Annotated in this window: 53 protein-coding genes and 6 tRNA genes (1 of these 59 running past the window's edge); 42 read left to right on the top strand and 17 right to left on the bottom strand. The window is 55.7% G+C overall.

What is annotated here, in order from left to right; translation table 11 throughout:
* Both HYT79_09255 and HYT79_09250 read right to left on the bottom strand, forming a co-directional pair.
* A protein-coding gene (locus HYT79_09255; GenBank protein MBI2070771.1) for a hypothetical protein crosses the window boundary here: on the bottom strand, positions 1-464 show its 5' end (the start). The gene continues 559 nt to the left of window position 1, outside the view; 464 of the gene's 1,023 nt are visible here — the first part of the coding sequence; its start codon is at positions 462-464; its stop codon lies beyond the left edge, outside the window.
* Positions 465-535: 71 nt separating this feature from the next.
* Positions 536-847: a peptide chain release factor-like protein gene (locus HYT79_09250; protein ID MBI2070770.1), complete on the bottom strand. Its 312-nt coding sequence runs from the start codon at positions 845-847 to the stop codon at positions 536-538.
* Positions 848-910: 63 nt separating this feature from the next.
* Between HYT79_09250 and rsmD the strand changes: the two genes are divergently transcribed.
* The 10 genes from rsmD (at position 911) to HYT79_09200 (ending at position 11,074) form a co-directional block, all read left to right on the top strand.
* Entirely contained in the window at positions 911-1,504 is a 594-nt protein-coding gene (rsmD, locus tag HYT79_09245) for a 16S rRNA (guanine(966)-N(2))-methyltransferase RsmD (protein MBI2070769.1), read from the top strand.
* Complete coding sequence (locus tag HYT79_09240; GenBank protein ID MBI2070768.1) at positions 1,501-2,769, top strand: D-alanyl-D-alanine carboxypeptidase family protein; 1,269 nt, start codon at positions 1,501-1,503, stop codon at positions 2,767-2,769. Before rsmD ends, HYT79_09240 begins: the two co-directional genes overlap by 4 nt.
* A 34-nt stretch (positions 2,770-2,803) precedes the next feature.
* On the top strand, positions 2,804-3,730 hold the full coding sequence (locus HYT79_09235; GenBank protein ID MBI2070767.1) for a C40 family peptidase: 927 nt from the start codon (positions 2,804-2,806) through the stop codon (positions 3,728-3,730).
* A gap of 15 nt (positions 3,731-3,745) precedes the next feature.
* Complete coding sequence (locus HYT79_09230; GenBank protein ID MBI2070766.1) at positions 3,746-4,474, top strand: PD-(D/E)XK nuclease family protein; 729 nt, start codon at positions 3,746-3,748, stop codon at positions 4,472-4,474.
* Positions 4,414-5,427, top strand: a complete 1,014-nt coding sequence (locus tag HYT79_09225) for a tetratricopeptide repeat protein (GenBank protein MBI2070765.1) — start codon at positions 4,414-4,416, stop codon at positions 5,425-5,427. Before HYT79_09230 ends, HYT79_09225 begins: the two co-directional genes overlap by 61 nt.
* Positions 5,428-5,608: 181 nt before the next feature.
* Complete coding sequence (locus tag HYT79_09220) at positions 5,609-7,876, top strand: AsmA family protein (protein ID MBI2070764.1); 2,268 nt, start codon at positions 5,609-5,611, stop codon at positions 7,874-7,876.
* Positions 7,863-9,521 (top strand): DNA polymerase III subunit gamma/tau, encoded by a 1,659-nt coding sequence (dnaX, locus tag HYT79_09215; protein MBI2070763.1) that lies wholly within the window; start codon positions 7,863-7,865, stop codon positions 9,519-9,521. The genes HYT79_09220 and dnaX overlap by 14 nt, the downstream gene beginning before the upstream one ends.
* Entirely contained in the window at positions 9,522-10,187 is a 666-nt protein-coding gene (gene recR, locus HYT79_09210) for a recombination protein RecR (GenBank protein MBI2070762.1), read from the top strand.
* A tRNA-Pro gene (locus HYT79_09205) sits at positions 10,178-10,250 on the top strand. Before recR ends, HYT79_09205 begins: the two co-directional genes overlap by 10 nt.
* A gap of 131 nt (positions 10,251-10,381) precedes the next feature.
* Positions 10,382-11,074 (top strand): hypothetical protein, encoded by a 693-nt coding sequence (locus HYT79_09200; GenBank protein MBI2070761.1) that lies wholly within the window; start codon positions 10,382-10,384, stop codon positions 11,072-11,074.
* Between the two features lie 2 nt (positions 11,075-11,076).
* Here the strand turns inward: HYT79_09200 and HYT79_09195 are convergent, their stop codons facing one another.
* A complete protein-coding gene (locus HYT79_09195; protein MBI2070760.1) occupies positions 11,077-12,255 on the bottom strand; it encodes a class I SAM-dependent rRNA methyltransferase in 1,179 nt (392 codons plus the stop codon).
* 43 nt (positions 12,256-12,298) lie between these two features.
* On the opposite strand from HYT79_09195, the gene HYT79_09190 reads away from it, so the two are divergent.
* The 4 genes from HYT79_09190 (at position 12,299) to HYT79_09175 (ending at position 15,100) form a co-directional block, all read left to right on the top strand.
* Positions 12,299-12,778: a redoxin domain-containing protein gene (locus HYT79_09190; protein ID MBI2070759.1), complete on the top strand. Its 480-nt coding sequence runs from the start codon at positions 12,299-12,301 to the stop codon at positions 12,776-12,778.
* A gap of 46 nt (positions 12,779-12,824) precedes the next feature.
* On the top strand, positions 12,825-13,418 hold the full coding sequence (locus tag HYT79_09185) for a peroxiredoxin (GenBank protein MBI2070758.1): 594 nt from the start codon (positions 12,825-12,827) through the stop codon (positions 13,416-13,418).
* An 83-nt stretch (positions 13,419-13,501) separates the two neighbouring features.
* Positions 13,502-13,981, top strand: a complete 480-nt coding sequence (gene bcp / locus HYT79_09180; GenBank protein ID MBI2070757.1) for a thioredoxin-dependent thiol peroxidase — start codon at positions 13,502-13,504, stop codon at positions 13,979-13,981.
* A gap of 72 nt (positions 13,982-14,053) precedes the next feature.
* Positions 14,054-15,100, top strand: a complete 1,047-nt coding sequence (locus tag HYT79_09175) for a glycosyl hydrolase family 53 (GenBank protein MBI2070756.1) — start codon at positions 14,054-14,056, stop codon at positions 15,098-15,100.
* Between the two features lie 5 nt (positions 15,101-15,105).
* Here HYT79_09175 and HYT79_09170 read toward each other — a convergent pair whose 3' ends face one another.
* From HYT79_09170 to HYT79_09150, 5 genes are all read right to left on the bottom strand, one after another.
* Positions 15,106-16,158 (bottom strand): serine hydrolase, encoded by a 1,053-nt coding sequence (locus tag HYT79_09170; protein MBI2070755.1) that lies wholly within the window; start codon positions 16,156-16,158, stop codon positions 15,106-15,108.
* A gap of 13 nt (positions 16,159-16,171) precedes the next feature.
* Positions 16,172-16,927, bottom strand: a complete 756-nt coding sequence (locus tag HYT79_09165) for an amino acid ABC transporter ATP-binding protein (protein ID MBI2070754.1) — start codon at positions 16,925-16,927, stop codon at positions 16,172-16,174.
* The gene (locus HYT79_09160) at positions 16,918-18,378 is read right to left on the bottom strand and encodes an ABC transporter permease subunit (protein MBI2070753.1); all 1,461 of its coding nucleotides are present in this window, start codon (positions 18,376-18,378) and stop codon (positions 16,918-16,920) included. Before HYT79_09160 ends, HYT79_09165 begins: the two co-directional genes overlap by 10 nt.
* Positions 18,379-18,491: 113 nt before the next feature.
* A complete protein-coding gene (locus HYT79_09155) occupies positions 18,492-21,593 on the bottom strand; it encodes an efflux RND transporter permease subunit (GenBank protein ID MBI2070752.1) in 3,102 nt (1,033 codons plus the stop codon).
* Positions 21,590-23,032: a TolC family protein gene (locus tag HYT79_09150; GenBank protein MBI2070751.1), complete on the bottom strand. Its 1,443-nt coding sequence runs from the start codon at positions 23,030-23,032 to the stop codon at positions 21,590-21,592. Before HYT79_09150 ends, HYT79_09155 begins: the two co-directional genes overlap by 4 nt.
* Before the next feature lie 189 nt (positions 23,033-23,221).
* On the opposite strand from HYT79_09150, the gene HYT79_09145 reads away from it, so the two are divergent.
* From HYT79_09145 to HYT79_09135, 3 genes are all read left to right on the top strand, one after another.
* The gene (locus HYT79_09145; protein ID MBI2070750.1) at positions 23,222-24,106 is read left to right on the top strand and encodes a Bro-N domain-containing protein; all 885 of its coding nucleotides are present in this window, start codon (positions 23,222-23,224) and stop codon (positions 24,104-24,106) included.
* On the top strand, positions 24,107-24,502 hold the full coding sequence (locus HYT79_09140; protein ID MBI2070749.1) for a glyoxalase: 396 nt from the start codon (positions 24,107-24,109) through the stop codon (positions 24,500-24,502).
* 36 nt (positions 24,503-24,538) lie between these two features.
* Positions 24,539-24,610 (top strand) — tRNA-Arg (locus tag HYT79_09135).
* Positions 24,611-24,622: 12 nt separating this feature from the next.
* Here HYT79_09135 and HYT79_09130 read toward each other — a convergent pair.
* Genes HYT79_09130 through lepB form a run of 3 tightly spaced genes read right to left on the bottom strand, consistent with a single transcriptional unit; the run spans position 24,623 to position 27,773 of the window.
* Positions 24,623-25,324, bottom strand: a complete 702-nt coding sequence (locus tag HYT79_09130) for a M48 family metalloprotease (GenBank protein MBI2070748.1) — start codon at positions 25,322-25,324, stop codon at positions 24,623-24,625.
* A 5-nt stretch (positions 25,325-25,329) separates the two neighbouring features.
* Positions 25,330-27,252, bottom strand: coding sequence for a hypothetical protein (locus HYT79_09125; protein ID MBI2070747.1), 1,923 nt, complete (start codon positions 27,250-27,252; stop codon positions 25,330-25,332).
* The gene (lepB, locus tag HYT79_09120) at positions 27,249-27,773 is read right to left on the bottom strand and encodes a signal peptidase I (GenBank protein MBI2070746.1); all 525 of its coding nucleotides are present in this window, start codon (positions 27,771-27,773) and stop codon (positions 27,249-27,251) included. Before lepB ends, HYT79_09125 begins: the two co-directional genes overlap by 4 nt.
* A gap of 85 nt (positions 27,774-27,858) precedes the next feature.
* On the opposite strand from lepB, the gene HYT79_09115 reads away from it, so the two are divergent.
* The gene (locus tag HYT79_09115) at positions 27,859-28,419 is read left to right on the top strand and encodes an isoprenylcysteine carboxylmethyltransferase family protein (GenBank protein ID MBI2070745.1); all 561 of its coding nucleotides are present in this window, start codon (positions 27,859-27,861) and stop codon (positions 28,417-28,419) included.
* Between the two features lie 251 nt (positions 28,420-28,670).
* Here the strand turns inward: HYT79_09115 and HYT79_09110 are convergent, their stop codons facing one another.
* The 3 genes from HYT79_09110 to HYT79_09100 all read right to left on the bottom strand — a co-directional run bounded on the left by HYT79_09110 (position 28,671) and on the right by HYT79_09100 (position 29,359).
* Positions 28,671-29,093 (bottom strand): cbb3-type cytochrome c oxidase subunit I, encoded by a 423-nt coding sequence (locus HYT79_09110; GenBank protein MBI2070744.1) that lies wholly within the window; start codon positions 29,091-29,093, stop codon positions 28,671-28,673.
* A gap of 78 nt (positions 29,094-29,171) precedes the next feature.
* A tRNA-His gene (locus HYT79_09105) sits at positions 29,172-29,247 on the bottom strand.
* 40 nt (positions 29,248-29,287) lie between these two features.
* A tRNA-Arg gene (locus HYT79_09100) sits at positions 29,288-29,359 on the bottom strand.
* A gap of 105 nt (positions 29,360-29,464) precedes the next feature.
* Here HYT79_09100 and HYT79_09095 point away from each other — a divergent pair.
* Complete coding sequence (locus HYT79_09095) at positions 29,465-30,610, top strand: HD domain-containing protein (protein ID MBI2070743.1); 1,146 nt, start codon at positions 29,465-29,467, stop codon at positions 30,608-30,610.
* Positions 30,611-30,866: 256 nt separating this feature from the next.
* Here the strand turns inward: HYT79_09095 and speE are convergent, their stop codons facing one another.
* Positions 30,867-31,772 (bottom strand): polyamine aminopropyltransferase, encoded by a 906-nt coding sequence (speE, locus tag HYT79_09090; protein ID MBI2070742.1) that lies wholly within the window; start codon positions 31,770-31,772, stop codon positions 30,867-30,869.
* Positions 31,769-32,140: an adenosylmethionine decarboxylase gene (speD, locus tag HYT79_09085; protein MBI2070741.1), complete on the bottom strand. Its 372-nt coding sequence runs from the start codon at positions 32,138-32,140 to the stop codon at positions 31,769-31,771. The genes speE and speD overlap by 4 nt, the downstream gene beginning before the upstream one ends.
* A gap of 106 nt (positions 32,141-32,246) precedes the next feature.
* Between speD and ispG the strand changes: the two genes are divergently transcribed.
* The 23 genes from ispG (at position 32,247) to HYT79_08970 (ending at position 56,009) form a co-directional block, all read left to right on the top strand.
* On the top strand, positions 32,247-33,389 hold the full coding sequence (gene ispG / locus HYT79_09080; protein ID MBI2070740.1) for a (E)-4-hydroxy-3-methylbut-2-enyl-diphosphate synthase: 1,143 nt from the start codon (positions 32,247-32,249) through the stop codon (positions 33,387-33,389).
* Positions 33,390-33,421: 32 nt separating this feature from the next.
* Positions 33,422-33,495: transfer RNA gene (locus HYT79_09075), tRNA-Lys, on the top strand.
* A gap of 22 nt (positions 33,496-33,517) precedes the next feature.
* Positions 33,518-33,599, top strand: a tRNA-Leu gene (locus tag HYT79_09070).
* 60 nt (positions 33,600-33,659) lie between these two features.
* Positions 33,660-34,937, top strand: a complete 1,278-nt coding sequence (gene tig / locus HYT79_09065; protein MBI2070739.1) for a trigger factor — start codon at positions 33,660-33,662, stop codon at positions 34,935-34,937.
* Positions 34,938-34,974: 37 nt separating this feature from the next.
* The gene (locus tag HYT79_09060) at positions 34,975-35,592 is read left to right on the top strand and encodes an ATP-dependent Clp protease proteolytic subunit (protein ID MBI2070738.1); all 618 of its coding nucleotides are present in this window, start codon (positions 34,975-34,977) and stop codon (positions 35,590-35,592) included.
* 55 nt (positions 35,593-35,647) lie between these two features.
* Positions 35,648-38,050 carry an endopeptidase La gene (gene lon, locus HYT79_09055; protein MBI2070737.1) on the top strand — a complete coding sequence of 801 codons (2,403 nt, stop codon included), beginning with the start codon at positions 35,648-35,650 and terminating at the stop codon, positions 38,048-38,050.
* Positions 38,051-38,063: 13 nt separating this feature from the next.
* Positions 38,064-39,194 (top strand): alanine--glyoxylate aminotransferase family protein, encoded by a 1,131-nt coding sequence (locus tag HYT79_09050; GenBank protein ID MBI2070736.1) that lies wholly within the window; start codon positions 38,064-38,066, stop codon positions 39,192-39,194.
* Complete coding sequence (locus HYT79_09045; GenBank protein ID MBI2070735.1) at positions 39,164-39,961, top strand: ABC transporter ATP-binding protein; 798 nt, start codon at positions 39,164-39,166, stop codon at positions 39,959-39,961. Before HYT79_09050 ends, HYT79_09045 begins: the two co-directional genes overlap by 31 nt.
* The gene (locus HYT79_09040) at positions 39,954-40,754 is read left to right on the top strand and encodes a hypothetical protein (protein ID MBI2070734.1); all 801 of its coding nucleotides are present in this window, start codon (positions 39,954-39,956) and stop codon (positions 40,752-40,754) included. Before HYT79_09045 ends, HYT79_09040 begins: the two co-directional genes overlap by 8 nt.
* Positions 40,755-40,761: 7 nt before the next feature.
* Positions 40,762-41,457, top strand: coding sequence for a hypothetical protein (locus HYT79_09035; GenBank protein MBI2070733.1), 696 nt, complete (start codon positions 40,762-40,764; stop codon positions 41,455-41,457).
* A complete protein-coding gene (locus tag HYT79_09030; protein ID MBI2070732.1) occupies positions 41,454-42,140 on the top strand; it encodes a phosphatase PAP2 family protein in 687 nt (228 codons plus the stop codon). The genes HYT79_09035 and HYT79_09030 overlap by 4 nt, the downstream gene beginning before the upstream one ends.
* A gap of 22 nt (positions 42,141-42,162) precedes the next feature.
* The gene (locus HYT79_09025) at positions 42,163-42,768 is read left to right on the top strand and encodes a polyisoprenoid-binding protein (GenBank protein ID MBI2070731.1); all 606 of its coding nucleotides are present in this window, start codon (positions 42,163-42,165) and stop codon (positions 42,766-42,768) included.
* Between the two features lie 183 nt (positions 42,769-42,951).
* The gene (locus HYT79_09020; GenBank protein MBI2070730.1) at positions 42,952-43,848 is read left to right on the top strand and encodes a universal stress protein; all 897 of its coding nucleotides are present in this window, start codon (positions 42,952-42,954) and stop codon (positions 43,846-43,848) included.
* 205 nt (positions 43,849-44,053) lie between these two features.
* Positions 44,054-46,990, top strand: a complete 2,937-nt coding sequence (locus HYT79_09015) for a DUF2309 domain-containing protein (protein ID MBI2070729.1) — start codon at positions 44,054-44,056, stop codon at positions 46,988-46,990.
* Positions 46,987-48,315 carry an oxidoreductase gene (locus HYT79_09010; GenBank protein ID MBI2070728.1) on the top strand — a complete coding sequence of 443 codons (1,329 nt, stop codon included), beginning with the start codon at positions 46,987-46,989 and terminating at the stop codon, positions 48,313-48,315. Before HYT79_09015 ends, HYT79_09010 begins: the two co-directional genes overlap by 4 nt.
* Entirely contained in the window at positions 48,305-49,708 is a 1,404-nt protein-coding gene (locus HYT79_09005) for a hypothetical protein (GenBank protein ID MBI2070727.1), read from the top strand. The genes HYT79_09010 and HYT79_09005 overlap by 11 nt, the downstream gene beginning before the upstream one ends.
* A gap of 8 nt (positions 49,709-49,716) precedes the next feature.
* Positions 49,717-50,418, top strand: a complete 702-nt coding sequence (locus HYT79_09000) for an endonuclease/exonuclease/phosphatase family protein (protein ID MBI2070726.1) — start codon at positions 49,717-49,719, stop codon at positions 50,416-50,418.
* Positions 50,419-50,458: 40 nt separating this feature from the next.
* Positions 50,459-51,142, top strand: coding sequence for a response regulator transcription factor (locus HYT79_08995; protein ID MBI2070725.1), 684 nt, complete (start codon positions 50,459-50,461; stop codon positions 51,140-51,142).
* Between the two features lie 128 nt (positions 51,143-51,270).
* Positions 51,271-52,266, top strand: a complete 996-nt coding sequence (locus HYT79_08990; protein ID MBI2070724.1) for a PAS domain-containing protein — start codon at positions 51,271-51,273, stop codon at positions 52,264-52,266.
* Positions 52,267-52,381: 115 nt separating this feature from the next.
* On the top strand, positions 52,382-53,527 hold the full coding sequence (locus HYT79_08985) for a putative porin (GenBank protein ID MBI2070723.1): 1,146 nt from the start codon (positions 52,382-52,384) through the stop codon (positions 53,525-53,527).
* A 34-nt stretch (positions 53,528-53,561) separates the two neighbouring features.
* The gene (locus tag HYT79_08980; protein ID MBI2070722.1) at positions 53,562-54,188 is read left to right on the top strand and encodes a DUF47 domain-containing protein; all 627 of its coding nucleotides are present in this window, start codon (positions 53,562-53,564) and stop codon (positions 54,186-54,188) included.
* A gap of 26 nt (positions 54,189-54,214) precedes the next feature.
* The gene (locus HYT79_08975; GenBank protein MBI2070721.1) at positions 54,215-55,207 is read left to right on the top strand and encodes an inorganic phosphate transporter; all 993 of its coding nucleotides are present in this window, start codon (positions 54,215-54,217) and stop codon (positions 55,205-55,207) included.
* A gap of 28 nt (positions 55,208-55,235) precedes the next feature.
* Complete coding sequence (locus HYT79_08970; GenBank protein MBI2070720.1) at positions 55,236-56,009, top strand: CYTH domain-containing protein; 774 nt, start codon at positions 55,236-55,238, stop codon at positions 56,007-56,009.
* A gap of 1 nt (position 56,010) precedes the next feature.
* Here HYT79_08970 and HYT79_08965 read toward each other — a convergent pair whose 3' ends face one another.
* Positions 56,011-56,766, bottom strand: coding sequence for a hypothetical protein (locus tag HYT79_08965; protein MBI2070719.1), 756 nt, complete (start codon positions 56,764-56,766; stop codon positions 56,011-56,013).
* Between the last annotated feature and the right edge of the window lie 47 nt (positions 56,767-56,813).

The raw sequence follows: 56,813 nt of genomic DNA, 5'->3' as shown, positions 1-56,813 counted from the left end.
TTGGCGTAGCGGATGCGGATGGTGTTGACGGCATTTTGAAAGCTTCGCAAATCTTCGATGCGCATCAACAGCGAGGCGTCGGGGTAATAAATTTCATGCTCGCTGGAGGGAAGTTTGGGGATTCTGTCGCAGAATCCCGTCTCCCTGGGCGGAGCCTGGAAACTAAATTTCGCGGCCGCAGCTTTTAACTCCAGGTCCCGCGACTGAGCCATTTCTTTAAGCTGATTTTCATATTGGGCGCGCAGGTTTTTGACGTAATTGTTCAGGTTTTGGTGGCTCTTTAATTCGATTTGGTCTATTTCATGGGCTGCGGCGGGAACATAGACGTCGTCTTCGCCGGCCGGCGCGGCGGTTGCGGGCGCCTTTCTGGCTTTTTTGTTCGCGGCCTCCAGGGCGCCGTTGGCCAGCAAAACGGCCGATATCGAGAAGATCAACGCGCGCCGGACGCCTGACACCTTATTCATGGTCATCCTGCTAGGAGCTTAAGGTTTGTTTGGGATTTTTTCAAGGGTCAATTTGATAATTTTGGGCGGGCCTAAAAATCATCCCGGCGGACGCCGTGGCGGAGCTCTTTTTTCAAAGATTGATGATGTTTGTCTTTGAGATCCGTTAGGATGCGCCGCGCCAGAAATCGATTGATTGCTTGGGAGCGGGATTCTTGGCATTTGACCTCAAGGCCCGTGGGGCGGTGCTTCAAGTAAACGCAGGTGGCTGTTTTGTTGACGTTTTGTCCGCCCTTGCCGCCTGAGCGCACAAAATGTTCTTCGATTTCCGCCTCGCGGATGCCCAGGCGCTGCATGCGGGCCCGAAGCGCGGTTTCTTTTTCCGGACTCACGCCGAAGATCATGTCCATGGGTGAATTATAAAAATAGCTATGCTTAATGAGAATGCTTTATGTGCCTCGTTTGATATGAGAATTATCGCGGGATCAGCCAAGGGACGGCGCCTGAAAGCGCCTAAGCGCGATTCCATGATCCGCCCTATTCTTTCCAGGATTAGGCAATCCCTATTCGACAGCATCCGTCCCAAAGTCATGGGCAGCAATTTTTTAGACCTTTACGCCGGCTCGGGCATCGTGGGTTTGGAAGCCCTTTCACGGGGTGCCCAATTCGTGGTTTTTGTGGAAAAAGGCCGGGAAGGATTGAGGCTGATCGAACAAAACATCGATAAGTTGGGCGCCAAGCAAAAAAGTTTGATCTTGCAGGGAGATATTTTAGGCGGTTCGCTTCTTTTTTTACGGTCCAAGCTTGAACCGGATTTTCTTTTTGATTTGGTATTTTGCGCGCCGCCGTATTTAGGCGAGGACCGGCGCGGTCAGGTATTGGTCATGACTGTCCCGACCATTGAAAAAATCGGGTCCGCGCGTTTGCTGGCTCCCGGAGCCTGGGTCGTGTGCCAACATCATCAAAAGGAGCCCATGGCCGCCTGGCCCGGCGGATTCCATGAAATAAAAAAGGCAAAATTCGGCGAATCCATGCTGACTTATTTAAAATTTGAACCATGAACAAAATCCGTTGCTTGGCTCATGCGATGGTTTTGCTGCTGAGCCCGAGCTTAGCCTTGCCCGCCGAATCCCTGATCGATATTCAAGCCGCTGCCCCGACCGTCGGCGTTGATATTCGTTACGCGACCAAGGACAATTTTGTCGGCGAGGCGCTTTATCCGCAAAGCCGCTGCCTTCTGTGGACCCGCGCGGCCGAGTCTCTGGCCAAGGTTCAGCGCGAACTCGAGAAACGCCGGCTTGGCCTTAAGGTCTGGGATTGCTACCGGCCGTTGGCCGTCCAATACAAGCTTTGGGCCAAGGTTCCGGATGAACGCTATGTGGCGAATCCCGCCAACGGTTCCCGCCATAATCGCGGCGCGGCCGTGGATTTGACGCTGGTCGATGCCCTGGGCAGGGAATTGCCCATGCCCACGGCTTATGACGATTTTACCGAGAAGGCGCATCGAAATTTTGAAGACGTCACTCAAGAGGAGAAGGCCAACCGGCGTCTTCTTGAAGTGGTGATGAGCCGCCATGGATTTATCGGTCTTGACACGGAATGGTGGCATTTCGACTATAAAGGATGGCAGAATTATCCGGTGATGGATTTGCCCTTAGAGCGCATCCCGGCCATTGACGAAGCCGGTCAGTTGATCGTCGTTGGGGCCAAGGATTGGGATCAGACCGCGGCCAAGGTTTATTTATTCGAGCGCTCGGCCAAGGGTTGGCGCCGCGTCAAATCCATGCCTGCTGTTTTGGGCCGGAAGGGTTTAGGATGGGGTTTGGGGCTTCATCCTCAGATTGATCGCGAGCCTCAAAAAAGAGAGGGAGACCTAAGATCGCCGGCCGGCGTTTTTGCCATGGTCGACGCCTATGGTTATGATCAACGCCTGCCGTTTGACCATCGCTGGCCCTACGCTCAGGCGACGCCCGATTTGATCTGCGTGGATGATCCCAAGTCCGGCTATTACAACCGCGTGATCTTAAAATCAGGGCCCCAGGACTGGTCGTCCGCCGAAGATATGCTTAGAAAAGACGATCTGTACCGCCGTCTTATCATCGTTGAGCACAACAGCAATCCTCCGAAGCCCGGCCGGGGATCTTGCATTTTTTTCCATATCTGGAAGGATAAGAATTCCGGCACTGCAGGTTGCACGGCGTTCGCCCAAAAAGACATTGAGTTCATCGTGGAATGGCTTGATCCGGCCAAAAAACCCGTCGTCGTTCAATTGCCTGAAAAAGTTTATGGTGAAATCGCCGGCATTTGGAATTTGCCTCGCTTTTAGCTGCGTTGTCCCGGCTGATGCGCAGGAGAATGCCTTGACGCCCAAAAAAATGGTCGTGATCACGGCGGTGGCGGATTTGCGCAAGGAGCCCAAGCCCCGCGCGTTGGATCGAAAACAGGATTTCGACCAGGAGACTCAATTGCTTTTCGGCGAGCATGTGCTGGCCTATGAAGAGAAGGACGGTTGGGTTAGCGTCGAGGCCGTCGAACAGCAGGAATTTACCCACAATCACCGCTGGGAGGGTTATCCCGGCTGGGTCCAGCGTAAGGCGCTTGTTGAGGTGGCGGAGTTCCCCCGGCCTAATGCCGTGGTCATCGCCGGTTATGCGGCACTAAAAAAAGGGACATCGTTTTTTTCCGGACGCCTCGCGAAATTATCCCTAGGCACGCGTCTGGTGATCGTTGAGGCGGAAAAGTCGAAAAAAGGATGGAGCCGCGTTCTTTTGGCCGATGGACGCCGGGGCTGGGTTCGAACAGGCGATATTCGCATGCTTAGCGATTTGCCCTTCATTCACGAGGGCAGCCGTTCTTCCATCGTGGACACGGCCCGGCGTTTTTTGGGCGGCCCCTATTTTTGGGGCGGGCGCAGTTTTTACGATAAACGAAACAAGAAAGTGATGACCGGAGTGGACTGTTCGGGGCTCGTTTATTTGAGCTACCGGATCAACGGCTTGGATGTTCCACGGGACGCGCATGAGCAGTTTTTGAAATCCCGGCGTATCGAGGCCAAAAACCTTAAACCCGGCGATCTTATTTTTTTATCGACGCGGGAGGATCCGGAGAATTTTAGCCATGTCATGATTTACGCCGGCGACGGAAAAATCATCGAAGCGGCCGGAGAGAAAGACGGTGTCCGGGAAACGACGCTCAAGGAACGCCTGGGCGTGACGCCGGAGTCTTTGGGTTGGGGCGACCGGACCGAGCTTTACCGGGTTTATTTCGGGACGTATATCCCCGAATGAATCCGGAATCATTCCGTGTTTGAGATTTCCTACACCAAGGTCCGCGCTTATCTCAACTGCCCGTGGCTTTACAAATTAAAATTTATCGACGATTGGAAAGCGCCGCCTTCGCCGGAGGCGAGTTTGGGGCTTTCCGTCCACAAGGCGCTCGAGCTTTATCATCAACGCGCCGCCTCCGGCGGCGAGGCGGCCATGGCGGCTTTGGATGAGGTCTGGGACCGCGCGGGGTACCGCAACGCCGAGGAAGAACTGGCCTTCTATGACCGCGCCCGCGAACTGTTGGAGCGTTATCTGCGCGATATCGCCGCCTCATGGCCGGGCCGAGTCAAGGAAATTGAGAAAAATTTCGAGCTGACTTTGCCGGAGTCGAATTTGAAACTCATCGGCATCATGGATCGTATCGATCAAATGCCGGACGGCTCTTTTGCTTTGATTGAATATAAAACCCATGCCGCGCCGTGGGCCGAAACGCGCCTGGCCGATGATCTTCAAATGACGATTTACAGCCGCGCCGCTGAGCAGGCGCTTGGGCTTTCACCGCTTAAGCTTTTCTTTTTTTTCGTGTCTCAAGGCCGCGCCGTCGAGGTCAGCCGCGGGAAGCAACAGTGGCTTGAGGCTCGCCGCGCGCTTGAGGACGTGGCCCTGAAAGTCAAGCAGGGATTTTTTGATCCCGACAGACGCTATTGTCCTTATTGCGAAATGAAGCGAAGCTGCGCGTATTCGACGGAGCGCTCCAAGACATGATGATCGCCGTCGCGCGCAGGAGGCGTTTAAGCGAGCTGTTGGATAAAACCCGCGCCCTAAGGCTCGGCGGCCGGTATCACCGGGGGGCCGAATCGGCGCGCGCTTTGGCCCGGATGGCCGGGCGCGGAAAAATGCCCGATCTCGAACTGGAGGCTTATTGGGAATTGCTCGAGGATTTGAAGGCGCTTCATCCCGAGCGTCGCGGCCTTCTTTGTTCCGTGGAGAGGAGAGCCTCGCGCTTGGCCCGTTGTTCCGGCGATGAGCGATTGAGGCTGGAAGCTCAAATCCGGCAGGCCGCGTTATGGCGGACATTGGGGGAGCATGAGCGCGCGGCGGCCGCGCTGACGGGCGTCATCGGGCATCGGGCGCTGACAAAAGACCGTCAATTGTCGGGCTACGCTTGCTGGAATTTGGCGTTCGCCTTAAGAATGCTGCTGAAGCTTGACCGGGCGGCTTTCTTTTTTCATCGCGCCGCGCGAATTTTTGAGTCGACGGGGGATGCCTCCGGTTTGGCTTATGCGATGAGCGGCTTGGCGGGCGTCACCCGGCTGATGAACCGGCCGCAGGCTTCGCTGGGCTATTATCGCCGCGCGCTCGCCTTGTTTCAGCGGGAAAAAGACGATCCTTATGGTTTGGCTTATGCCAATTGCGGTTCAGGCAACGCCTTAAGACGTCTTGGGCGTTTTCGCCGGGCCGTCGCTCATTACAATCGCGCCCATCGGATTTACCGGCGTTTGCGCGACGCGGTCAACGAAGGCTATGTGTGTTGGGGCCGCTACGTTTGCCTGAGAGCCTTGGGCCGTCGCTCTGAGGCCGGCCGCGATTTAAAGCGCGCGTTGGGTCTTTTCAAAAAAACAAAAGACCGGCGGGGGCTTGCGCTTTGCCAAGTCTGGGCCGGCCTTCCCCTTGGCGTCACCGACATCGCGGCCCTGCGCGAAGCCCACCGGTCTTAGAACTGACACGGAAAGTCTCCTCGGGCTGCAACGAATTTTTCGTGGCCTGCGGCTGCGTTGCCGCGAGGCTTACGTGCCTTTCAGGCACGCCGCACCTCGCGGCGCCTGGCCTCGGCTCCCGAAAAATTGTTTCGCTGCCGACGATACTTTCCGTGTCAGTTCTAATACAATACTTCCGCCCATGCGTAAAAAGAGGGGATTAAAGCACGTCGTTCGGTCTTCATTTTGGGCTTTTCTATTGAGCGGCGTGGTCATCCTTACGGTGTTCCCGATCGTGGTCACCAGAGTGATCGGCGTCGATGCGATCGTCTCCTGGGCCTTGGCTGAGATTTCCGAGGCCCTTCACCGGCAGATTTTTGTGGGCCAGGCTCATCTGAGCCTGCTGGGCAAGATCGATTTTCAGGACGTTAAAATTTCCGAACACCCGACGTTTAAAGAAGGCACGTTCCTTGAGGGCGAGCGCTTGGTGCTTGAGCCGAAGTTCGTCCATCTTCTTTTGGGGCGCATTGTCATCGATGAATTGAAGCTCGAGGGCGCCAAGGTTCGCTTCGTGCGCAATACCAAGGGCCGCTGGAATATTCAACATATTGCCCGGCGTCCGCAGGGTCCCAAAGTGCTTAATTTGGAACCCTCGTCAAACGGCGCCGGCGGTTATTTGGATATCGATGATATCGAGCTGTCCCGGACTAATTTCATTCTAAAAGACGAACTAGGGAAAATTCCCACGGTGACGCTCAACAACGTCGTCCTTAGGGCCAAGGGATTCTCTCCCAACGCCTCGTTTTCCACCTTTCTTTCTCTTGAGGCGCAGGTTGAGCGCCCGTCGACCGGCGCCGTCGCCGCCGTTGGGCAAAACCAGTGGGTCGAGCTGTTGTCGCGTTCGACAATGGCGGTGCACTTGAACGGCTGGGTCAACGCGGGCGGCTGGAACCTGGATCAAGCCAACGCCAGTTTGAAAGAGTTCAAAATTGAGGCCGCCACTTGGAAAATTTCGGCGGAAGGAACGCTCGAGTCCGCTTTTCGTCCGCGCGCCGGGTTAAAAATCAGCGCAGGGTTCGACAAGTTTGAGATGGGCCACGGTAGCGCGCCGTTGACAATGGACGGCCAGGGGCAAGTTTTGCTCAATCTGGGAATGGATAAGCATATGTTCAGCGTTGACGTGACGGCCACGGAACTCGGCGTTTTTTGGGGGGATCGATTCCAGAAAAAAGCCCGTGTGCCCTTTGAAATGAGCGTTGACGGACGGTGGACTCTGCCCGCACCCCTGCCTAAACCCCCCGGTTCATCCGGCCCGGTCGTTGCGTCGACGGCGACTCTGGCTTATCACCTAAACGGCAAGGTGGAGTTTGAATTCGCCGAAGCGGCTAAAGGCGGCATTAAAAATTTGGCGTTTATTTTCCGGCGCCAGGTTCTCCTTAAACCGGACATCGAGGACCAAAAGGAAGACGACGATGAGGCGTTCCCCGAATGGCCGTCGGCCCAAGCTCCGTGGCCGGTTCCGGTTTCTTCCGAACTTTCGGATTGGGAGCTGACCGTTTCTTCGTTGACGTGTTATCCTCAGGGGCTGCCGTCGTTGTTTCCTTTCATGGATAAGAATTTTCGGATCACCCGAGGGTTGATTAAGGCCGACGAGCTGCGCCTCTGGGGGAAGGGCGGATCCTGGAATTTGAGCGGTCAAAATTTACGCTTGCAGGGCGCGCGTTTGAACAATCCGAAAGACAAAATCAGCAGCGTCGAGCTTGGCGTCGAGCGCCTGGCGTTTCGTTCGCCCCGGCCTTTTTGGGAATTGGATGTGGCCGGAGCGTTGACGCTGGCCCGGGCGGATACGACGTTTTTGGCTTGCCGGGAGCTGGTGGGCAGGGCTGATCTACGGGGCATCAGCAATCAGCGCGACCCTCCGATTGACGGGGAAATTCATGTTCATTTGTCTTCAGGAGTTTTAAGGGGCGTGCCTGATTTGGTCCAACGCGCGCCGTTCATGAAATTTTTGGTTTATCCTTTGCGCATTACCGAGGATTTAAATGACTGGGGCATCCTCAAACTCGACGGCCAGGATTTTAAATCCATCCCCATGGAATCCATGCAAAGCGATTATTATTTCGAGCGAGGCCGGATGAATCTTGAAAAAATCACGGTCAGGGGGCCCTTGAGCAACGTGCAGGTCAGCGGCATGGTTAATTTTCCGCAGGATCAGATCAACTTGTTGGTGGCCATCAGCATGCCGCGCGAAAAAATCCGCTGGCCGTTGGCGGACGCGTTCATGGATGAGCATGGCAACCCGTACCTGCATATTAAGATCAAGGGGCCGCTTAAAAAACCTCCTGTCTATCCCGTCTTGAGCCACAAAAAAGATATGCTTAGCGAGATCAGCGAGCAGCTGACCGCCTTAAGGCAAACGACCAGACAACTGTTGGATAAAATCTTCCATCGAAAAAATGGCGCTCAATGACCGTTCTCTGACGCTTAAATACCGTCCGGCTTTTTTCCGGGACGTGGTCGGCCAAGAAGCTGTTTCGCGGGCTTTGCTCAATGCCGTGGCCTCCAGCCGGATTCATCCTGCGTATATTTTCCACGGCTCCCGGGGCTCGGGTAAAACGTCGACCGCGCGCATTTTCGCTAAAGCCTTGAATTGCCGCGAACGTTCCACCGATGGGGAACCGTGCGGTGAGTGCGCCGCCTGCGGCGAAATCGCCGGGGGCCGTTCCTTGGATGTCATGGAAATCGACGCCGCCAGCCATACCCAGGTGGATCATATCCGCGAGGTGGTGTTGGATACCGTCAATTTGGCGCCGGCGCGCGATCGCTACCGTATCTTCATTATCGACGAAGTGCATATGCTCTCTTCCGCCTCGTTCAACGCGATGCTTAAGACCCTTGAAGAGCCGCCTGATCACGTGGTTTTTATTTTGGCGACGACCGAATTGCACAAGGTCCCGGCGACCGTGGTTTCGCGGACTCAAAGCTTCCCTTTCCGCGCTTTTGCGGTGGGGGAAATCGTTGAACGCTTGAAATTCGTCATCGAGCGCGAGCAAATTGCGGTGGCCGCCGACGCTCTGGATGAAATCGCCCGCTCCGCGGGGGGCTCGCTCAGGGATGCGTTGAGTATTTTGGAACAGCTGTTGAATCTGGCGGGTTCCAAAGACGTCACCATCGAGCGCCGGGATTTGACCCAGCTGTTGGGTTTTGTCGAAGGCGAGATGTCCGCGGCCTTGGTTGAGGCGTTGGCCGTCAACGCCGACTTTGAATCAACGCAGCGGTTGATCCAGGAGATTTTGTATCAAAAGGGCCACTCCCCGGCTCAATTGCTGGGGAGTTTGTTTCGAGAGTCCTCGGCGGCGCTTTTAAACACGCTCCAAAAAAACCGGGTGGAGAACTCCGCCGGGCGTCTGTACATGCTTTGCGAGCATATTTTAAAGCTCCAGGGGGAATTGCGTTTTGCGTCCGATCCGATTTTAGCTTGCGAGGTCGGGCTCGCCGGTTTTTTGGTGAATCAGGGCGAGCCTCTGTGTGATCAAGGCGCGCCCATGGTCGCGGCGGCGCCGGTTGAACCCCGCCTGGAAGCCGCGCGCCCCGCGCTTTTGCCAAAAGCCGCTCCCGTTGCCGGGGATAAGCCCATCGAGCCGCCTCCGGTTAAAAAACCGCAAGCGCCGCCTATCGCGGCGACGGCGGCTTTAGGCGCCGTCGCGCAAGAGTCCCCCGCGCCCGATCTTGCGGCCGCCCTGACGCCCGAGGTTTTGCTGAATCGTTTGAGCAAGGCCATGCAGGAAAAAAATTGGGGCCTTTACATGAGAGACGCCGATCTTCAGATCAAACCCGGCGCCGGTTACGAGCTTTTAGTGACCGGCCGTTTCAATTTTTTGGGCGTTGAAAAAAATTGGGATCAAATTTCGGCCCTATGGCGGGGCTTGGCCGGTGAAAACAGCAAATTAAGTTTCAGCATGAGGGCCGATGCGCCGGGCGCCTCCCGATCGCCCGCCGATGCCGGCTGCGAACCCGAAACCGTCCCCCAGGAAAAACCGGTGGAAGTGCCCGAAGACTTGAAAAAAATAGCGAAAGTCTTCGGCGGCAAAATCAAGCGATTTAAGAAAACCTAAATGGGCCGTTCGCGATCCCTGGACACGCTGGCTCAAGCCTTGCGTTTTTCATTCCCGCATGTCGGCCCCCGCCAAAGCGAACGCATGGCGCTGAAGCTGCTTTCCATCGAGGAGAAGGATTTCCTGCGTTTGATTGAATCCATGCGCCAGGCCCGAAGCCGCGTCATCCGCTGCGAACATTGCCAGGACTTGACCGAGGCCGTGCGCTGCCCGATTTGCTCCAGCCCCTCGCGCCAGCGGAGCGTTCTCTGCGTCGTTGAAAATCCCCAGGATGTCGACGCCATCGAGGCCAGCGGGAGTTACCGAGGGCTTTACCATGTTCTTCACGGCAGTCTGGATGCGCGGATGGAGGAAGTCTCGACCAGCGGAAAAACCCCCTTGACGCTGAAGGCTTTATGGCTGCGCCTTGAAGAGGATGCGCAGTTAGGCGAGATTATTTTGGCTCTGGATCAAGATACATCCGGAGAGTTGACCAGCCTATATCTGGTGCGTGAAATTCAGAAGAATTTTCCGTGCCTGAGGATCACGCGCATCGGCGTGGGCATCCCGTTCGGCGGGGAAGTCCAATACGGCGATCCGGCGACGCTCAAGCAGGCGTTGGCGGCCCGCATGGAAATTTCCGTTAAGCCGGTGACCGGCGAGAAATCGTCCGTTATCGGGGCATAGCTCAGCTGGTAGAGCGCTCGGTTTGGGACCGAGAGGTCACAGGTTCAAATCCTGTTGCCCCGAAATTCACCATGGGACCAAAGTCTCTGTTTTGAGTAGGTCTAAAGTTTTCATTTTTCAGCCCTAAAGTCCCTTTTCAATTTAACCCACGTCAGTCACACTAGAAGCATGGTCTATGGACCATGGAGGTTGATATGAAAAATGTGACGCTCGCCGCCTTGATCGCATTCGTTTTTTGCCTTTCGGCTCAAGCCGGGGTTCCTGAAATTATCCAGCTGTCCAAAACAGCCAAAACCGCGATGGCCAACGCGGAAAACGCCGCGCGCCGCGGCGATCTATATAGGTATGAGGAGCGTCGTTTTTGCATGGAGGAAAAGGGTTGCGTCAATCCCTTCTATGTGCGCCCGGCGCTCAGTGTTGACGAATTGCGCGGGCGATTAATCGAATTTGACGCCAATTATCAATTGGCGGCGGCCATGCTCGCTCAGGTCATCAGCGAGGTTGAGGCTTATAAGCGCTCGGGCGGATTTGTGCCCCTGCGGGTCTCTATTGATAGAGTCGGCGAGGCTGTCGGCGAGCTTAACAGCGAATACAATGGTTTGCATGTCCCTGCTGCTGCGACCAGAGAACGGGTCACGGCCGGGCAATTGACTGCCTTGATCGATGATACCAGCCTTTTTGCTTACAGCATCCGTGATGATATCCTAAACACGAGTGAATGGGGGACCATCAAAAACGCTTTGGCGTATTTGGCGGATGATAATCTAGCCGCCAATTTGGCCCGCGATCAAGCCGCTCATGAGCGCGCGCAGAGGGCTTATCAAAAGGCCATGGATGACATGGACCGGGCTTGCCGGGCTCATCCCACGGCCAGAGGCTGTATTTAAGCCTAGGCCCGTTCCAACAGAATAAATTTTAGATATTGCGTCTCAGGCATTTGAAGCAGGACCGGGTGATCCTGAGCCTGGGAACGCACGGTCACGATGCGGAACGCCTTTTGGCTTTTCCGCGCCGCCTGCCTGAGGGTTTCCAGGCAAGTGTCCAGGCTGATATGATGCGAGCAAATCGACACCGCCAGAAATCCGTCTTTATCCACCAACTCCATGGCCAGGGCCGTGATTTTTTCCAGCTTGCGTCCGGCCGCGCCCACGCTTTTCTTGTTGGGGGCCAAATTCGGCGGGTCGATGAGCACCAAATCGAATTTGTCGGCGCCTGAGGCCAAACAGGACTCCGCATCCGCATGAATGATTTTAATGCGCTCGGAAAGATTGTTGCGCTTGGCTTGCTGGGCGCAAATGTCGGCGGCTCGCTCGGAGGAATCAATGCAGATGACTTCCAGCGCTCCCGCCTTAGCCAGCGTTAAACCGAAGGCTCCGGTATAGGCGTAGCAATCAAGGACTCTTTTGCCTGCGGCCAGAGGTCTTAAAAAGGCGCGGTTATCGCGTTGGTCGAGATAAAATCCTGTTTTCTGGCCTTCCCAGGGATCAACGAGAAAAACCAGTCCGTCCATGGGCGCTTCGAAGGGCTGTTTAGGCACTTGCCCGGATAAAATTTTGGGCGGGCCCAATTCCAGGCCTTCGAGTTTTCTTAAGCCGTTGTCGCGTTTCAATAAAACGCCTTTGGCCGGGAAGACGCCGAGTAAGGCCTCAAGGATTTGGGGCAGTTGGCTTTCCAGGGCCTTGGATAGAATTTCCATCACGCAGTAATCGCCGTAGCGGTCAATGATTAAGCCCGGGCATTGGTCCGATTCGCCGAAAATCCATCGAAACATGGTTGACTCCGGATACCATCGCTGCCTGAGCACCCAGGCCGCGCCCAAACGCTTTGTCCAAAAATCAACGTCGATTTTAATTTCGCTTCTCGCCAGAACACGTCCGACGATCAAGCTATTGGGGTTATACAGGGCCAGGCCGATGAATTTGCCGCTTCGTGAATAGGCGGCGACGATGGGCGCCTCGGCTTGAGGCGAAAATTCGGCGATTTCGTTGGAGAATATCCAGGGATGGCCTTGGGCGCCGATGATGCGGCGCTCCTCGGCCGGCTTCAAGACGATTTGCGGATAATTCATTTTGTAGGATGAAGCATATCAAACTGGAGGTTAAACAATGTCGATGTCAACAGTTGCCGCGCAGGATTTGGTCAAAGTCGGTGATCCGGCCCCGGATTTCAGTTTAAAGGATCAGGGCGACCAGGATATCCGTTTATCCGATTTCAAGGGGAAGAAAAACGTGGTGCTGGCTTTTTTTCCATTGGCGTTCAGCCCTGTCTGCACCAAGGAAAACGAGTGCTTCAGCCGGGACTTTGATCAATTCGCCCAAGCCGGCGCCGAGGTGCTGGGGATTTCCGTTGATTCGGGATGGACGCTCAAGGCCTGGGCCAAGGTGATGGACTTTCGCCATAAGCTGTTATCCGATTTTCAGCGCGAGGTTTCAAAAAAGTACGGGCTTTTATTGACCGATAAGAATTTCGCCCAACGCGCGACCGTTATCGTTGATAAGCAGGGCAACGTCGCCTGGGTGAAGGTGCAGCCGGCCATCACTACGGCCCGCGAAGACGCTGAAATTTTTGAAGCCTTGAAAAAGCTTGGGTAGGCTATAATAAGAGCCTTCCGTTCAATAATTTAAGGAGGATCATCGGATGTCCCAATCTCTTGTTCAAAAAGACGCGCCGGATTTTATCGGCCAAGCCGTCGTCGACGGCAATTTCAAGGAAATCAAGCTGGCGGATTATCAGGGCAAGTGGCTTGTCCTTTTTTTCTATCCGCTGGATTTCACTTTTGTCTGCCCTACGGAAATCACCGCGTTCGACGAGGCGCTGGGTGAATTTAAAAAATTAGGCGCCGAGGTCGTGGGCTGCTCGGTCGACAGCAAATATTCGCACCTGGCTTGGACCCAGGTTCCCCGGAAAAACGGCGGCTTGGGGCCGCTCGGCTATCCGCTGTTGGCGGACCTCACCAAAAAGGTGGCGGCTGATTACGGGGTATTGACCGAAGCGGGCCTCGCTTTGCGGGGTCTTTTTGTGATCAACCCCAAAGGCAAAGTCGCGTATCAGGTCGTTCATGATCTGGGCGTGGGCCGCTCCGTCCAAGAGGTTTTGCGGGTGATCGCCGCGTTCCAAGAGAACGAGAAGACCGGAGAGGTTTGCCCGGCCAACTGGAAGCCCGGCGCCAAGACCATCAAACCCAATCCGCAGGATTCCAAGGAATACTTCGCCTTAGCCGCTAAGGACTGACATTCGTCATGGGGCGCGTGCGCGAGAAGCTGAATCTTCTCGTCACGCGCGCCGCTCAGCGAATCATCGACAGGGAGATTGTGATGCCGACGGAAACCGTTCTTGAAGCCCAAATGGCCGCGCCTGAATTTTGCGCCTTGGCCACGGATGGAAAAGAAATTGCGCTCAAGGATTATTTGGGCAAAAAGCGCGTCATTTTGTATTTTTACCCCAAAGACGATACCCCCGGCTGCACGGTGGAAGCCTGTCAGTTAAGAGATCAACGCGCGGCCATCGAGGATGAAAGCGCCGTGGTGCTGGGCGTCAGCCCGGACTCCGTAGCCTCTCATCAAAAATTCACCGAAAAATTCAAGCTGCCGTTTTTGCTGTTGGCCGATGAGGATAAAAAAATCTGCCGGGCGTACGGCGTTTGGGCCAAGAAAAAGCTTTACGGCAAGGAGTACATGGGCGTTGAGCGCACCACGTTTGTGATCGGCAAAGACGGAAAAATAGAAAAGGTTTATAGGAAGGTCAAACCCGACGGTCACGCCCAGGAAATCCTCGAGTTTTTAAAGCAAAACTGATTCTTTAGCCCTTCTTTCCCTCGCCATCCGGCGATGCTGGATCATTGCTGATTCGGATGTTAACCTAATCATATGCGTTTGTTTTGGGCGGCCGCTTGTTGCCTCGGCGTTTCCGGGGTTCTTAGGGCTCAAGTCGTATCCGCGCCTTGTCTTAATCCCTCGTTGATGAAGGGGCTGACTTATGCCTCTTGGTGGCCGGGCCAGTATGCAAGCGCCGAGTCTGATCGTTCGTTGGAGAAGATTAGATCCGTGGGCGCTGATTGGATTTCATTGATTGTTACCCAATATCAAACGTCAAAGATGACGACCGAAATTTTTCGCACCGGGACCACGCCGACCGATGATGATTTGATTCATGCCATCGGCAAAGCCAAATCGCTGGGGATCAAGGTGATGCTTAAGCCCCATGTGGATACGCGAGCCCCCGGTCAATGGCGCGGCCAAATCGGCGAGGGTTTTACCGAGGCTCATTGGAATCGTTGGTTTGAGTCTTATGGCCGCATGATCGCGCATTACGCCCGAATGGCCGAGGAGCAAGGCGTTGATCTTTTTTCCATAGGCACGGAGCTTGAAGGCACGTCCGGACGCGAACGCCGGTGGCGTGAACTCATTGATTCCGTGCGAGGGGTTTATTCGGGCCCCATCACTTATGCCGCGACAACGGCTGAAGCGCCGCGCATCAGGTGGTGGGACGGCGTTGATTATGTGGGCATTGACGCCTATTATCCCTTGACTTCCGTCAGCGATCCAACGATGGAGCAATTGATTGCGGGCTGGCGGCGTCATAGCGATGCCATAACGTCGTTGGCCGCGGGCAAGCCCGTTATTTTTACCGAGGCCGGTTTTCGCAGCGTTGACGGCGCGAATCAACGGCCTTGGGCATGGGGAGAACCGGGCCTTGTGGATTTAAACGAGCAGGCGGATTGTTACCAGGCGACGTTGCGCGCCTTAGGCCGCAGGCCTTGGCTGGCCGGCATGTTTTGGTGGGTTTGGGGCGCCACAATCACCGAGGGCGGCTCAACCGATGATGATTACACCCCGCAAAATAAACCCGCCGAATACGTCCTGCGTTATTGGTACGGCGGTTGTCGGGGTTCGGCGAAGGCGAAGGAGCCGTAAAGAAATTAAATTCCCTGCACGCGGGAGCGGGGGTAGCTGGTGGCCAAATCGCTTTCTCCGCTATAGTAGCGATAGGTGACTTGGCCGAGGTAAGAGATGTAGCGTTTCGCGGTCCTGTAATCGGGACCTTTCCACGTCAGCACAACCAAAACATAATCGCCGGAAGGGCTAAACACGATGCCCGCGTCATGACAGGCGCGCCGCAGGAGTCCTGTTTTATGCGCAATTTGCCAACCGGAGGGAAGCGTTCGGGCCAGGCGCTCTCTGTGTTTGAGGTGTTTCATCAATTCAAGCATGATGCCGCTGGATTCTTTGGTGACTAATTGGCCTTCGTAAATTTTTTCCAGAAGTTCGGCCATTTCCCGCGCCGTCGTGTAGTTTTCTTTCAACACGGGGCGTGACGATAGCTTGAGCCCTTCGTTTTCGATATTGGTGGCTAAAAGCCCCAATTCCGAAAAAGCGTTTTGGAAATAATCGAGGCCCAGGCGCGCGATCAACAGCCGCATGGCGGTGTTGTCGCTTTCGGTGATCAAGTAGTATAGAAGTTCGGCGACCGTGAATTTGCTGCCGGCCCTGGCCCATTTCAAGCGGCCCGAGCCGCCGGCCCTGGTCTTGCGGGTGACGGTCAAATTTTCTTCCAAGGAAATTTCGCCTTCTTCCACTTTCTTTAATACCGCGGCCATGATCGGAACTTTGATGAGGCTGGCGCTGGGCATCAATTGATCGGGCTGATGGGACCATATCCTGTCGGAATTTAAATCTTTCAAGTAAACGCCCACGCGTCCCGGGTAGCGCGCAACGGTTGATTCAAGCTCGGCGGTCAATTGAGTCCAGCGCGGATCGGAGATGGCGGCCGCTTTGACCGGTTCTTGCCGCGGCCGCGACCAGCGATCGATCAGGTGGATAACGCCGATGGTGGAAGCGCTTGTTACGGCAAAAACCGCCGCCAACACAAGCGACTTTTTTGCAATCCCGCCGGCTTTCTCCATACCTTTATAAACATACCAGGAATGTTTTAATTTTTCAATAGTGATTTTTAACCCAACGCAGGTATTCATCGTCGGTGATTGTCTATTTTTGGACGAGTTCTTGGGGTCGCTCAAGCGGTAGCGCCGGGATCGGCGGCTGAGTTTTCTCGGCGATAATCGAGCAGTTCGGGCCGAACTCGATGGCGCGCGTCGTCACGCGTTCAACCACGTCGGGTTCATGAGTGACGATCACCATGGTTAATCCGTCCTGCGCAAAATCTTCCATGACTTCCACGATTTCGCCTTTCATGGCCGGGTCAAGGCTGGACGTGGGTTCGTCAAAAAGCACGCCTTTAGGCCGCATGGCCAACGCCCTGGCGATGGCCACTCGTTGCTGTTGTCCGCCGGAGAGAGACTTGGGGTATTCATCCGCCTTGTGTTTTAGCCCCACGCGTTTTAGAAGCGCCGCCGCTTCCCGTTTGGCCTTTTGATTGGATTGCCCCAGGACCCGCACCGGCCCGATGGTCAGATTTTCAAGCACGGTCAAATGGGGGAACAGGTTGAAATTTTGAAACACGAAGCCCAGCTGCTGGCGAACGCCCAAAATAGTTTGATGATGTTTGTTCTCATCCATCCCTGCTTCGAGCGCCAACGGCCCCACGCGCACACAACCTTTATCGAACGGCTCAAGATAAGTCAGGCATCTTAAAAATGTGCTTTTGCCCACGCCTGAAGCGCCCTGAATCACCACGATTTCGCCTTCGTCAATGGACAGGCTGAGATTCTTGATCACCCAATGATCGGCGAAGCGCTTCCAAAGTCCGCGGACTTCGATGAAATTTTTGTTGCTTAAGCCCATGACCGGATGCCTTCAAAAGTTTCGCGCTGTTTGGCTTCCAGGCGGCGGGACCAAAGAGCGAGGGGGTAGCTCATGATGAAATAAAGCGCCGCGGTGAGGAGGCCGAGCTCCAAAAAGCGAAACGTGGTCGTGGCCGCTTGGCTGTAAGCCTTGGTCAACTCGACGACGGTGATCACCGAGACCAAGGAAGTATCTTTAAAAAGCGCGATGAAATCGCTGGTTGACGGCGGCAAAATGGTGCGCACGGCCTGAGGCAGGACAATGTGAAAGAGGCTTTGGCGTCCATTCATGCCGATGGAACGCGCGGCTTCATCCTGGCCCTTGGGGATGGACAACAGGCCGGCCCGGTAGATTTCGGCTTCGCAAGCCGCGTAATTTAAGCCGATGCCTAGCACCGCGGCAACCAGCGGGTGAAGCTCGATGCCGATATTGGGCAGGCCGTAATAAATGAGGTAAAGCTGAATGAGCAGCGGCGTGCCGCGCACCAGTTCGATATAGGCGCCGGCTAAAAAACGAACCAGGCGGTTTCCGTAGAGCTTGCCCACGCAAAGCCCGAAGCCCGCCACAACCGCCAGGGCCATGGCTAAAATGGAAATGGCCACGGTCATGGCCGCGCCTTTGGCCAACAACGGAATGAATTTTTTGAGCCCCATCGGAGCCGGCGCCGTAGCCGGCGCTGCGGCGGGAGCCGAAAGTTTTTTTTGCGCGTCGTTCCAAAGCCCCCATTTCTCGTAAATCGTTTTCATTTCGCCTGAAGCCCGCATGTCCCGGAAAACTTGATTCATCTTGGCCTCGAACACAGGGGAATCGTTGCGGATGCCGCCCGAATAAAAAGCCTCGCCCACGGGCCGGCCCACGTTGTCGAGCCTGGGGTTGGGGCCGGCGTAGAAAACCGCCATGGGCACGTCCATGAAGCCCGCCTCAATGCGGCCGATTTCCAAATCCTTGTACACTTCCACCGGCCCAGGATAGTCCACCACTTTGATTTTGCCGTCGGCCAGCAGCATGGAGTGAGCCAGCGAGGCGTTGAGCGTGCCGACCCTGCGCCCGCGCAGGTCTTCGAAACGAGCGATGCGGCGTTCCCCGGCCCGAACCGTGATTTGCTGGGAGAACAGATAATAGGGATCGGTAAATTTGATGACTTGTTTTCGTTCTTCGGTGGGTTCCAAACCGTTGAAGGCGATATCGAAATCACCGCGCAGGAGAGCCGGCACAAGCTGGTCCCAACCGACGTCCACCATTTTGGTTTTGACGCCCAAGCGCCGGCTGACGGCTTCCATGATGTCGAGCTCAAAGCCCATCATTTGCCCCGGATTTTTTTCATCCGGGAATATATAGGGGGCGCCGCCGACCGAATCAGCGCCCCAGCGCAGCTCCCCTGTTTTTTGAATCCGTTCCCACGCCTCGCCCGCGTCAACCCTCGGCGCCAATAAGCCGAGCGTCAATAAAATGGAAAGAAGTAAGCCGGAGGGCGGGGGTTTCAAGGCGGGATGCTTTATCTCTTCAAATATTGCGCAACAATGGTTGAGATAATCAAAGAAGATGTCTTCAATGTGAAATTATTTTACAACAAGAACGAAGGTAATTTTTTGGATAACGATTCTTTTTTCCGGCCCAACCAGCCGAGAATATCGTCCACGATCACCGTGGCCGTCGGGATCGCAAAAAGCGTCAGGGGCATGGCCAAGGCCAGGCCCCAGGCCAAGGTCAAACATAAGGGCGCCACAAAAGGCTCGTAGCCGCCGATGCCGTAAGCGGTGGGGAATAGCCCCAAGAGCGTGGTGATGGAGCTTGCGAAAATAGGCCTTAGGCGGATGGCGCCCGCTTCGATGGCAGCCTCTCTTAAGGGCAGCCCCGTGGCGCGCCGGTTGTTGATGAAATCCACCAGAACAATGGCGTTATTGACCACGACCCCGGTCATGGCCACTGCGCCTAGAAGCGCCATAAAAGAAGCCGGCTGTCCGTGAAAAATCAGCGCCCAGGTCACGCCGGTCAGGCCGATGGGGATGGTCAATAGAATGATCAGCGGCTGAACATAAGAATTAAACAGCGTGGCTAAAATAATGATGTCCAGGAAAATCGCCAGCAAGAATCCCATCTTGAGCGATTGCATGGACTCTTGCGTGCGTTCTTCCTCGCCGCCGTAGACGGCGTCATAGCCTGGATAACGTTCTTTTAAGTTTTTAAATAATTCTTTGACGCGGGCATTGGCTTGATAGGACGTGATGTTGACGTTGTCCACATCCGCCGTGACCTGGATGGCGCGTTTAAAATTGTAATGCTCGATATAAGGCGGGCTTTTGGCGCGTTCGATGCGCACCAAGGGAGCCAGATTGATCTGTTGGCCCCGGTTATTGAGAACCAATAGGCCGTCGAGGGATTCCGCGTTTTTTCTGTGCTCCGGGCTTAATTTTACTTTGACGATGACTTCCTCGTCCATCCGGCGTATTTTGGTGGCTTCGCCGCCTTCGAACGCATAAAGGATATGCCGGGCGACCTGCGAGGTGGGAACGCCCGCGTAAGCCGCTTCTTTTTTATTGACGATCACGCGCAGTTCGGTTTTGCCGCCTTCAAAATTATCTTTGATGTCCGTGACCCCCGTCATCGCCGCCAACTCCATTTTTACTTCATCGGCGATTGTTTGCAGCGTCCGCGTGTCGTCGCCGCGGATTTTAACCTGCACGGCCCGGCCGACCGGCGGACCCGGGCGCAGTTTCTCGATGGCCATTTTTTTGACGCCCGGGATGGCTTGGAGTTTGGGCCTCAGTTCATTAATGATGTCGTCGGTTTTGCGCTCGCGGTTTTCCTGCGGGACAAGAAAAACGCGGATTTGTCCGTAATGCGTGCCCCGGCGCGCGGATTCTTCATAGCCCGTCAGGCCGACGGTGGCGGTGATTCCCTCGAGATCTTCCGAAGGCAGAGACAACATGATTCGTTCGGCTTCAATGACCGCTCGTTCGGTTTCACTTAACGCCGCGCCCTCCGGAAGCTCCATTTGCACGAAAAATTGGTCGATCAGCCCCGGGGGGAACATCACCATTTTCAGGCGCAGCCCGGCGACCACGGCGGTCAACACAAGAAATCCTACGGCGATGCCCAGAAATTTATAGCGGTGATCGAGACTCCAGGCGAGCGCTGTTCGGTAGCGCATAATGAGCTCGGCATACCAGCGTCCGTCCTTTTTTTCAGAAACCGGCTTTCCATAAGGAAGAATGTCCAAAACATGCGAGGGCAGGATGAAAAAAGCCTCCAAGACGCTGGCGATGAAGCAAAGAATCACGATCACCGGGATCATGAACAGGAATTTGCCCATGATGCCCTTCATGATGGCGAATGGGATAAAAGCCGAAGATGTCGCGCCGACGGACCCTAGAACCGGCAGCATCACTTCCTTGACGCCCTCGATCGCCGCTTTCATCGGCGGTTTGCCCATTTCCAAATGCCGGTAAATGTTTTCCGCGACGGCCACGGAGTCATCGTCAAGCATGCCCAAAACGATGATGAACCCCAGGAGCGAGAGGAGATTGATGGTCAGGCCGAAAGGGGCGCCGCCGATCATGGCCAGACCGAAGGAAATCGGCACGCCGCCGGCCGCCACTAAGGCCAGGCGCCAATCAAGAAATAAGAATAAGGCCAAAACGATCAGGAATCCGCCTTGGATCATGTTGGATTTCATGACGCGCAAGCGGCGCTTGATGAAGAAAGAGATGTCGTCGGAAATCATCATGCGCAGCCCGAGCTTTTGCGCTTTTTCTTGATTTTGAGCCATGACTTTTTTCACTTCATCCGCCATGTGGATCGCATCCCCGTCCCTGGTCTTTCGGACTTGAAGGTTGATCGACGGGTCGCCGGCCGCGCGCGCCAAAACCTTGGCTTCCGCGAACGTTTCCCGCACGCGCGCCACGTCCTTGACCCGCACGAAACTGCGCTCATCATTGCCGCGCAAAATGACGCCGGCCACATCGCCGGCGGTTTTAAACGAGCCCACGGTGCGGATCAAGAGATCCTGCCCGCCGGACTCGATCGAACCCGCGGAAAGATCGATGTTCTCCTGCCTGAGCGTATTGGCGATTTCGCCGATGGTCAGCCGGTAACGCGCCAGTTTCGCCGGGTCCACTTCGACCCAGATTTCGCGCGCCAAATCGCCGTCTTGATCCACCCGGGCAACGTCCGGGATGTCCTCGATCGCATCCTTCAGGCGCTTGGCGAATTCATCGCGCGTCAGCGCGTCGCCTCCGGCTACGGAGAGGACGATGAGGGGCCGGTTGGATGTCATCTCCTGGACGACGGGGGCTTTGGCTTCCTCCGGCAAATCTTCGACGTTGCCGGCCGCCTGCTGCACGTCGGAAACCACGCGGCCCACTTCCTGGCGATTCAAGTTTTCATATAAACGCAGGACGATCATGGAAATGCCTTCGATCGAATAGGATTCCACGTAATCCACGTTGTCCACGATTTTCAAGGAATCTTCGATGGGGATCGTCACGAGGCGTTCCACTTCTTCCGGCGACGCTCCGGGATAGACGGTTTGCACGGTGACGATGTCAAACGTCACTTCCGGGAACGCCTCGCGCTTCATGGTCATGAATTGGCGCAGGCCGATGCCCACGATCAGGATGGTCATCAAATTGGTCAAAACGCGGCGATTCAAGAAAAACTGAATCATGGCTCAATCGCCTCCCCGGTCAAATCCGCGAAGCCTTCGATCAAATTGCCGGTGGCAAATCCCAGCCGGGCCCAGCCCGCCAAGGCCTGGGCTTTGGCGTTGATCACAAGGGACTCCGTGCGGCGGATATCGTTTTGAAAACGGATCAGCAAATCGGTGTTGGCCCGGCCCCGGTTGAAGTCTTCTTGCGCCGCCTGAAATTTTTCCTTCTCCAGGGTCAGCAGCTCCTCGTAGGCGGACGCGCGGTCGCGGCTGAGGCGCAGGTTCTCCAGGGCATCGCCGATTTCCCGGCGTATATCCGCCGCTGTTCGGTCGCGCTCAGCGCGCGCGGATTCCAGGTTCAAGGCGGTTTCGGCGCGGCGGATGCGCTCTTTTTTCCAGAACAGGGGAATTTTAAGCTGCACGCCCGTGGTATAGATGGGAAAATCACCTTTGTTGACCTGGCTCCATGACGGTGAAAAGCGGGAATCCAAGCCGCCCCAGGCATAGGAGCCGAATACGGATAAATCAGGCAGGGTGCTTAAGTGTTCCACGCGGACGAAGCTCTCCGCGCGTTCGACCAAGTGCTGGGCGGATAAATAATCCCCGCGATTAGCCTCGGCCGTTGCCCAGGCTTCTTCCATGGCCGGTGGTGTTCGTTGAGGGATTTCCGGCAGCCGGAGTTTTTCAAAGGGTTCCTCGCCTCGCCGGTAGAGAGCCCGGCGCAGCGTTTCTTCGGCTTGCTTTAATTGGGATTGAGCCAGCCTAAGCTCGGTTTCTTGAGCGCGCACCGAGACTTCGGCTTGAAGCAAATCCGAGGATTCCACCAAGCCGTAGCGCCGTTTTTCTTTGTAATTGTCCAACAATTTGCGCGCATCGGCCAGCGCCGCTTCCCTGATGGAAATCTGTTCTTGGGCCGTAAACACCTCGACATAGGCCAGCATGGCCTGCGCCGCTTCTTTTTCCCGCGTTTGTTTCAAGGCGTTTGCCGCGGCCTTGACGCCGGCGCGGGCTTGCCGGCGCTTGGCTTTGTCCGGTCGCCCCCAGAAATAGCGAAGAAGCGGCTGGCGTATCTCCACGCCCAAGCTTGAGGTATGCGTTGGATCGATCGGGCGAAAAAGCGAGGGATTCTGTAATTCCTGAGTCCTGAAAAAAAGGCGCGACTCGGTGCCGATCAACAGGTCCTGCGTGAGGGAAGCCTCCCAGTCTTTGGATTTGCTGAAGGCGCCCTGAAAAGCGGGGGCGGAGCGCGCAGAGCGGTCGTCGGTTTGGGAATATCGGGCGCCGAACACCGGATCGGTCAAGGCCAACAGCCCAGGCTCCTCAAGCGCGCTTTTTTGCCATTGGGCGGCGGCTGCGCGAATTTCAGGGCTTTTTTGAAGCGCCTCCCTGGCGGCCGTCCCCAGCGTCAATGAGGCAGCCTGGAGCGTTCCGGTAAAAACAATGAGGATCGTATTCACTATTGACGATACTTTAGCGTTTTGTCCGGCCTGATTCACTTTTTTCAGATAAGCCGGGGCGGCGTTTAATCTAAAATCAAGGGAGAGTGGACGCAGTGCCCCCGTAGCTCAATGGATAGAGCGCCTGTAACTGCTACGGATGGAAAGAAACGCAGTAAAAACAGATAATTTTCATTGGCTGAATCAACTATGAGCACCTCCGATCAAAATCCCGAGACCCGCATCGCCCTGTTCCAGCGGAAAGAAGTTCGCCGAGCCATCCACAACAACGAATGGTGGTTCGTCGTGGAAGATGTTGTGTTGGCATTGATCGATTCTCGCGACGCAAAGCAATATATCCAGCGAATGAAACAACGCGACCCCGAATTGCAGAAAGGGTGGGTACAGATTGTACATACCCTTCCCATTCCGACCGTAGGGGGCCCGCAGGCGATGCTCTGCGCCAATACCGAGGGAGTCTTCCGCCTGATCCAATCGATTCCAAGCCCCAAGGCCGAGCCGTTCAAGCGCTGGCTCGCCAAGGTCGGCTACGAGCGCATCCAGGAGATCGAGGACCCCGAACTTGCCACGAAGCGCACCCGCGCGCTGTACAAGGCCAAGGGCTACTCTAATGACTGGATTGAGAAACGCATGCGCTCCATCGCCATTCGCGACGAATTGACCGATGAATGGAAGAAGCGCGGCGTAAGAGAGCGCCGGGAGTACGCCATTCTCACGGCCGAGATATCTAAAGCCGCCTTCGGCCTGACACCGAGCCAGTACGCTGAGTTCAAACGCCTCAGGCGCGAGAATCTCCGAGACCACATGACCGACCTCGAGCTGATTTTCTCGATGCTGGGCGAAGCCGCTACGACCGAGATCGCCCGCAACCGCGATGCCCAGGGCTTCCCGCAAAACAAACAAGCGGCCAACGCCGGAGGCACGGTGGCTGGCAATGCGCGTCGCGAACTGGAAAAGAAAAGCGGACGAAAGGTCGTCACTCGCGAGAACCATCTCACCCTCGCGCAATCAACGAAGCAGGTCAGGCAGCTGACACAGAAAACCGGCACGAGGCGTAAAAGGAGCAAGAGGTAAATGAAAGCGCACTTTATACTGTATGTTTCGGACCAGAAAGCGAGCGGTAAATTCTATGGGGCCGTTCTAGGCAAGCAGCCCGAGCTCGACGTGCTGGGCATGACCGAGTTTCATCTTAATGACGGCGCCGTCCTAGGTCTAATGCCCGCTGCCGGAATAAAACGGCTGATCGGCGACCGTCTTCCTGATCCAATGATTGGGAGGGCAATCCCGCGCGCCGAAGTTTATCTGCTATCTGACGAGCCGGAACTCTTCCATCGGCGCGCCATTGAAAATGGCGCACGCGAGTTGAGCCCGCTGCTGCAGCGCGACTGGGGGCATGAGGCGGCGTATTGTCTTGATCCCGATGGCCATGTGTTAGCGTTCGCGAGAGCAGGCGCTGCGGCAAGGAGCTGAAAAGTATTAAGTTATCCATAGAAAACAAAAATTTACGTCCCCGTAGCTCAATGGATAGAGCACATGCCTTCTAAGCCTGTTATCCAGGTTCGATTCCTGGCGGGGACAAGTTTTTTCGGGTTATTGCAGGGCTTTGAGGCGTTCCCCGATGGGGGGATGGGAGACCAAATAATTTTCTCCGGGGATGCCCAGGCGTTTTTCTTGGCCGGCCATTTTCACCAAAAAATGATGGAGGGCGGCGGGGGGATAACCCAGTTTTTTAAGGTACCTGATGGCCGCTTGATCCGCGTCCAACTCCATTTCCCGCCCGTAGCCCAATGATTTGAGCGTTCCGGCCAAGTGCCCGGCCACGGCCAAGGCCGGGGTGTCCACGCCGAAGAGAGCCAGCAGCAACAGCCTCCACCCGGTCCGTTGTTGAAGGAGCAGCGCGCCATGGCGCCTGGCCACGTGAGCCACCTCATGGCTTAATACGGCCGCGATTTCCTGTTCGTTGTCCGCGCAGATTTTTAAAAGCCCGGTGGTGATGAAAATCGTTCCGTCCGGCGCGGAGAAGGCGTTGGGGATGGTCGAGGCCGCGACCACGAAGCGATAGCCGAAGTCCGGGCGCTCGGAAACGCGGGTGATTTTTTTGCCCAGCTCCTGAATATAGCCCTGCCAGCGGCTGTCTTCGTAGGGAGGAAACAGCGCGGCGAATGATTGGCTGGTGAGCGAGCCCAGCACGATCTCAAGGTCTTCGGGAATCCAAATGGTCGTTGATCCCGGCCCGGGTTTTGATTGGCAGCCAAGGGTTGCGAGCAGAAAAATAAGGCCGAGCTTCTTCACAGGCCCTAGCTCGACCAGAAGGGATACCATCGGTCTCGATCGAAAATATTGATGCCCACCAGGCAGGCGAACAGCATGCGCGGATCCAGGTTCGGCGGCAATTGCGCTGAAAGCTTCATGCGGTTAAACGGCGAACGCGTGCTTTTGATGGCGCCGATCGTTTTGCCCTGCGCCATGACATTAAAGTCCGCCCGGAACAGCCCCCAAAGATGCCCGATGAAGCGGCGCGCGATGGATTTGGCGATGGAATCTTCAATCACATGCCCGACCACGTTTCCCTTGACGTCTAAAATCCACCATTGCTTGCGGATAAAATTTGAGAGCGAGGACATTTTGAGAAAACCCAAAGTTTCCTTGTTCGCGTCCGTGACCACGAAGCGATAGGCGAGTAAACCCATTTTGCGTTTGATTTTAAACGCGACATGGCCTTTGTCGTCGTAGATCCAGCAGGGCGTGCCGCGGATGGACCAGCCGATGGTGACTCCCAGAAGAACGGAAAAAATGACCAACAGAACGGACAGGGCGATGAGCAAAATGTTGGAGACTCCCATGTAGAGGGCCGCCCAGCGCAAAAGGTAAATCGCGATGACGGCTTGAAGCATGGGGGGTTTCCTGTAATGGGCGGCTAAGCGCAACCCGCCCGGCGCGTAAACCACGACGGTGGGAAACAGCGTCAGGTACCAGCCGCCGGCCAGCAATTCAAGTTTCGAGCCCTCCTGGCCCGATGCGAATTCCTCGCCGAATTTGAGCAAGCGCTGATCGTTTAACCTCAGAAAAACAACATAGCCGCCGCCCAAGAGAACGGCCGCCACCATAAGATAAACGCTGTATTTTTCCACGATGGCTTTAATGCGCGGGTCAGGCTGGGGCAAATTGGCCAAGGCTTGCTGCTGGGCTTCGCTCCAAGACGTCGGGGCGCCCGGCGGCGCCGGCAATTCCGCGGCCTGCGTTGTTTTAGCCAACAGCGTGGGGTTGGGATCGCTGATGGAGCCCAGGAGCCGTTTCATTTCTTGAAAATCGATGGTCGGCTGACCGTAGGCATTGACGATGTAAATGTTATTCCTGTATTCCAAATGCCCGATCAATTCCGTCTGATCCGGGCTTGAGTAATAGCGCAGCCTGGCTTCATTGGGCAGCCCCAAAATAATGGGCGCCTTGCTCTTGGCCCCCAGGGTTTCGCCCCAATGCGCCAGGCGGGTGTCCGGCGGCTCCGGGTTGGGCGGCTCTTTGCCGATCGTGACGTTGAGAAGAGACGTTTCAAAACTGCCCGTCAAAAAAATGAGGTCTTCATTTTGCGGGGTCTCGGCGGTCCATCCTTCTTTGTTCGCCTGAATCATCCAGGAATGGTCCACGGCCGCCGTCCAATCTCCGGCGGCCAAACGCCGGGGCTGGGGCTTGGGGGTTGTGCGAAAGGCATCGTCCCGGGGATCGGAAATCGTTCCCAAGAGATTGCGGATATCGTTCCACGGCGCCTTGGGCGAAGGAATGGCCGTGAAGCCGTAGGGCAAAGAGTTGTTCCAGACCAGCGCGCCCTCGATTTTGTCTTTATAAACCAGATGGCGGATTTCATGGCCGTTGGGCAGGCGGCTTTTGGCTTCTTGAAGCGGGGGGTCCCTTTGGCGCAGGGTTTCGTAGTAAGTTTCAGCCGCGGCAAAGGGAGACGGGCTTCCTTCTCCCGTTGAGCTTAATTTGCGGATGGTCAAGATGGCGCCCGGCGGAGCTTCATGTTCCAAGGTCAGGACCGCGTGCGTGTCCGTCGGGGGTTTCAAGCGCCACTCCTTGGGGGCGAAAATCATGATTTTTTTATCCGTGGTTTCGACCCACCGGCTTCCGGACTCAAGAACAGGGCCCACGCGCGGATCGGTTTTTTCCGCAGCAGCGCCCGATGCGGCGATGGCGATCGCGGCCATTAAAAGAAATCTGCTCATGGCGTATCCATCAAACGGCCCTGAATTTGGCTATTCATGATAAAACGGATCGGTTTGTTGCTCGTCGGGTCCTTCCAATCCCGGGAATCGCCTGATTCGTCGCGATTGTCCCCCATGACGAAAACATGCCCCTGGGGTATTTCCAGGGGCCCCAGATTATCGCCTATTAAGATTTCTTCCGATCGCGTGTGTTGGACATAGGGCTCCTCGATCCGGCTGTTGTTGATCAGCACGGTTTTGTTGCTGATTTGCAAGGTATCGCCGCCCACGGCGATGACGCGCTTGACCAATCCTTTCTCCGATGAAACGGGCGAGGCCAGAACTACGATCTCGCCCCGGCGCGCCGCCCTGAACCTTAAGGATAGTTTGTCGACCCACCATTTTGAACCGGCGGGCAACGTGGGCTCCATGGAGGGAGTGGCGATGTAAATGCGCTCAAGGAAGTAATCCCGGACGATGAAGGTGAGGGCTACGCTGGCCGCGATAATGACGATGAGGCGCAACGGAGTCGTCGTTCGCATTGATATAATTGTAAGGTGAAGGCCGGGTGTCTTGCCATAGCATCCTTGCGAATACTCCCATCGGCTTTTTAATCAAGATGAACATATGAATATCGTTGCATTAATCGTATTCGGCGTTACGTTGATGGGCATCGCGGTTGAGGGATTGTCTCACCCGAAGCGCCGCGAGCAGTTGGATATCCCCAAAGGCGACTGGTTGACCGTGTCCCTGGGCAGTTTGCCTGCGCTGGGTGTGCTGGCCATTAATCTGGAGTGCTGGCTGCGCCAGCCGGTTGAGCCCAATTGGTTTGTGATCGCTTCGGGTTCGCTCTTGTGCGCGGGCAGCATCCTATTTCGCAATTGGGGGAAATGGACGCTGGGTTATTACTACACATTCTCGATCGATTTAAGGGAAAATCATACCGTCATCGAGCGCGGCCCGTATCGCTTCATTCGCCACCCTCTTTATTTGGGCTCGTTTTTGGGTGTGATCGGGCTGCCGCTGTTGGCGCATAGCTGGTTGGGCATTTTTTTCTTGACCATCCCCACGGGCATGGCTTATGCCCTGCGGCTGTATAAAGAGGATAAATTTCTTCTGGAAACCCTGGGCGAGCCCTATCGGGAGTACGCTTCGCGCACCGCTCGATTGATTCCTTTAGTTTGGTAGGCCCTTAAAAAAACGGGGGAGAGCATTTCGCTCTCCCTCCACCACTATGACCTCTCTTCCTTTGCTCGGCCGTCGCAATCTCCGATAGGTCGCCGCGTAATCAGCGCGGCTATAAGTAGTATCCCTCTTGGGTTCTGTTTTTGCAAGGGCAGTTATTTCAATGCGCGGGGAGTAGCGTTCGTTTTTTAAACGACGGCAGAGAAAAGCTCTTTTCTCGTCGCGGCGCCGGCAGTTTGGCGCAAGTTCTCGCTTTAACCGCGCGGCGTCAGCGCCGTCCTCAGGATGTTGCAGGCAAAGATGAGGATGCCGGCAAATTGAAGAAGGGCCGACAGGGCCAGGGGAACGATCCACCGCCCCTCCTGGATTCTGTTGAGCCAGAAAAATAGGGCCATCCCCACAAGAGCGGCATTGGCAATCCAGTAGTGCGCCCAGGCCAGGCGTATGGAGTAGAGTTTTTTAGTCAAGACCGCCGGAAACATCCGGTAGGCAACCCCGAAGATGGACATGGAAACCCATCCCAGGAGCATGAGGTGGGTATGGCTTGGAATAAGATAGTACTCCCAGCCAGTCCATTCGCTTCCCAGGCGGCTGAGCGGCATCATGATTCCAAGGACCCCGCCCAGGACAAGATAAACCACGGCGGTCATCACGAAGGTGGGGGTAGGGTCCCGCATTAGGGGGATTACCTTCAAAGACGCTGGGTCCGTTTTGTTTTTAATGTTTTTTCCTTCAATTATCCGCTTGTCCGGGTGTGGGGCGAGCGACGGGGATCGAACCCGCAGCCTTCTGGGCCACAGCCAGACGCTCTAACCATTGAGCTACGCCCGCCACGAATCGGCTAAGAAGTATAAAAAAGAAAATTTGTCTTTGCGCCCAGTAGGAATCGAACCTACACCAACAGCTTCGAAGGCTGCTACTCTATCCATTGAGCTATGGGCGCATAAAACGAAGAAACGTCTAAATTTTACTAAAGCCCGCCGGGTGCGGGGATCGTTGAAAAATATCCTGGCATTTTTTCTGTTTTGCCCTTAAACTGGAGAAAGCCATGGCTTTGAAGCGAACAAAGATTCCGGCCGATGACAGCAAAAAGCTGCGCCTGCTCATTTCTTTTCACCGCAAAAGCCTCCTGACCCGGGATCGTGAAAAATTAATCGAGCTCATCAGCCTGGAAATCAAGGAGATTTTGGAGGCGGACCGGGCCACATTTTTCATGCTGGATACGGCGAAAAACGAGCTTTACGGAAAATTGGCTTTGGGACTTAAAAAAGACCATCTCAAGGCTCTGCGTTTCCCTGTCAGTCAAGGCATCGCCGGTTACGTGGCCCGCACGGGATTGCCTATTAATGTTATCGATGCCTATCAAAGTCCTTATTTCAATCCCGAATTCGACAAGATCACGGGTTTCAAGACCCATTCCGTGGTGGCCGCGCCTCTGAAAGATTCAGGGGGCAGAGTGCTGGGCGTGCTGGCCGCTTTCAATAAGCTCGGCGGCAAAGCATTCAGCGATGAAGACGAAGGCTTGCTGCTTCTCCTAGCCAGCCAATTGGCGGCCACCTATGAGATTTTTCAGCTGTTAGAAGAGTTGAAGCTGTCCAGCCTGGAATCCATTCATGCCTTGGCGCAAACCGCCGAATTCCGCGATCAGGAGGACACGGGACCTCATATCAACAGAGTGAGCACGTATTCGGCCCTGTTGGCTCAAGTCATCAATTTGCCGGCTGGGGAGGTTGAGGTGATCCGGGTGATCAGCCCGTTGCATGATATCGGGAAGGTGGCGATCCGGGATGAAATATTAAGGAAACCGGGCGCTTTTACGCCGGAGGAAGCGGCTGAAATGAAAAAACACGCGATTCGCGGTTATGAAATGCTTCAAAATTTCCGTTCCCCGTTGTTGCGAAAAGCCGGTCAAATTGCGCTTTCGCATCATGAAAAATTCGACGGCACCGGGTACCCGAATAAATTAAAAGGCGAGCAAATCCCCTTGGAAGCCAGGATCGTCACCTTGGCCGACTCCTTCGACGCCATGACTTCAAAAAGGGTTTACAAGGCGGCCTTGTCTTTTGAGCAGGCGGCGGAAGAAATCCGCAATCATTCCGGCCGGCAATTCGACCCGATGCTGGCGGACGCTTTCCTAAAAAACAAGAAGCAATTTGAAGAAGCTTGCCGGGCGAGTAGAGAGGTGAGTCGTTGAGAAAGTCAAGACTAAACCGCAGGATAAGGTGAAAAAGTCAGACCGAGGACTTGCCGGGAGTCGCCGCTAGTGGAGTGTCCCCAACGCTTCTTTACTTATTTTGTCATTCCCGCGAAGGCGGGAATCCAGAGCATTTCTTTTTATATGGACTGGACCCCCGCCTTCGCGGGGGTGACAAATGTAAAGCGATTTATGGGACACTACACTAGACCCTGGATGCAATGCGGATGACGAAGATGATGAATGAGTTAGCCGCTTAATCGATGAAAACCGGCTCTTTTTCGGTGATGACTCGTTTTTCTTGGCCGGTGGCTTGGCGTAGGAATTTGGGCAGGGCGAACAGGCCATGGTGCGTGATGCCGTCATAAAAGCGCAGAGGGGATGTTAAGCGCGCGGCGAGCCTTTTGTCGATTTCAGCGGGGCTTAAAGCCAAGGGATCATATTTGTTCGAGCCGATGGTGAATCCCCAATTGCCGCCGAATGAGGGAACATAAGTCTGATAGGGGGCGACAACCGGGAACACTGATTTAAGCGTGCTGACAATGGCTGGGAAGGGTTTGCAATTGAGGATCGTGGTAAACCCCGATTGAACCACGAATAAACCGTCCGGGCTCAAGCGTTTTTTAGCCAACTCGAAAAATTCCTTAGTGAAGAGCATCAACGAAGGGCCTTCTTCCATGGGGTCGGTCAAGTCGCTGACGATGAGATCGAATTCTTCCCGGCTTTCTTTTAAATAAACAAGCGCGTCGCCGATGATCACTTTGGCTTTGGGATTATCAAAAGCGCCTTGCTGCCATTGAGGCAAATGTTCCCGGCAAAGCCGGACGACGTCGCCGTCTAAATCCACCATCACCGCTTGTTCGACCGTGTTAAGACGCAGGGCTTCCCTTAGCGTGGCGCCTTCGCCGCCGCCTGCAATCAAAACTTTTTTGGGATTAGGATGCGCGGTCAGAGCCGGGTGGACCAGGGCTTCATGATAGATGAATTCATCCGCCTCGGTTGACTGCGGTTTGCCGTCTAAAACCAGACAGAGGCCGAAGAGCTCCAGGTCCAGGATTTCGATGCTTTGAAATTTGGTCCTGCCGGCATGGATGATTTTTTTCAGGGCATGGTTGACCGTTAATTTAGGATCGGGGTAATCGTGGAACCAGAGCTTGCTCATTGGGCGAGCGCCGGCTGCGTCATGCGGATGCCGCGGCGGACCTCCAAGAGGCTGGGCGCCTTGCATTCAAGTTTCTCGACAATGAGCGAGGTGGCTTTTTGCGGATCCAATTTATGCCCGCAGGAAAAAATATCCACGGCCGCGTAGCCGTACTCGGGCCAGGTATGGATCGACAAGTGGGACTCGGCGATGGAGATGACGCCGGTGACGCCCTGGGGGCTGAATTTATGGAACGCTTGGCCGATGATGGTGGCGCCCATTTTTTTGGTGGCGTTGATCAGGAGTTTTTGCACGAAGGCCAGGTCGTCGATTAATTTAGGGTTGCAGTCGTTGAGTTCAAGCAGGGTATGCGTTCCGAGTCCTTCCAAGTGTTCGAACCTCCTCTTTTATGCGCTTGGCAGACATTTAATGTCGGCGATATTCTACTTCATTCGCCGGTTTAGGCGGATCATGCGTCGTGGTAAAATAGGTTTCATGACACGTCTTTTAACTCGCTCCGTGCGCGCGGGAAGCATTCAAATCGGCGGCGGCGCTCCCATCGTCGTGCAATCCATGTGCGCCACCAGGACCAAGGATATTGATTTGACCGTGGCTCAGGCCGAGCGTTTGCGGGAGGCGGGGGCCGGGTTGGTGCGCGTGGCCATCGATAATGACCGGGACGCCGAGGCTTTGATTGAAATTCGCCGCCAGACCAAAGCCAATTTGGTCGTCGATCTTCAGGAAAATTATGTGTTAGCGGCCAAGGTCGCGCCGCATGTGGATAAAATCCGCTACAACCCGGGCCATTTGCATCATATCGAGAAAGAAAAAAGCGTCGAAGAGAAAGTGGGTTGGCTCGTCAACGTGGCCAAGGGCAACGGCTGCGCCTTGCGCGTCGGGGTCAATTGCGGCTCCGTGGCGCCTGATTTTTTGATCCGTTATCCGGATCATATGGAGGCCATCGTGCAGTCGGCCTTATTCCATGCCGGACTTCTGGAGAGCCTGGGATTCACCAATTTTGTCGTGTCGCTTAAAGATTCCGATCCGGCCAAGGTCGTTGAGGCGAATCGCCGTTTTTCTTCGGCCCGTCCGGATATTCCGGTTCATTTGGGGGTGACGGAAGCCGGGTTGCCGCCGGACGGCGTCATTAAAACGCGCATCGCTTTCGAGCAGCTGTTGTCGCAAGGCATCGGGGACACCTTGCGCGTGTCCTTGACCTTGCCCAATGATAGGAAGCATGAAGAGGTTTTAGTCGGCCTTCAAATCGTCCGCGACGTTGAGGAAGGGCGTTTCATCTCCGTGCCCAATTTCGGCCAAGGGTTGAACATTATTTCCTGCCCCAGCTGTTCCAGGGTGGAAAACGAGCGTTTCGTGGAACTGGCTCAGGATGTCAAGGCCATGAGCGCCTATGCCGAACGACATAAAATCACCATCGCGGTGATGGGCTGCCGGGTCAACGGCCCCGGGGAAACGGATGACGCGGATTTGGGGCTTTGGTGCGGGCCCACGACGGTTCATCTGAAAAAGAAAAGCGTTGAAATGGGCGTTTTCTCTTATGACGAAATTTTGCCTCGCCTGAAGCGGGAGTTGGATGGTTTGATCGAAGCGCGAGCGGCCCTCGCCGGGCGGTCGGCTTAAAGTCCATTCCTAAAAACTAAAATCTTAGCTCCGGGCCGCTAGCTCAATCGGCTAGAGCAGGCGCCTCTTAAGCGCAAGGTTCCGAGTTCGAGTCTCGGGCGGCCCATATCCTTCCCGCCGCTTCTCGCGGGCAGATGGCGGAACTGGCAGACGCGTACGGCTTAGGACCGTATGCCGAAAGGCGTGTGGGTTCAAGTCCCTCTCTGCCCACGAGAGGCGGCGGGTTGGGGTAGTGGGCAAATCATTGCGAAAGGGGTAAAATACCGTTTCATGGCTAACTTTGTCGCTGAGAACATAGGCGCCGAGGTCAAATTAACGGCTTCGGAGCCGACTAAAAAGCGTTACGAGATTTCATTGGGCGGGGAGCGCCTGAAAATCATCGAAGAGAAGTGGCTGGCCGCGGCCCGGGACCATGCCAAGCTGCCCGGTTTCCGCAAAGGGCATTTGCCGGCCGAGGTGATTTTGGGCCAAATGGGCGATTGGATCAAAGAGCGCGCCAGCCGGGAAGTCATGAGTTCGGTGGTCGAGGAAATCGTCAAAAAAGAAAGCCTCAAGCTTGTTTACAACCCGGTGATCGCCAAAATCGATTACAAATACGGCGATCGCCTGGCCTTTGAAGCGGTTTTTGAAATCGAACCCACCGTCACCGTGAAAAATTACAAGGGTTTGGAAGTCGAGCGGCGGCAGAAGCCGGTCACCGAGGATGAAGTCACGGCCGAGCTCGAGCGTATCCTCAAGCAAGGGCATCCCCAATATTTGGTTCCGGTGGAGAAAGCGGCTGAAGCGGACGCCGAAGAGTGGGCGCTGGTGAATTTAACAGGCAAGATCAAAGGGGAAACGGTTTGGAGTTGGGATGGAGAATTGCTCAGCGTCGACAGCGATCAGGCGCCCGCGGGGTTTAACAACGCTTTGATCGGCCTGCGCCCGGGACAAAAGAAAGCATGGAGCATTTCATTGGATGAAGATTGCCCCACGGCCGCATGGGCGGGGCAGACCATGTCCATCGAGATGGAGCTTCTCGATTTAAAGCGTTTATCCGGCGACAATGGGAATCCTCTTGAGGCCCACAAAGACGAAATCCCCAAGTTCAAGGAAGAAGTCCGCCGCCAAATCGTCAAGCGCCGGGAAGCGGTGGCGCGGCGGCACCTTGAGGAGCAAATCACCGCGGATCTTTTGCGGGAAAATCCCATGGACGTGCCGCAGGCGGAAGTGGAACTGCGGACCCAGGAATTGTTAAACAGGGCGCGCGGGCTGTTCGCATTGTCCGGCAAGGAGCTGGCTAAGGAACACGAGGGGGAGCTCAGGGTCAAATACGCGATTGAGGCGGCCAATGACATCCGCCTGGGCTACTTTATGCGCGAAATCGCCCGGCGCGAGGCCGTCAAGGTGAACGAGGATGATTTTCGCAAGAAGATCGAATCCGTCGAGGATGAAAAAGAGCGCCAATATTACCTTAAGCATAAGGAAAGCGTGCTTTATGATATTCTCACCGAGAAAGTTTTCGACCTTCTGATCGCCGGCGCCAAGATCACGGACGTCGAAGTCTGATTGATATTAAATTCTAATCGTGGGGAGGTAGAACAAAATGCCGACAATCGTACCGACAGTCATTGAACGGTGGAATCAGGGCGCGGCCGCGGGATACGATATTTATTCGCGGCTGCTGAAAGACCGCATCATCTTCGTGGGCGGCTATGAGGGCGTGGTCACCACGGACTCGGCCAATGTCTTAATCGCCCAGCTTCTTTATCTTCAGGCGGAAGACCCGGAGCGGGAAGTCCAGATGTTCATCAATTCTCCGGGCGGCATGGTCACCGCGGGTTTGGCCGTTTATGACACGATGCGTTACCTGACCACGCCGATCAGCACGATTTGCATCGGCATGGCCATGTCCTTCGGCGCTTTATTGCTGGCCGCGGGCACCAAGGGGAGGCGTTTTGCCCTGCCCCATTCGCGCGTCATGATGCACCAGCCGTTGATCTCAGGCGAAGGGCTCTCAGGCCCTGTGTCGGACATCGATATCGAAGCCAAGGAACTGCTCTTGACCAAGCAGAAGCTGACCGAGATTTTGGCTTTTCATACCGGCCAGACTTACGAGAAGGTCAAAGCGGACACCGAACGCAATCTTTACCTCAGCGCCGAGGAAGCCAAGAAATACGGCGTCATCGACGAAATCATCATGATCCGCAAGAGCAACAAATGAGGAGACGTTGAGTCCAGGAACAACGGGCAAACTAAGGGTCACGCCCGCGGCAATCATGCCTGACGCTGATCAGGCGGCCGGACGTTCGGACATCCCGGCGCCATCCGCGGGCGAGCCGGATGTTGAGCGGCTGCCGTTATTGGCGGTCCGCGACGTGGCGCTGTTTCCCTACATGGTGCTGCCCATCGCCGTGGGCCGCGACAAATCAGTTCGAGCGCTGGAAGCCGCGGGCGCGCATTTCAACAGGCGGATTTTCGTCGTCGCTCAAAAATCGCCCCAGGTGGAGGACCCGGGGGCGGATGATATCTGGCCGGTGGGCACGGTCGGCGAGGTCGTTCAGGTTTTCAAAATGCCCGACGGCAGCGTCAAAACCTTCGTCCAAGGGCTTTGGCGCGCGCGCCGCAAGCAGACGCTTTACAACGATCAGGGCTACTGGGAAGCGGCCATCGAATCGTTGGTCCCGGCGCCCCTGCCCGCCGGCGGCGAGGCCGAGGCGCTGATTCGCCTTCTCAAACAGGCCTTCACTCAATACGCTCAGCTCAACCCCAACGTCCCTCAGGAAATCGGGGCCTTGGTCGCCAACGTGCAAGACGCCGATCGCTTGGCTGATGTTTTGGCCGCCAATATCACGTTGAAAATCGAGGATAAGCAGAAGTTGCTCGAGATGACGGATACGAAGGAGCGCCTGGAAAAAATTTACGCCTTGCTGCTTGGGGAAATCGACGTTCTGAATCTTGAGAAGAAGATTCAAAACCGCGTGCGCTCTCAAATCGAAAAAACTCAGAAGGAATACCTCCTTCAGGAGCAGATGAAGGCCATCCAAAAGGAATTGCGCCAAAGGGACGACTCAAGCAAAGAGCTTGAAGAGCTTCGCGCGAAAATCAAGAAGGCCGGATTGTCCAAAGAAGCGGCCCAGGCCGCGGAAAAGGAAATCGTCCGCCTTGAAAAAATGATGCCTTATTCGCCGGAGGCCACGGTGGCCCGGACGTATGTGGATTGGCTTTTGGCCCTTCCCTGGACCAAAGCCACGAAAGACCGTCTTGATATCGATCAAGCCTCGCAAGTTTTAAACGAAGATCATTACGGCATCGACAAAGTCAAAGAACGGATTCTGGAGTACCTGTCCGTTTGCCTGTTAAAGAAAAAACTTCGCGGGCCGATTTTGTGTTTTGTGGGGCCTCCGGGCGTCGGGAAAACCTCCCTGGGCCGTTCCATCGCCCGGGCCTTGGGCAGGAATTTTATCCGCGTGGCCGTAGGCGGCATGCGCGATGAGGCGGAAATCCGCGGCCACCGGCGCACCTATATCGGGGCCTTGCCCGGGCGCATCATGCAGCAATTAAGGAAGGCGGACAGCCGCAATCCCGTGTTTCTCTTGGATGAAATCGACAAAATGGGCACGGATTGGCGCGGGGACCCGGCCTCGGCTTTGCTGGAGGTCTTGGACCCGGAGCAAAATAATAATTTCGTCGATCATTACTTGGACGTGGGTTTCGATCTTTCCGATATCTTTTTTATTTGCACGGCCAACACCACGTTCACCATCCCGGCGACCTTGAGGGACCGGATGGAGATCATCCGGTTTTCGGATTACACGCTGAAGGAAAAAATCGAGATCAGCAGGCGTTATTTGGTCCCCAAACAATTGGACGAGCATGGACTCAAGGACTGGGTCGATCTTTCCTTGAGCGATGAAACCTTGGCTTTTATCGTCGAGCATTACACGCGGGAAGCGGGCGTCAGAAATCTGGAGCGGGAAATCGCGAATCTGTCCCGCAAAATCGCCAAAGAAATCGCCCCGTCCTTAAAAGACAAAAAGCGCCGTGACGAAGCGCCGGCTCCCCGATCCATTAAAACCATCGAGGAAATCCGCAAATATCTGGGCGTTCCTAAATTCATCAAGGCGAAGGCGGCGGCCAACGGCGTCGGCGTGGCCACGGGGTTGGCTTGGACCGAGCATGGCGGGGAAATCCTGACCATCGAAGTCTCCCAGGTTCCGGGCAAAGGCCAGCTGATGTTGACGGGCCAGTTGGGGCCCACCATGCAGGAGTCGGCTCAGGCGGCGTTCACCTATATCCGTTCCAAAGCGGATCGTCTGGCGCTTAAGCTCGAAGGTTTGAAGACCCATGATTTTCATTTGCATGTGCCCGAAGGCGCCGTGCCCAAGGACGGGCCGTCCGCCGGCATTGCCATGGCGGTCTGTTTGGCTTCGTTTTTGACGCAGCGCCCCATCAAGGCTTCCTTGGCCATGACCGGGGAGGTGACCCTCATGGGGCGCGTGCTTCCGGTCGGCGGCATCCGCGAGAAATTAATCGCGGCCAGCCGCCACGGCATTGACATGGTGCTTGTGCCTAAGGAAAATGAGAAAGATTTGGAAGACGTGCCCGAGGAAGTGCGCCGAAAAGTGCGGATTCATCCGGTGGCTCACATGGATGAGGTCATCGAATTCGCTTTAAGTTAAACCAAAGGGAGAGATGATGAGTTATATTCTGCTGACGCCGGGACCGACTCCGGTCCCGCATGAAATCCTTCAGAAGCTCGCTGAGCCCATTCTGCACCATCGCACGCCTGAGTTCGGGAAAATCCTCAATTTTGTTTTCGAGAAATTGAAATACGTTTATCAAACCAAGCGGGCCGAGGCTTTCGTTTTATCCGGTTCGGGCACGGCGGCGTTGGAAGCCGCGGTCGTCAACTTTTTTTCATCCGGGGAGCGCGTGCTGGTTTATTCCATCGGCGCTTTTGGGGATCGATGGGCGGCGATCGCCCGGACCTATGGCTTGAACGTGGATGTGATCAGCGCCAAATGGGGCGAGGCCGCCGAACCCGAACAAGTCAACAAGCATTTGCAGAGCCATCCGGATACGGCGGGGGTTTTCATCACTCACTCCGAAACATCGACGGCCACGGTTAATCCCATCCGTGAAATCGGCGAGATCGTGAAACGCCATAACGCCCTTTATCTGGTGGACGCGGTCAGCTCCTTGGGCGGCGAAGAATTCCGCCAGGATGATTGGGGGATCGACGTGGCGGCTTCGGGCAGCCAAAAGGGGTTGATGTGCCCGCCCGGCATCGCTTTTTTATCCGCCGGCCCCAAGGCCTTGGAACGCATGAAAAAAGCCAAATTGCCGCGTTTTTATTTTGATTTGAAATATTATCAGGAGGCTAAAAGCGTCCCGGAGACGCCGTTTACCCCGCCGGTGTCGCTATTGACCGGATTGGCCCAGGCCCTGGCCATGATCGAAGCGGAGACGTTGGAGGCCCGCATTGAGCGGTGCCGGATGCTTGCCCAATACACGCGTCAAGCGGCGGGGGAACGCTTGGGCGCGCGCCTCTTCTCCAAGTGGCCGGCCAATGTGTTGACCGCTTTTTATCCGCCGCCTCAGACGCCGGCCTCTTTGTCCACCTCGGCCGTGTTGAAGGAGCTTCGGGATCATTACAAAATCACCATCGCGGACGGCCAAGGGGACTTGAAGGGGAAAATTTTCCGTATCGCCCACATGGGCGCCATCACCAAAGACGATGTGGATCAGGGATTGAGCGCCCTTGTGGATGTTTATCAAAAACATGGAGTTCAATGTCCGTCATCGTTCGGTTTGAAAACCTAACCAAAGTCTACCGGTTGCCCGGGTTTTTAAAATCCAGGGAAGTCGTAGGCATCCATGATTTGAATCTTGAAATCGAAGAGGGAGAGGTTTTCGGCCTTTTAGGTCTAAACGGCAGCGGCAAGACCACCACGATTCGTTTGATGCTGGGGCTCATCGCCGCGAGCGCCGGGCGCGCCTTGGTTTTGGGCCGGGAGGCGGCCAAAGACTCCGGCGTGCGCTCCCATCTTGGGTATTTGCCGGAAAACGCGACTTTGCCTCCGGCCCTAACCCCGGTGGAGTTTTTGCGTTTTTTAGGCCGCATTGATCGAAATAAATTTCCGGACAGAGCCAAACTTCAGCGCCGAATCCACCACGTGCTTAAAATCGTCGGCCTGGAGCAGGCCGCTGACAGAAAAATCAGCTCTTTTTCAAAGGGCATGACGCAGCGTTTGGGCATCGCTCAGGCGATTCTGCATGAGCCCAAGCTGCTGGTCTTAGATGAGCCCGCCTCCGGGCTTGATCCTCTGGGCATCGTTGAAATGCGCGAGCTGTTCCTCAAATTAAATAAAGAGCTGGGCATGACCGTGGTGTTTTCTTCGCATTCCATCGGCGAGGTGGAAAAGGTGTCTCATCGCGCGGCGATTGTGACCGGCAACTGCCTTCAACGGTTGCTCATGCGCAAGGATTGGGACGGCTCAGGCAAAACAAGCCTGGAGAAACATTTTTTGGAATGCGCTCAAACCCTTTACAGCCAGCAGTTGGGCCGTGAGGTGAAATTGGATGATTAGGCGCTTGATCACCGTGGCTCAACTGACCACGCTGGAAGAAGTCAGGTCCAAGGTGTTAAACGCCACGTTTCTGTTCGCGGGCGTGCTGGTTTACTTCGGCTTGGTCATTACCACGCTGGCCCAAGGCTTTGAGGCCCGTTTTTTCCGCGATGTGGCCTTTACCATGATCGAGCTCTTCGGCTTGGCCATTATTTTTCAAAGCGTCTATCGCGTCGTGCGCCAGGACGTGCGCAAAGGCTCGGCCGTTGAGATGTTTTTCGTGCGGCCGTTGTCGCGATGGGAGTATTTGGTCGGGCGTTTAATCGGCGTTTCCATTTTGCTATGGGTCGGCTTGGCGGTGATGGCCGGGGTTCAGCTAGGGTTGACCGCAGCCAAAGGCTTCGGGTTTCACTGGTTTTATGTGATCGCCTATCTTGAGGTTTATTTAAAGCTGATGGTTGTCATTGCCGTGACCGCGGTTCTGGCCGTCGTCACCACTTCTCAGGCCAGCTACTTTGTTTCCGGTTTGTTGGTGTACGCCAGCGGGCATGTGATGCATCTGTTGAGGGCTTTGCTTGAAGCGAAACCCGGTTCGGATTTTGTTTCCATGTTGTTGATTAAGCCGTTGACCTATCTGCTGCCTAATTTTTCTCTCTATGCGACGGTGAACAATCTGGATGCCTTGATCGGCAGGGGAGTGGCTTTTGCTTGGGGCGATGTCGGTTTGGCCGTTTGTTACACGGTTTTCTATGCCGGCGCGTTGACGGCCATATCCGCCTTTTTATTTTCAAAGACGGAAATTTCTCCCGGCTGATGCGTTGATGAGAGCCGCGCTCGCCGCCGTCATCGCTTTTATTTTCGGTTTAAACGGTTTGATTGCTCATTGGCATCCGGAGCGGTTTCCTGAAGAGCTCCCCCGCGCTTTTGAGGCGACGCGCGGTTTTGTAGGCGGAACGCGCGATTTGGTTCTGGTGGGTTTTGGTTTACGCCGTCTGGCGGCGGATTTGGCTATGCTCGATCTGTTGATTTATTACGGTTCCCCGGATGAAACGGCAGGGGATTGGGATCATGCCTCCGGGTTCGGTCGGGACACGAACATGTATCGGGATTTGCTGCCCATGACCAAGCGCATGATCGGCTTGGATCCTTTTTTCCGACATGGGGTGCTTTACGGCGCGGGCGCCTTGGCCTTCAATGAGGGCCGTTTTCAGCAGGCCGTCGAAATTTTGAAATCAGCCTTAAAACGCGACCCGGACTATTGGCCGTATTCGTTGAATCTTTCCGCCATTGCTTACAAGAAGACCCGGGATTTTCCCGAAATCATCCGATTTTTAGAGACGGTCTATCCATTGCCGGAATGCCCGACCATGCTCAAGAACATCCTCGCCAATACCTATATCAAAACCGGTCAAATCAACAAAGCCGCCGCGATTTTTGAGTGGATGGCCTCTGATGCGCCGGAGGCGGACTACCGGGAATTGGCCCGATCAAGATTGGAAATGATGCGGCGGCGGTGAAAACCGGGATTCTTGAGTTTGTTCATCGGCTGATTTCGCGGCCGTCATTGATCGGCCTTGGTTTTTTTGCGGCGCTATGCGTCATCGTCGGCGCCGGACGCCTGGAGAGTTTCGACTGGTCCTCCATGCGTTTTCTTCAATCCTTCGGCTCCAAGGGGCTCGATTGTTTTGTGGCGGCGTTCGGCTACTTGGGTTCGGCCGAGTTGACGGGTTTAGCGGCCCTGTTCTTTGCGTTGACCGCATATCATCGTTTCGGTCCGGCCGCCGCCCTGGCCGTGATCGCAGCCATGGCCCTGGGAACGGTTATTGAGTTGGCCGCTAAGTTATATCTGCCGCAAATGCCTATTCCCGAAGGCGTTCATCGTTTCTGCCGGCGGTCTCTTCCCGGAGGTTTCGTTCATCTGGACACGCCGAACAGCTTTCCCAGCGGGCATACCTTTCGTAGCGTTTTTTTATTTTTTTTAGCGGCGCGTTTGTGGGCGCCGGGCAGTTCGTCCGGCCGGCGCATCATGGCCGGCGCGGCTTGGGCGCTGTCCGTGTTGATGGCCGTCAGTCGCGTTTATATCGGGGACCATTGGATGAGCGACGTGGCCGGCGGTTTTTGTTTGGCTTGGCTGGCTTGCCGTTGGCCGCTTCTCGAGAACACCGCTCTTTCGAAGGCCCAAGTTAAACTTGTAAGCTGATGAAGCAAGAGGGAGGTCGTTTATGCGAAAAACATTAGCCTTAACATTGGCCCTGGGTTGCTTAGCGGGACCCCTGGCCGCGAAAACGTACGAAATCGACTTGGCCCACAGCGGCGTTATGTTCCGGGTCGATCACCTGGTCATTTCAAAAGTCAGCGGCCGTTTCGAAAAATTCAGCGGCGTCATCGAGTACGACTCTGCGGGCGATCCAAAAAATTGGAAAGCCGAGGCGACTATCGACGCGACCAGCATCAACACCAATGAGCCCGCCCGGGACAAACATTTGCGCTCGGCGGACTTTCTAAACGTGGAAAAGAATCCGAAGATTCTTTTTAAAACCGTCAAAGTCGTTTACGTCAAGGACAAAAAAGCCAAAAAGCAGAAAGCCAAAGCTCATGGGGATTTGACCATCAACGGCGTGAGCAAACCCGTCATCTTGGACGTTCAAATCGGCGGCCTGGCCAAAGACCCGTGGGGCAATGAGCGTCTGGGCCTGACTGCTACCACGATGATTAATCGCAAGGATTTCGGCGTCACGTGGAACAAGGCGCTGGAAACAGGCGGTCTTCTCGTCGGCGAAGAGATCGAAGTGACGTTGGAAATCGAGGGGATAGCTAAAAAGAATTAAGGAGGCAAGGCAATGGGACCCAAAAAACCCTGCGGCTGCTGACGGCTGCCGCCGTTTCAATTAAACGGAGGTTCCCTGTTTAGACGGGGAGCCTCCGTTTATTTTTAATAAACAAAATTGCAGCGGTTTTACCGGCTGAATTGTTGCAAGTCATTCTGTGAGGACAATAAGGAGGGCAGTGAGATGAATCATTGGCCGCCGAAAAAAATACTTGTCGCCGTGGACTCATCGCGACAGTCGCAAAACGCTTGGCGTTGGTCCCGGGCGCTGGCGTCCAGGTTGGGCGCTGCGCTTAAGGGGATTTACGTTCATCAGACGATTGTCTGGCCCGGCGTGGATTATTTGGCCGAGGTCGAGTGGCGCAAGGCCAAATCAACAATCGTCCGCCGCATCAAGTCGTTTCTGGGCCGGGGCCGCCTTGCAGTCGGCAACGGCCATCCGCCGACCTCCATTATCCAGGCCGCGCATCGTTTCAAGGCGGATTTGATCGTCATGGGGACGCACGGACGCCGGGGACTCGAGCACGCGGTCTTGGGTTCGGTGGTCGAGTCCGTTATCCGCTATAGCCCGGCGCCGGTTCTGACGGTCAAAATAAAGCCCGCCCATGTTCGCTCCATCCTGGTTCCCGTCAATTTCACGCCTTATGCGCAGGCGGCGTTGGAAGCCGCGGCCCGCCTGGCTAAGGCGATGAGGGCGCGCCTTGTGCTTTTGCATGTTGTGCCGAGTTTGAAGAAAGTTGCCTTTTTGTCCGATGAGTTCAAAGATATGATCAGCCGGCTGCCGGCAGACGTGCGCCCGGAAGCGCCGATTGCGACGCTTGTGCGCCAGGGTAAATCACCGGTGCGCGTCATTGTCGCCGAATCCCAAAAGCATCAGCTTGTGGTCATGGCGGCGCATAAAAAGTTCGTGTTGAAGGACTTTGTTTTAGGCATGACCGTTCAACAGGTTTTGCGTTTGTCGAAGGCCCCTGTCTTAGCCCTGCCTGCGCCGCGCGCCGCCGGCGCCGGGAGAAGACTTAAAAATCGCCGGTTGAACTTGGCCGACCATTGGGAGGGCCGAGCGTTCGTCAATGTTTCATGATAGGCGGCCGGGCCGTGGGCGTATTGACCTTTTAAGCCTTCTGGAGAGGCTGATCGTGGAGCCTCAGGGACGCCAATCAAAATAAAAAAACGGCAAATCGCCGTTCATCGAAAGCTTTAGCTCCAAGATACTTCCCCGTTTCTCTCACGGGTTAGATAGAATTTGGAGCATGGCCGTTGCTTCCTCGCTGGCTGTTTCGTAAGTCATGCCGACGCCTTCGCCTGGCGACGATGCGCAATTAGGCGGCATCATCGATCGTGTCGCTCATTTGCTGCCGGCGCAGGGGCCTATCAGCATTTTTATCCATCACAATACGTTGCATGCTTTCGAATCGTTGCCGTTTGAACAAGCGGTCGTAGACGCCGGTGAAAAATTCGGATGTAAACCCTTCCTATCGGAAGAGGAATACCGCGCCGAGTTTGATCGCGGAAGAATCAACGATCAGGACCTGGATTCGGCGCTGCGTTGGGAATTGGGTTCGGATGCCGCCCGGCCCGTCGTGGGGACCACAACGCGGCTGGAATCGAGCCGGCGCGTCTTGCGTTACGGCATTCCTGACGCCGCCGGGCCGGCGCTATCCTGGCTTTTGCGTGAGACTTCCGCGCTGCGGCGATTCCGGGACGATTTGCCTCCCGACGCGCGCGAGGCCGCGGACTCGGCCCGGGGTCCGGGCGCTGAGGATCCTGCATTGGAAGAAACGAACGTTCGCGCGCTCTGGGAGGCCTGCGTATCCGCCGTTACCGCTTTAGGGCAGGCTCCGGCCGCGATCGCCTCGCGCCCGCCGCGGCTGCGGGATTTGTTGATGCAGGCGCGCGGCGTGGACACGGACGCTTGGATTCATCCGGTTTTGATCCGGGTCGTCGGCGCTTTCCTTGATCAGGGGCTGGCGCATTGGAGCATGCCGGGCAGGCAGCGGGGGCTCTACGACTGTTTTATCGACCTTTATTCCCATCCCTGGGCCCGCTTCTGCGGCCGTTGGGCGGCCCAACTGCCGCCGTTGTTGCGGCAGGAGCGGCGCTTTGGGCATACTCCGCTGAGCTCCGTGCGCCTGTCGCTTGACGCGCTTGGAATTGAGGCCGGAGAACGGGAAGCCTATCTTGAAGCGACCGCGTTGGCGCTGCGCGGTTGGGCGGGTATGATCCGGCAGCTCCAAAAGCGCCCCGACAGGGTGCCGGCGCGTTCGCTGCCCGCTTCGTTGGAGGAATTTTTGGCGGTCAGTCTTCTCTTGGAGCGGGCTGCGCTTTTGCATATAGGCGGCAAGGCTACCGATTGTTCGGGTTTCTTTAAGAGTTTACGGGCATCATCAAGAGCCCCGGAACAAGCGTCTTTGGAGGATCGAGCCTGGCCGCTGTTTCATGCGGCCCAACTGTGCGGGCTAGGGGCCGCGCAGGTCGCCGCGCTCTCGGCCGCGCAGGTCGCCGTCTGGGAGGCGTACCTGCGTGATTTTTCAAGCATCAAGAGAAGGCGCATCCTGCACGGCGCCTATGAGCGCCACCTGCGCAGCCGCTTGTGCGATGCGCTCACGCAGTACTCGCCCGCCGCCCGCCCGGAACCGCCCTCATTCCAGGCGATTTTCTGTCTCGATGAGCGCGAAGAGTCGTTTCGCAGGCATTTAGAAGAGGCCGCGCCCGGTGTGGAGACGTTCGGGACGGCCGGATTTTTTGGCGTAGCCATGTACTATCAAGGCGCTACGGACGCTCATCCGCGCCCTTTGTGCCCCATCGTCGTGCAGCCGCATCATTATGTCGGAGAGGTTAAAGTCGATCCGTCGTCCGCGGCGGTGCGCTGGCGCCGCTTTCGCAGGCGCGAGGCCGGCCGCTTCGGGAAAGCCCTGCATTTCGGCAGCGCTACGTTGCTGCGCGGGGCCGTGGTCACGGCCGTGTTGGGCCCGTTGTCGATCATCCCCCTTATCGTTCGCGTTCTTTTTCCTCGGCTGAGCCGGTGGATTGGAACCTCGTTTCCGCTGGAAACGGCGCCCGCCACGCGCCTGAGGATCGACCGCGAGAAAACCGCCCCGCCCATCGGGCTTTATTACGGGTATACAAAGCAGGAAATGGCCGGCATCGTGGGGTCGCAGTTGCGCAACCTCGGCCTCATCGGGCGGCTTGCGCCCCTGGTCATTATGGCGGGCCATGGCTCCGTGAGCCTGAACAACCCTCATGAATCGGCGCATGATTGCGGCGCCTGCGGCGGCGGCCGCGGCGGCCCCAATGCCCGGGTTTTCGCCGCCATGGCCAATGATCCCGCCGTCAGGGATTTGCTGGCGCAAGACGGAATTCGCATCCCGAAGGACGCTTGGTTCATCGGCGCCCAGCGCAATAGCTGCGACAATTCCGTGGAATTTTATGATCTCGACTTTCTTCCCGAGAACCATCGGGTTCTGTTCGAGCGCGCAGCCACCGCCTTCACGCGCGCGCGGCGGCGCGAAGCCCATGAGCGATGCCGGAGATTCGAATCTTTCTCGGGCGGTTTTGGAGCCGCCTTAAGTCATGCCGAGGCCCGCTCGCACGATCTGGCCCAGCCTCGGCCCGAGTATGGGCATGCCACGAACGCTTTTTGCATCGTCGGCCGCCGGGATAGGACGCGGGCTCTTTTCCTCGATCGCCGCGCCTTCCTCGTTTCTTACGATCCGGCGCGAGACGACGGCCAAGTCTTGGAGGGGATCCTGCGCGCCGTTATCCCGGTGGTTGCGGGCATCTCCCTGGAGTATTATTTCAGCCGCGTCGACCCGACGGGGTACGGCTGCGGGACGAAATTGCCCCATAACATCGCTTGCCTGTTGGGGGTGATGGACGGCGCACAAAGCGACTTAAGGACGGGGTTGCCTTGGCAGATGGTTGAGATTCATGAGCCGGTCCGCCTTTTCGTTGTCGTGGAATGCCGGCCGGAGCGCTTTGACCGCGTTCTTGAGGATCAGCCGGACTTGCGCGCGCTTCTGGATCGGCGCTGGATATTCGCCGCCTGTCTTGATCCTGCTTCCAACGCTTTATGGCTGCGCGAAGGCAGCGCCTATCAGCCATGGAGCCATGAGAGGGAGCTCCCCCGGGTCATCGGCGGTTCCTTGGCCTGGTACCGCGACAAACGCGGCCATCTTCCGATTGCCGGCATCAGCGATGCCCAGGGGAAGGGGGCGACGGCATGAGTTCCGCCGCTGCCTGGCTTGAAGCCGGTATTTTGGCCGCCGTCGGGGTTCCGGCTCTGGTTTTATTCATCATCGCGGCGTTTTCTTTTGTCGGGCGTCCATGGCGTGAAGACCGGGTCGGCATGCTGATTCAGGCCGGGCTTCTGATATCCCTCGGCGCGTTGCTGACCGCGGCATTGCTTTTTATTCGCACCGGCCGGCCGTCCGTCGTCGTGTCCTTAGGCGGCGGATGGATCGCGGGCGGCATTTTTGCATTCGATTTGCTGATCGACGTCTGGTCGTTGGGCTTCGCGATTCTGTCCGTGACGATCTGCGGCGTCGTGTCCGCGTTTTCGTTTCGATACCTCCATCAGGAGCCCGGTTTTCATAGGTATTTCATGCTTCTGGTCGCTTTCGTCATCGGGCTTCTTCTGGTTTCTCTGGCCGGCAGCATCGAGGTTCTCTATGCGGGATGGGAAATCCTGGGGTTGAGTTCGGCGCTTTTGGTGGCGTTTTTCCACGAGCGCCCGTCGCCGGTGGCGAATGGATTGCGCGTTTTGACCTTCTACAGGATCGGCGACGCCTGCATGCTTTCCGCGGCCGTCTTGCTGCATCACTGGGCCGGCAGCGGCAGCCTGAGCATGTTGTTTTCCGGAACCGCTTCCGCAAAGCTCGGCCCGGAGCATGCCGGCGTGATCGCCATGCTGCTGATCGGGGCCGCCGCGGCCAAAAGCGCGCTGCTTCCTTTTTCCACTTGGCTGCCTCGCGCTATGGAAGGGCCCACGCCATCAAGCGCCGTTTACTATGGGGCGCTCTCCATTCACGCCGGCTGTTTTCTGCTCTTGCGGGCCTCTTCGCTGCTGGAGCATTCCGTCGCGGCGCGGGTCATGGCCGTGGCCGCCGGAGCGGGCACGGCGGTTTATGCCACGCTTGTCACGCGAGTGCAGACGGATGTCAAATCCCGCCTTTGCTTCGCGTCGCTGACTCAGGTCGGGATCATCGTCATCGAGATCGGGTTCGGCTGGAAGACCCTCGCTTTCCTCCATATGGCCGGCAACGCTTCTTATCGGCTTTTGCAATTTCTCAACGCGCCGAATATTCTCCATGACATCCACGAGCTTGAAAACGATCTGGGGGGCCGCTTTGCTTCGCCGGACGCTTTTGCGCAGGCCGGTTTCGGACGCAAGCTCTACTTGTTCGCGCTCGAGCGCGGATTCCTGGACGGAATGATCGAACGCTGGGTTGTGGGACCGGTCTCGTGCTTGGCCCTGTGGCTGGACCGTATGGACCGGCGGCTTTGCGGCTCATTGCCCGGTCTTTTGGGGAAGGATTGGGATGGGGACTGAGGCCGTCGTCTGGGTTGTTGCGCTCGCTGTTGCGCCCGCGGCCGTGATGACGGCCTACGGTTTGGGCTCCAGGGGCAAGCGATTCTATGCGCTGGCCGCCGCTTCAGCCTGCCTGCTCGCTATTTTGGCTCCGGCGCCTCTGGCGTTTTATTTTTTTGCGCCCCGCTTTCGCGATTTTTCGGCTGTTTTGGAAAGCTCGCTGGCGCACCCCTTGGGGCCGCTGCCGTTCGTTTTGGTCCCGTTCGCGGCCACCCTGTGGGTGTTGACCGTCTTAGTGACTCCCGCCGGCCGCCTGGATGAGGCCAGCTTGGCCCGCACGGCTATGGTCTGCCTGCTGACGATGGGCAGCTTTTTGACCGCATCCCCGTGGCTTCTGGTATTTTTCTGGGCGTTGACGGTCGTGATGTACGTGGCCGGCCACGGAGGGCCGCATTTCAACGGCGCGCGCCGGGTCGCGGTCGTTTACATGGGACTGTCCACAGTCCTTCTGGCGGCCGGCGTTGTTGCGGCCGCCTCAGGGAGCGGCCGAAGCGGACAGATCGAACAGATCGGCGTCGGACTGATTCTGGCGGCTGCGCTGATACGCCAGGGCATATTTCCATTCCACGCATGGATTCCTGAAATTTTCGACCGCGGACGCATCGGGCCGGCCAGCATATTCAGCGCGCCGCAGATGGGAACGTACGTGGCGCTGATCTTGGTCGTTCCTCATTGCTCGCCGGCGTTGCTGCGGGCCGCCGCTGTCCTGGGGCTCATTACGGCTTTATACGCCGTTTTCCTGGCGCTCTATCAGACGGACGCGCGCCGGACCTGCGGGTATCTGTTCGTGAGTCAATCGGCGCTCGTGGTCGCCGGCTTGGACCTGCCCAGCCCTGAGGCGTTGGTCGGCGCTCTGATTCTTTGGGTTTCCTCAGGCCTGGCCTTGGCCGGATTAAGCCGCTGCGTCTTGGTCCTTGAGGCGCGCCGCGGGAGACTGAGTTTGGACCGTTTCCATGGAGGTTATGAAAGGATGCCCATTTTGGCCGCGTGTTTTTTGATCCTGAGCCTGGCTATCATGGGCTTCCCGGTTACTCTGGGATTCGTGGGCGAGGAAATGCTGGTCCGGGGCGCGGTGGATTCTTTCCCCGGCCTGGGCTTATCCGTGGTCGCGGCCGGCGCTCTGACCGGACTTGTCGTGATGCGGATGTATTTTTCATTGTTCTGCGGTCGTCGGCGCACCGGCGCCCGCCTGCGCATGCTGCGGACGGAAGGCCTCGGTTTCAGCATCGCCGCTCTGCTTTTGCTTGGATTCGGCATGGCCCCGGCGAAACTGGTCCGCCTTCTGGATCGCGCCGGCGCGGCCGTTATGCAAAGCCGAGAGGCCGTTATGCCGGATATGCAAAAGCTAGAATAGCGTTGTTGATGCGCTTTATAAAAGCCTGGATCAGCGCATTGGGTCTTGGGGCCTGTTCTTCTTTTTTATGGGCCGCGGGAGCCGATCAATCGAGCGCATCCTTTAAATTCCTCAATTTCAATATTTTAAATTGCCGGCCGTTCGGCCCTGAAGAAGATTTTTTGGGCTATCACGAAGATTATGATGATTTTACGATGCGCATGGATTTTCTTGTTGAAGAGATTCGGCGGCTTAACCCTGATTTTATGTCGCTTCAGGAAATGACCAGATGCTGGTTTTTCAATGAGCGCAAATGGCTGGAGGTCGACCGCCTGATCGCACAGAAGACGGGTTATCAGCATGTGTTTTGGAGATCCGAGGGCCCCAGGGGATTATGGGAGGAGGGCATCGCTTTTTATTGGAAGCCGGATCGCGTGCGTTTCGAGGATATCGAATGCGCGCATTTGAAAACCGCGCATTACACGGGACCCATGAAAATCGTCAAATCTTTATGCCGCGGCCGCGCTACGTTGGCCGACGGCCGTTCCTTTTTTATTTACCAGACTCATTTGGATACCCAGCGAAAATACAGCGAGCCCCAGACGCGGGAAATTTTAAGCACCATCGCCAGGGATCATCCGGACGAGCCGATTCTTTTTTCCGGCGATTTCAATAACGGCCCGCAATCGCCCAGCATCGCCATGGTCAAGGACTGGTTTATCGGACCATAACGGCCTTTGGCTGGAAATAAAATGAAAAATCATCAAGGCCATGGTTAACGAGAAAATTTTGATTGTGGAAGACGAGAAGCATCTCGTCAAAGTCTTGAAATACAATCTCGAAAAGGAAGGCTACCGGGCCCATGCCGTCCAAGATGGTGAAAGCGCTCTGTCGGCCTTCAGGAAAGAGAAGCCCGGTTTGGTTGTTTTGGACGTTATGCTGCCGGGTTTGAATGGATTCGAGTTGTGCAAAATCATCAGAAAAGAATCGAATGTTCCCATTCTGATGCTGACCGCCAGAAAGGAAGAAATGGACCGCGTGTTAGGCCTTGAGTTGGGAGCGGATGATTACGTGACCAAGCCCTTCAGCGTGCGTGAGCTGTTGGCCCGCATCAAGGCGATTCTGCGCAGGGGCGTGGATCAGGGCGCGTCGTCCGCGGCTGTTCGAGCCGGCAGTCTGGAAGTGGATTTGGAGCGTTACGAAGTGACGGTCAATAAAAAATCCGTGGGCTTGAGCCCCAAGGAGTTCGAATTTTTGAAGTGCCTGATCCAGGCCGACGGCAAGGCCCTGACCAGGGATCAAATTTTGGAGAAAGTCTGGGGCTACGACAAATCCATGGATATCGACACCAATACCGTGGATCAGCATATCGCCCGTTTGCGCGACAAGCTGGGTTGCGAAGCTCGCCGCGTTGTTACTGTTAAGAATGTGGGTTACCGCATTAAGATCAATTGAGTTCCACTGATTTAGCTTCCGGTAAACTTTCAATAAAAGCGGCGGCGATGAACCTGGCGCGGCGTTTCAAGAATTCGAAGGGAAATTTTTCGTTGAACGGGCCTCTGGCGGAGGTTATTTTGTCCGCTATGGCTGACGCGGCCTTGGTTGTCGACAGGGACCATAAAATAGCCGCTTTCAATGCGGGTTTTTTGAAAATTTTTAGAAAAAGCAGCTCCGATATTTTAGGTCAAACATTTGAGGAGGCGTTTCGTCATCCGATATTGACCAATATGCTTTGTTTGGCTCTGGCGCAAGGACGAAAGCAATGCCGGGAGATCCATTTATTTGTCCCGGGCGATTTTGCTTTTGAAGCCAGCATGTTGCCCTTGATCAGGCAGGCCAAGGTTGAGGGGGCCTTGCTGATTCTTCTAGACATCACGCGCCTGAGGCAGCTCGAAGAGATGCGCCGCGATTTTGTCGCCAACGTTTCTCATGAACTTCGCACCCCTCTGGCTTCTATCAAGGCTTTGACCGAAACGCTTTTAGACGGCGCCCTGGAAGAACGCGGGCCCCGGGGGGAGTTCGTTCAAGCAATCAAGGAAGACGCGGACAGGCTGGGCCATTTGGTTGACGATTTGCTTGATCTTGAGGCTATCGAGTCCGGGAAGCGTTCACCCCGCTGGGAGTATGTTGATTTGATCCAAGCCGCAAGACAGGCGGCGGATAAGATGAGAAACTTGGCGGCCAAGCGTCAGGTGACCATAAGGGTTGAGGCGGAAAACAACGGCATTTGCGCGCGAGCGGACAAGGAACAGCTTGACCAGGTGCTGATTAATCTCTTGGATAACGCCGTCAAATATAATTTGGACGGCGGGCGTGTAACTATCCGAATCCATGAACAAGACGGGTGGGGGCGGGTCGAAATCCAGGATACAGGCGTAGGTATTTCCACAGAGGATGCGCCTCGAATTTTTGAGCGTTTTTACCGCGTGGATAAAGCCAGGTCCCGGGAACTTGGTGGAACCGGCCTCGGTCTTTCCATCGTTAAACATCTTATCGAGGCGCACGGCGGACAAGTCGGAGTCATGAGCGAACTCGGCCGCGGATCAATGTTTCACTTTACCGTTCCTTTAAAAAAATAATTCGTTCGTTTTGCATTCATCGCGTTTTAACGCCGGTTTCTGTCAGGCGATTGTCATCCAGGTTTTATGCGGACAATATTGTTCCATCGCTCACCGTATTGAACAATCATGGGGTATGAAAGATTTCGTTAAGCGTGCGCTCGCAGTCTCATTATCGGCGGTCGCGATCGTTGCCGGCCGGGGGGATGCGGCGACTCCCAATATTGTCTTGCGTCCATGGGTCCAGGAGGTTCAATTCTCCGGGGATTTGCGACTGCGCCAGGAAACGTTCGCCAAGGAGGCCCAAGGGCAGGCGGATATCAATCGCCAGCGTTTTCGTTTGCGCCTGGAGGCTGATTTTTTATTGCCCAGGCAGATGGCCGTCATAACGCGCTTGGCTTCCGGCACGGGCGAGCAATTCTCGACGAACCAGTCTTTAACCAGCCTGTCTTCTGAGAAGGAGATATGGATTGACTGGGCTTTTCTTGAGTGGAAGCCGCGGCCATTCCTTCGTCTAGCCGGCGGCCGCATGAGCAATCCATTCTGGAGAACGTATGCCAGCGACATTGTTTGGGACGAGGATTTTAATCCCGAGGGTTTTAGCCAAAGTTTTGAGTGGCCCACGGTTGCCGGAGCGCGTCTTTTCGTCAATTTGCTGCAAATGGCCGCCGATGAGGACCCGGAGACGCAAAAGGATCAGTGGATGTTTGGCGAGCAGCTTGGCGCCGAAGCGCCTTTGCCTGCCGGCTCTCGCGCCCGCGCGGCCGGCGCTTATTACCAATGGAAAAACGAGAATATTGGAACCTTCGACCAACCCAAAACCAATGAAGGAAATCGCCGCACGGGGACAGGCGCTCTCCAAAATAATTTCGGCGTGCTGGAGCTAAGCGGGGAATTTTCCACATCTATTTTAAGTCTGCCCTGCTCCATCCAGGGCAGTTTCATAGAGAACGTGCGGGCCGATAAAAATTTAACGCCCAAAGAGAACTCGGGCTATCAAGCCGGTTTTAGATTGGGGAGGGCGGCCATTCGCGGGGCGTGGGAGCTAGGCTATTTTTTTAAGCGCACGGAAACCGACGCGACGGTCGCCGACGTGGCGGACGCCGATTTCGGCGACGGCGGAACCAATAGGAAAGGGCATATCCTTTGGCTGGCCTATAACGCTGAGGATTGGATTCAGGTGAAAACAAAATATTTCGATACGCAAGTCATCAACGAAAATTTGCCGCCTAACGCAGATGGAATTAGGCGCCTGCAATTTGACGTCGCGCTTAGATTTTGAGAAGGTCTATGCATTATGTTAAGGAGGTTGATCCATGGCTTTTAGTTTAATCCCCCGGGAAGAAAAATTTTTTGATTTACTCGAGGAAGCGGCGGCCAACGTCTACAAGGTCGCGGTCACTTTTAAAGGATTGGTGACTAAGTGGGATTTGGATGACCCGCGCATCCGCCAGATCCGCGACTTAGAGCACGATGGTGACTCCATGGCCCACGATATTTTTGACCGGCTCAACCGGACCTTCGTTACGCCCTTGGACCGGGAGGATATCCATGGGTTGGCCTCGGATTTGGATGATATTCTCGATTTGATTAATTCCGTCACTCAAAGGATGCATCGCTATCAAATCAAAGAGATACGGCCGGAGTTGATCGAGCAGGCGGATGTTCTTGATCAGGCGGTCTCGGCATTGGTGAAAGCCGTGGGGCAGTTAAGAAACATGGGCAATACCCGCCGGATTCTTGATTATTGCATCGAGGTCGACCGCCTGGAAAACGAGGGTGACCGCGTTTTGGACCATGCGCTGTCGGGCCTATTCGTTCAGGAAAAAAATCCCATTGAAATCATCAAATGGAAGGAAATTTTCGAGGTGGCCGAGGCCGCCATCGACAATTGCGAAGACGTTTCAAATACGATTGAGACGATCATCGTCAAACATAGCTGAGAGACCTGGAGGATTGATTTAGCTTTATGCCGGAAATAAGTCTGGGGCTCGCCGTTGTCCTGCTTCTTATTTTAGGCGCGGAGTTCGTCAACGGATGGACGGATGCGCCCAATGCCATCGCCACGGTCGTTTCAACGCGATCCTTGTCGCCTTTTCAGGCCGTTCTGATGGCCGCGGTGTTTAATCTGGCCGGGGTCTTTTCGGGCACGGAAGTCGCCAAAACGATCGGCAAGGGTATCATTGATGCCCAGGTTGTCGACTTAACCACGATCGGCGGCGCCATGGTGGGTATTATTTTTTGGAGCACATTGGCGTCGAGGTGGGGCCTTCCGACCAGCGAGTCGCATGCCTTGGTGGCGGGATTAGCCGGCGCCGGGCTGGCGACCGCCGGTCCGGGCGTTCTCTTGTGGGTCGGATGGAAAAAAGTTCTATTGGGTCTCGTTTTTTCGACTTTTTTAGGTTTTGGCGGCGGACTGTTGGTGATGAGCGCCGTTTTTTGGATTTTTCGCAAGGCGGCTCCTGGTTCCGTGAGAGGCCTATTTCGTTATCTTCAGATATTATCCTCGGCGTTTATGGCCTTCGGGCACGGCTCCAATGACGGTCAAAAATTCATGGGCGCTTTTACTTTGGCCCTGATTTTGGGAGGACAGTTGAGCGAATTCGTGGTGCCCCATTGGGTGATTTTTTTATGTGCCGGAACAATGGCCGTGGGCACAATGACCGGAGGTTGGAAAATCATGAAAACCATGGGGATGAAAATGACCAAGCTTTCAACGCATCAAGGTTTTTCTGCGGAATTGGCCGCGGCGACGACTATTGAGCTGGCTTCGCGCTTGGGCGTTCCCTTGTCGACGACGCATACCATCAGCACGGCCATCATGGGCGTAGGTTCGGCCCGGCGTTTTTCGGCGGTGCGCTGGGGGGTCACAGGCCAGATCATCACGGCCTGGATATTGACGTTTCCCATCTGCGGGTTCGTCAGTTTTGTCGCCGTAAAGCTTGCCAGGCTTCTGGCTTAGCTGCCGGAATCTACGTTAAAATCAACCCATGCAGATTGAAGGCATCTGTCGCCGTTTGCGTATCGACGACCCGCGTTTTATTGAAATTGAAACCAAGCGCCGCATCGCGGAGAAAGACTTAAAGGACGTTAAAGAATTTCTTCTAGGCCGCAAAAGAGTCAAGCATGTCAAAGCCGCGACATTCTTCGATCAGTTTTTGGATACCCCAAGCCTGGAGCTTTTAAAACGCGGGGCGAGCTTGAGGGTGCGCTACAAAAACAACGGCAGTAACGTCTACCTTCAATATAAAGGCCCCGGTTATCATCATCAGGGCATTCTTTACCGGTCCCAGTTTTCCTCCGGCAAGCTCGATCATTTACCCAAGCCTTCCGCCGCTGATGGGATGGTGCGCTTAATTCGAATCACCCTGCCCGGCATTTTAAAAACGGGAATTCCCTTAGCCATGAAATGGGCCATGCGCCGGCACTTGGGCCGCGGCGTGGTCGGCCGGATTTCGCGGGGCCCGATTCTCTGCGTCTATCACAAGGATAAATTCGAGGTGAAGCTCGGCGAGGCGTTTTTGGAGCCTTCAATCGACCGGGTCCACGCCTTTCATGTCAACGGCGCGGGTCTTCATGCGCTGGCTTCATTTTGCGAATACGAAAATGAGGTCAAGGCCAAGGACGATGATCTGGAGGTCAAGCTCGATCACCTGGACAAATTATTGGATTTCGACCGCACGGTCATTCGTCGGTTTCGCCTGCGCGCCGAGCATATGGACAAATACCATCGCTGCGCGTCCGGTTATTCGCGACGCGGTTGAGTTAACTTAGTTCGATGGCGCGGGTCGCCAGGATGGTATCCCTGTAAAAATTATCCGCCAGGGCCGTAAATACGAATTGGGAGCGATACGGGCTTTCGTCCTCTTTGCGCGCCGAGCGGACATATCGGCTGTCCGGTTGCAGCGTCCATGCTTTGGCGTTATCCGCCAGCGAATTTCCCAATACAGTGTCACGGAGATAGACTTTTAAAACAGGGTCTTTGACGGGAAAAGCGATTTCGTAGCGCGCGTAAAAATTTCTCGGCATCCAATCCCCGCTGGAAAGATACACTTTTTCCTCGCCGCCTTGGCGAAAGTAAAAGATGCGGCTGTGTTCCAGGAAACGGTCGATAATGCTCGTCACTTTGATATTTTCGCTTAAGCCTTTTAATCCCGGCCTCAGGCAGCATATCCCCCGCACGATCAGATCAACGCGCACCCCCACCTGGGAAGCCCGGTAAAGCGCTTGGATAATATCCGTATCTACGAGTGAATTGATTTTGGCGATGATGCGGCCTGCGCCGGATTTTTCATGGTATTGGATTTCCTGTTTGATGAGTTGAAGAATTTTGGCTTGCAAATTGGTGGGAGCCACTAAAATTTCTTTAAAGCCGTTTTCTTTAAACCTTCTATGGATCTGCCCGCTCTCGGGCAGAACTTCGGTAATATCAGAAAAATAAACGGGCGGCCTGGCATCCGGGTTTACATAAATAATTATTTCAAGGAGCGGATCGTTTTCTGATGTCCCATAAAACCTCATCGGAAAACTAGTTAAAATAAGATAATTATTATCTATTAATAAAAATG

It is taken from the genome of Elusimicrobiota bacterium (assembly GCA_016180815.1).
Classification (GTDB): Bacteria; Elusimicrobiota; Elusimicrobia; order JACQPE01; family JACQPE01; genus JACPAN01.
This window is presented reverse-complemented; position numbering and strand designations above follow the sequence as displayed.

What these genes read in the sequence shown, in the direction of transcription:
- HYT79_09155 (MBI2070752.1), bottom strand. Translation starts at nt 21,593, where the DNA reads ATGATTCAGTTTTTCTTGAATCGCCGCGTTTTGACCAATTTGATGACC.
- HYT79_09050 (MBI2070736.1), top strand. Translation starts at nt 38,064, where the DNA reads ATGATGAGTTATATTCTGCTGACGCCGGGACCGACTCCGGTCCCGCAT.
- ispG (MBI2070740.1), top strand. Translation starts at nt 32,247, where the DNA reads ATGACACGTCTTTTAACTCGCTCCGTGCGCGCGGGAAGCATTCAAATC.
- HYT79_09165 (MBI2070754.1), bottom strand. Translation starts at nt 16,927, where the DNA reads ATGGGCTTAAGCAACAAAAATTTCATCGAAGTCCGCGGACTTTGGAAG.
- HYT79_09145 (MBI2070750.1), top strand. Translation starts at nt 23,222, where the DNA reads ATGAGCACCTCCGATCAAAATCCCGAGACCCGCATCGCCCTGTTCCAG.
- lon (MBI2070737.1), top strand. Translation starts at nt 35,648, where the DNA reads ATGCCTGACGCTGATCAGGCGGCCGGACGTTCGGACATCCCGGCGCCA.
- HYT79_08980 (MBI2070722.1), top strand. Translation starts at nt 53,562, where the DNA reads ATGGCTTTTAGTTTAATCCCCCGGGAAGAAAAATTTTTTGATTTACTC.
- rsmD (MBI2070769.1), top strand. Translation starts at nt 911, where the DNA reads ATGAGAATTATCGCGGGATCAGCCAAGGGACGGCGCCTGAAAGCGCCT.
- HYT79_09195 (MBI2070760.1), bottom strand. Translation starts at nt 12,255, where the DNA reads ATGAATTATCCGCAAATCGTCTTGAAGCCGGCCGAGGAGCGCCGCATC.
- tig (MBI2070739.1), top strand. Translation starts at nt 33,660, where the DNA reads ATGGCTAACTTTGTCGCTGAGAACATAGGCGCCGAGGTCAAATTAACG.
- HYT79_09110 (MBI2070744.1), bottom strand. Translation starts at nt 29,093, where the DNA reads ATGCGGGACCCTACCCCCACCTTCGTGATGACCGCCGTGGTTTATCTT.
- speE (MBI2070742.1), bottom strand. Translation starts at nt 31,772, where the DNA reads ATGAGCAAGCTCTGGTTCCACGATTACCCCGATCCTAAATTAACGGTC.
- HYT79_09010 (MBI2070728.1), top strand. Translation starts at nt 46,987, where the DNA reads ATGAGTTCCGCCGCTGCCTGGCTTGAAGCCGGTATTTTGGCCGCCGTC.
- HYT79_09060 (MBI2070738.1), top strand. Translation starts at nt 34,975, where the DNA reads ATGCCGACAATCGTACCGACAGTCATTGAACGGTGGAATCAGGGCGCG.
- HYT79_09015 (MBI2070729.1), top strand. Translation starts at nt 44,054, where the DNA reads ATGCCGACGCCTTCGCCTGGCGACGATGCGCAATTAGGCGGCATCATC.
- HYT79_09095 (MBI2070743.1), top strand. Translation starts at nt 29,465, where the DNA reads ATGGCTTTGAAGCGAACAAAGATTCCGGCCGATGACAGCAAAAAGCTG.
- HYT79_09005 (MBI2070727.1), top strand. Translation starts at nt 48,305, where the DNA reads ATGGGGACTGAGGCCGTCGTCTGGGTTGTTGCGCTCGCTGTTGCGCCC.
- HYT79_09185 (MBI2070758.1), top strand. Translation starts at nt 12,825, where the DNA reads ATGTCCCAATCTCTTGTTCAAAAAGACGCGCCGGATTTTATCGGCCAA.
- lepB (MBI2070746.1), bottom strand. Translation starts at nt 27,773, where the DNA reads ATGCGAACGACGACTCCGTTGCGCCTCATCGTCATTATCGCGGCCAGC.
- HYT79_09045 (MBI2070735.1), top strand. Translation starts at nt 39,164, where the DNA reads ATGTCCGTCATCGTTCGGTTTGAAAACCTAACCAAAGTCTACCGGTTG.
- HYT79_09020 (MBI2070730.1), top strand. Translation starts at nt 42,952, where the DNA reads ATGAATCATTGGCCGCCGAAAAAAATACTTGTCGCCGTGGACTCATCG.
- dnaX (MBI2070763.1), top strand. Translation starts at nt 7,863, where the DNA reads ATGGCGCTCAATGACCGTTCTCTGACGCTTAAATACCGTCCGGCTTTT.
- HYT79_09250 (MBI2070770.1), bottom strand. Translation starts at nt 847, where the DNA reads ATGATCTTCGGCGTGAGTCCGGAAAAAGAAACCGCGCTTCGGGCCCGC.
- HYT79_09170 (MBI2070755.1), bottom strand. Translation starts at nt 16,158, where the DNA reads ATGAATACCTGCGTTGGGTTAAAAATCACTATTGAAAAATTAAAACAT.
- recR (MBI2070762.1), top strand. Translation starts at nt 9,522, where the DNA reads ATGGGCCGTTCGCGATCCCTGGACACGCTGGCTCAAGCCTTGCGTTTT.
- bcp (MBI2070757.1), top strand. Translation starts at nt 13,502, where the DNA reads ATGCCGACGGAAACCGTTCTTGAAGCCCAAATGGCCGCGCCTGAATTT.
- HYT79_09025 (MBI2070731.1), top strand. Translation starts at nt 42,163, where the DNA reads ATGCGAAAAACATTAGCCTTAACATTGGCCCTGGGTTGCTTAGCGGGA.
- HYT79_09000 (MBI2070726.1), top strand. Translation starts at nt 49,717, where the DNA reads ATGCGCTTTATAAAAGCCTGGATCAGCGCATTGGGTCTTGGGGCCTGT.
- HYT79_09175 (MBI2070756.1), top strand. Translation starts at nt 14,054, where the DNA reads ATGCGTTTGTTTTGGGCGGCCGCTTGTTGCCTCGGCGTTTCCGGGGTT.
- HYT79_08965 (MBI2070719.1), bottom strand. Translation starts at nt 56,766, where the DNA reads ATGAGGTTTTATGGGACATCAGAAAACGATCCGCTCCTTGAAATAATT.
- HYT79_08970 (MBI2070720.1), top strand. Translation starts at nt 55,236, where the DNA reads ATGCAGATTGAAGGCATCTGTCGCCGTTTGCGTATCGACGACCCGCGT.
- HYT79_09240 (MBI2070768.1), top strand. Translation starts at nt 1,501, where the DNA reads ATGAACAAAATCCGTTGCTTGGCTCATGCGATGGTTTTGCTGCTGAGC.
- HYT79_08985 (MBI2070723.1), top strand. Translation starts at nt 52,382, where the DNA reads ATGAAAGATTTCGTTAAGCGTGCGCTCGCAGTCTCATTATCGGCGGTC.
- HYT79_09190 (MBI2070759.1), top strand. Translation starts at nt 12,299, where the DNA reads ATGTCAACAGTTGCCGCGCAGGATTTGGTCAAAGTCGGTGATCCGGCC.
- HYT79_09220 (MBI2070764.1), top strand. Translation starts at nt 5,609, where the DNA reads ATGCGTAAAAAGAGGGGATTAAAGCACGTCGTTCGGTCTTCATTTTGG.
- HYT79_09125 (MBI2070747.1), bottom strand. Translation starts at nt 27,252, where the DNA reads ATGAGCAGATTTCTTTTAATGGCCGCGATCGCCATCGCCGCATCGGGC.
- HYT79_09200 (MBI2070761.1), top strand. Translation starts at nt 10,382, where the DNA reads ATGAAAAATGTGACGCTCGCCGCCTTGATCGCATTCGTTTTTTGCCTT.
- HYT79_08990 (MBI2070724.1), top strand. Translation starts at nt 51,271, where the DNA reads ATGGCTGACGCGGCCTTGGTTGTCGACAGGGACCATAAAATAGCCGCT.
- HYT79_09140 (MBI2070749.1), top strand. Translation starts at nt 24,107, where the DNA reads ATGAAAGCGCACTTTATACTGTATGTTTCGGACCAGAAAGCGAGCGGT.
- HYT79_08995 (MBI2070725.1), top strand. Translation starts at nt 50,459, where the DNA reads ATGGTTAACGAGAAAATTTTGATTGTGGAAGACGAGAAGCATCTCGTC.
- HYT79_08975 (MBI2070721.1), top strand. Translation starts at nt 54,215, where the DNA reads ATGCCGGAAATAAGTCTGGGGCTCGCCGTTGTCCTGCTTCTTATTTTA.
- HYT79_09035 (MBI2070733.1), top strand. Translation starts at nt 40,762, where the DNA reads ATGAGAGCCGCGCTCGCCGCCGTCATCGCTTTTATTTTCGGTTTAAAC.
- HYT79_09040 (MBI2070734.1), top strand. Translation starts at nt 39,954, where the DNA reads ATGATTAGGCGCTTGATCACCGTGGCTCAACTGACCACGCTGGAAGAA.
- HYT79_09115 (MBI2070745.1), top strand. Translation starts at nt 27,859, where the DNA reads ATGAATATCGTTGCATTAATCGTATTCGGCGTTACGTTGATGGGCATC.